This is a genomic window from Rhodococcus sp. NPDC058505, from assembly GCF_042720095.1.
Taxonomy (GTDB): Bacteria; Actinomycetota; Actinomycetes; order Mycobacteriales; family Mycobacteriaceae; genus Rhodococcus_G.
The window spans coordinates 50,155-102,452 of the sequence record NZ_JBHXNB010000016.1; the positions used below are offsets into that span (position 1 = coordinate 50,155).

Genomic DNA, 52,298 nt, shown 5'->3' on the forward strand with positions numbered 1-52,298 from the left:
GCGCGGACAGCTGTCCGCGCGCCGGAATGCACTCAGGAATCTAGCGCGGCGAGCGCCTTCTCCCAAGCTCCCTGGTCACGGGCCTCCCCGGGGCCGTTCATCTCGGCGAACCGGATGATTCCCTCCTTGTCGACGACGAAGGTGCCGCGGTTGGCGTACCCGGCCTTGTCGTTGAACACGCCGTAGGCCTGCGCGACCGCGCCGTGCGGCCAGAAGTCGGACAGCAGCGGGAAGGTGTAGCCCTGCTCGGCGGACCAGATCTTGTGCGTTGGCGGCGGGCCGACCGAGATCGCGAGCACGGCGGCGTCGTCGTTCTCGAACTTGGGCAGCCCGTCGCGCACCTTGCACAGTTCGCCCTGACACGTTCCGGTGAACGCGAGCGGGTAGAACACGATCAGGACGTTCTTCTCGCCCCGATAGTCCGAGAGCGAGACCTCCTGGTTGTTCTGGTCCTTGAGGGTGAAATCGGGCGCGACGGCACCGACGTCGAGGGGCATGCGAATTCCTAACCGGGTTGGGCGCTCAGCGCTGCTTCGCGGGGCGGGCCTTGGGCTGCACCAGCCGACTGCCCGACCAGGATCCCAGGTTCGCGGCCGACGTCTGCGTCAGTCCGGCGGTGGGCGCCGATTCGGCGATCTCGCTGGGTTCGACATGCCCGGGCTGCCCGGTCTTCGGGGTGAGCACCCACACGAAGCCCTCGTCGGCGAGCGGGCCGATCGCATCCATCAGCGCGTCGACGAGGTCGCCGTCGCCGTCCCGCCACCACAGCAGGACAACGTCGATCACGTCGTCTGAGTCCTCGTCGAGGAGCTCACCGCCGATGGTCTCCTCGACGGCGGCCCGCAGGGCGTCGTCGGTGTCCTCGTCCCAACCCAGTTCCTGTACAGCCATGTCTTGGGTGATGCCCAGTTTCTGGACGTAGTTCTGGGCGTCGGCCTCGGCGACCACGGTGGTGTCCTCCTACAGGTGTTCGTGCTGTCTCCAGCATCCGATCGGTGTTGATCGGTAGTGAAAGCGAACATGCTCGAGGCGTTCCGCGCAAGCGGGCCGCGCCGATTCGCCATAACAAATCTTTGGACGGGCGACGAAACAGACGCGCGCGCACCGCGGTCGGGGGCATTTGGCAGGATTGGACCCAGATCACCATCATGAACACACCGGGCCGCCGTCACACCAGGAGACCCGGATGGATCGGACGCCGCACCGTGCGTCCACCCGCGATGAGGAGCAAAAGTTGTCCGAGCAGACCCAGGACCCGGTATCTCCCCTGGCGCCCAGTTCCACTCCCGGTTCCGACGGCCGTGTGCGCGTCATCCGCGAGGGCGTCGCGTCCTACCTTCCCGACATCGATCCCGACGAAACCGGCGAGTGGATCGAAAGCTTCGACGATCTCGTGGAGCGCTCCGGCCCGGCCCGCGCACGCTACCTGATGCTGCGGCTGCTCGAGCGCGCAGGCGAGCGGCACGTCTCCATTCCCGCCCTGACGTCCACCGACTTCGTCAACACCATCCCCACCGAGAACGAGCCCTGGTTCCCCGGCGACGAGGAGGTCGAGCGCCGCTACCGCGCCTGGATCCGGTGGAACGCCGCGATCATGGTGCACCGCGCGCAGCGCCCCGGGGTCGGCGTGGGCGGGCACATCTCCACGTACGCGTCGTCCGCGGCGCTGTACGAGGTCGGGTTCAACCACTTCTTCCGCGGCAAGGATCATCCGGGCGGCGGCGACCACATCTTCGTGCAGGGGCACGCCTCCCCCGGCATCTACGCACGCGCCTTCCTGGAGGGCCGGATCCCGCCCGAGCAGATGGATGGGTTCCGCCAGGAGGCCAGCCACGCCGAGGGTGGGCTGCCGTCGTACCCGCATCCGCGCCTGCTCCCCGACTTCTGGGAGTTCCCGACGGTGTCGATGGGCCTCGGCCCGATGAACGCCATCTACCAGGCCCGGTTCAACCACTACCTGCACGACCGCGGGATCAAGGACACCGCGCAGCAGCACGTGTGGGCGTTCCTCGGTGACGGCGAGATGGACGAGCCGGAGTCGCGGGGACTCGCGCATGTCGCGGCGACCGAGGGCCTGGACAACCTGACCTTCGTCGTCAACTGCAACCTGCAGCGCCTGGACGGGCCGGTCCGCGGCAACGGCAAGATCATCCAGGAACTGGAGTCGTTCTTCCGCGGCGCTGGCTGGAACGTCATCAAGGTCGTCTGGGGCCGCGAGTGGGACGCGCTGCTGCAGGCCGACAAGGACGGCGCCCTGGTGAACCTGATGAACGTCACCCCGGACGGCGACTACCAGACCTACAAGGCCAACGACGGCGGCTACGTCCGCGAACACTTCTTCGGCCGCGACCCGCGGACCAAGGAACTGGTCAAGGACCTCACCGACCAGGAGATCTGGAACCTCAAGCGGGGCGGCCACGACTACCGCAAGATTCACGCCGCGTACGCCGCGGCGATGGCCCACAAGGGCCAGCCGACGGTCATCCTGGCGCACACGATCAAGGGCTACACCCTCGGCAAGCACTTCGAGGGCCGCAACGCCACGCACCAGATGAAGAAGCTGACCCTCGACGACCTCAAGGCGTTCCGCGACCTGCAGCGGATCCCGATCTCCGACGCCGAGTTGGAGAAGGATCCCTACCTGCCCCCGTACTACCACCCCGGGCCGGACGCCCCGGAGATCCGGTACATGCTCGACCGCCGCGCGCAGCTCGGCGGGTTCCTCCCGTCCCGCCGCACCGACGCGGCGCCGCTGCCGGTGCCGGACATCGCCACCCTCGATCCGATCCGCAAGGGGTCGGGCAAGCAGGAGGTCGCGACCACGATGGCGCTGGTCCGCGTCATCAAGGAACTGTTGCGGGACAAGGAGATCGGCAAGCGCATCGTGCCGATCATCCCGGACGAGGCGCGCACCTTCGGCATGGACTCGTGGTTCCCGTCGCTGAAGATCTACAACCGCAACGGGCAGCTGTACACCTCCGTCGACGCCGAGTTGATGCTGGCGTACAAGGAGTCCAGCGTCGGCCAGATCCTGCACGAGGGCATCAACGAGGCAGGCTCGACGGCGTCGTTCACGGCGGTCGGCTCCTCGTACGCCACGCACGGCGAGCCGATGATCCCGCTGTACATCTTCTACTCGATGTTCGGGTTCCAGCGGACCGGTGACGGACTGTGGGCCGCGGCGGACCAGATGTCCCGCGGGTTCGTGCTCGGCGCCACCGCGGGCCGCACCACCCTCACCGGCGAGGGCCTGCAGCACGCCGACGGGCATTCGCTGCTGCTGGCGTCGACGAACCCGGCCGCGGTCACCTACGATCCGGCGTTCTCCTACGAGATCGCACACATCGTCCGGGACGGCATCCGCCGGATGTACGGCGGCACCGAGGGGGTTCCCGGGTTCGGCGGCGAGAACGTCTTCTACTACCTGACGATCTACAACGAGCCGTACGTGCAGCCCGCCGAGCCGGAGGGCCTCGACGTCGACGGCCTGCTCAAGGGCATCTACCTCTACCAGCGCAGCGCAGGCACTGGCCCCAAGGCCCAGATCCTGGTCTCGGGTGTCGCGATGCCGGAGGGTCTGCGCGCCGCGCAGCTGCTCGCCGACGACTGGGGGGTCTCCGCGGACGTGTGGTCGGTGACCTCGTGGGGCGAGCTGCGCAGGGAGGGCATCGAATGCGACCGTGAGGCGCTGCACAGCCCGGACGCCGACCCGCGTATCCCGTACGTCGCCACCGCCCTGGCCGGCGCCGAGGGCCCGTTCGTTGCCGCGTCCGACTGGATGCGCGCGGTGCCGGACCAGATCCGCCAGTGGGTGCCCGGCGACTACACCACCCTCGGCACCGACGGGTTCGGCTTCTCCGACACCCGCACGGCGGCGCGACGGTTCTTCAACGTCGACGCCGAGTCGATCGCGGTCGCGGTGCTCGCCGGGCTCGCCCGCGCGGGCAAGGTCGAGCACAACACCCCGGCGGCCGCCGCCCGCCAGTACCGGATCGACGACGTCCTCGCGGCGCCGACGTCGATGAAGGACCCCGGCAGCGCCTAGCTCCCCCTCGAACGCCCCGACACCGCCCCGGTGCCGGGGCGTTCGGCCCGAGTGGTGGCGTAGGTTTCCCTGTCATGGGTGCACAGGAGTCCGACGGGGCGGAGACGGCGGCGACCCCGCCCACCGATGACCCGGCCGCGGCGCCGCCGCCCGCCGTCCCGGAGGGCGCCCGCACCCCGGTCGCACCACCGTTCGTCGGCCGCCGGGAACCGCGGGAGCCGCTGCCCGACGCGCTGCTCCGCCGGGTCAAGCAGTTCTCCGGCAGGCTGTCGACCGAGGCGGTGTCCTCGATGCAGACGCAGCTGCCGTTCTTCGCCGACCTCGACGCGGATCAGCGCGCCAGCGTGCAGCTGCTGGTGCAGACGGCGATCGTCAACTTCCTGGAATGGCTGCGCAACCCGGCCGACAGCGACATGCGGTTCAGCCTGGACGCATTCCAGGTCATCCCCCAGGACCTGGCCCGGCGCCTGACGCTGCGGCAGACCGTCGACATGGTCCGGGTGGCGATGGAGTTCTTCGAGCAGTGGCTGCCGGCGCTCGCCCGCAACGATCAGCAGCTGGTCGCCCTGACCGAGGCGGTGCTGCGGTACGGGCGCGAGCTCGGGTTCACGGCGGCGACGGTGTACGCGAGCGCCGCCGAGTCCCGCGGCGCCTGGGACACCCGGCTCGAGGCCCTGGTCGTCGATGCGGTGGTCCGCGGCGACAGCGGCCCGGACATGCTCTCGCGGGCGGCGACGCTGAACTGGGACGCGACCGCACCCGCGACGGTGCTGGTCGGGACGCCGCCGCCCGAGGAGGGGGTGTCCGTCGTCGGCACGGTGCACACGATCGCGCAGCGGCACGACCGGGCCGCGCTCGCGGTGGTGCAGGGGTCGCGGCTGGTGGCCGTGGTCTCCGGGGATGTGCGGTCCTCACCGGAGAACCGGCCGTTCCTGAACGACCTGCTTGCCGCGTTCTCCCCCGGACCGGTGGTCATCGGTCCGACGACCGGCACCCTCGGCGCCGCCCACTTCAGCGCGGTCGAGGCGCTCGCCGGCATGGACGCGGTCGCGGGTTGGCGCGCCGCGCCGCGGCCGGTGCACGCGGGCGAGCTGCTGCCCGAGCGCGCCCTGCTCGGCGACCGCGCCGCGCTCGACGCCCTCAACGACCAGTTGGTGCAGCCGCTCGCCGCGGCGGGATCGGCGCTGACGGACACCCTCGACACCTATCTGGACTGCGGCGCCGCCGTCGAGACCTGCGCCCGTCAACTGTTCGTCCATCCAAATACCGTGCGGTATCGACTGAAGAAGATCGCGGAGATCACGCGGCGAGATCCGACCAATCCGCGGGACGCGTACGTACTCCGAATCGCAGCAACAGTGGGCAGGCTGACTCGAACCCATCACGAACCTTCCAGTTCCGCCACATCAGTCACAGCCGCAACAGATCACGGGAACGGGCTGTAACGCGCAACGATTGAAGTACGATGCTCGACGGCGACAAGCGGTTTTGTTGGAACCCTACAAAACACTTGTCCAAGGTTCATCGTCAACAACACCCCGCCACGGCGGGCGGCCGGTGTTCCCTTATTCCTGTGATTGCGTTGCTCGCCCCGGGTCAGGGGTCCCAAACGCCCGGCATGCTCAGCCCCTGGCTGGAGCTGCCCGGCTCTGCTGATCGCGTTGCGATCTGGTCGAAGGCCGCCGGCCTCGACCTCGGTCGGCTCGGTACCACCGCCACCGCGGAGGAGATCACCGACACGGCCGTCACCCAGCCGCTCGTCGTCGCGTCCGCACTGCTGGCGTTCGAGGAACTCGAACGCCGCGGCCAGGTTCCCGCGGACCTCGTCGTCGCGGGCCACTCGGTCGGCGAACTCGCCGCAGCGGCGATCGCCGGGGTCATCTCCGCGGACGACGCGGTCGCGCTCGCCGCGCTGCGCGGGTCGGAGATGGCGAAGGCGTGCGCGCTGGAGCCGACCGGCATGTCCGCGGTCCTCGGTGGCGACGAGGACGCCGTCCTCGCCCGCCTCGCCGAACTCGATCTCGAGCCAGCCAACCGCAATGCGGCAGGCCAGATCGTCGCCGCGGGCCTGCTCACCCAGCTGGAGGAGCTGGCGGCCAACCCGCCGGAGAAGGCCCGGGTGCGCGCCCTCCCCGTCGCGGGCGCCTTCCACACGCGCTTCATGGCACCGGCGCAGGACGCGGTCACCGCGGCCGCCGCCCGGATCGTCCCGCAGGACCCCACCCGCACGCTGCTGTCCAACGCCGACGGGCAGCCGGTGACCTCCGGCGCCGACGCGCTGACCAAGCTGGCCGCGCAGGTCACCCGCCCGGTGCGGTGGGACCTGTGCAGCGCCTACCTCCGCGGCGCCGCGGTCTCCGCGGTCGCCGAACTGCCGCCCGCGGGCACCCTGGTGGGCATCGCGAAGCGCGAGCTCAAGGGCACCCCGACGCTGGCCATGAAAACCCCGGCCGAGCTGGACGCCGTCGCCCAGCTCGGCTGATCCGGCCGCAGCGCGGGCCGGAACTCACCGAACTTGCATCACTCACCCGGTCCGCCGGACCGGGCGAACGCAGGACCCGAATAACAACACCATCATGAAGGGAGCCACCCCGTGGCACACACTCAGGAAGAAATCATCGCCGGCATCGCCGAGATCATCGAAGAGGTCACCGGCATCGAGCCGTCGGAGGTGACCATCGAGAAGGCCTTCGTCGACGACCTCGACATCGACTCGCTGTCCATGGTCGAGATCGCCGTGCAGATGGAAGACAAGTACGGCGTGAAGATCCCGGACGAGGACCTCGCGAGCCTGCGCACCGTCGGCGACGTGGTCACCTACGTTCAGAAGCTCGAGGCCGAGGGCGTCCAGACCGGCTCCACCGACGACAAGTGAGCCCCGACGTGTCCTCCACCTCTCCCCGGACGTTGCCCAACGTCGTCGTCACCAGCCTCGCGGCTACGACGTCACTCGCTGGTGACGTGGATGCCACGTGGAAGTCCCTGCTCGCAGGCGAGAGCGGCATCGGCACGCTCGACGGCTTCGTCGACGAGTTCGATCTGCCGGTTCGCATCGGCGGCAGGCTCAAGGTCAGCCCCGACGAGGGTCTCTCCCGCGTCGAGGTCCGGCGGATGGCGTTCGCCGAGCGGCTCGCCCTGACGCTGGGCCGCACCGCGTGGCAGAACGCGGGCAGCCCCGAGGTCGACCAGGACCGGCTCGGCGTCGTCATCGGCACCGGCCTCGGCGGCGGTGAGACGCTCATCGACGCGGTCGACAAGCTGCGCGAGGGCGGGTACCGCAAGGTGTCCCCGTTCGCCGTGCAGATGGTGATGCCGAACGGCCCTGCCGCGACGGTGGGGCTCGAGCTCGGCGCGCGCGCCGGGGTCATCACCCCGGTCTCCGCCTGCTCGTCGGGGTCGGAGGCGATCGCGCACGCGTACCGGATGATCACGCTCGGTGACGCCGACATCGTCGTCGCCGGTGGCGTCGAAGGGCAACTCGACGCCGTCGCCACCGCCAGCTTCGCGATGATGCGGGCGCTGAGCACCCGCAACGACGACCCGAAGGGGGCGTCGCGGCCGTTCGACAAGGACCGCGACGGCTTCGTCTTCGGCGAGGCGGGCGCGATGATGGTCCTCGAAACCGAGGAGCACGCGAAGGCGCGCGGTGCCACCATCCACGCACGACTGCTGGGTGCGGGCATCACCTCGGACGGACACCACATCGTGGCGCCGCACCCCGAGGGCACCGGAGCGGCCCGCGCCATGACCCGGGCCATCGAGTCCGCGGGATTGGCGAAGGCGGACATCTCGTTCGTCAACGCGCACGCCACCGCGACCCCGATCGGCGACACCGCCGAGGCCAAGGCGATCACCGCCGCGGTCGGATCGCACGCCGCGGTGTACGCACCGAAGTCCGCGCTCGGGCATTCGATCGGCGCCGTCGGTGCGCTCGAATCGGTGCTCACGGTCCTGAGTGTGCGTGACGGGATCATCCCGCCCACGCTCAATCTCGAAAATCAGGATCCAGAGATCGACCTGGACGTCGTCAAGGGCCAGCCCCGCGAGGGCCGGATCGATTTCGCCATCAACAACTCGTTCGGATTCGGTGGGCACAACGTTGCGCTCGCCTTCGGCCGCGCCTGACGTTGGGCGGCTCGTAGTTCGAGGGTGAGGGGCCCGCACCGGCGGGCCCCTCACCACCCCCCACAGTCAGCGGCTCGCTTTTGAAGGAGGACCGGCGATGACCATTCTGGATCCCGTCACCAGATCCGACGCCCAGCTCGACCCGCGCGATCCGCTCGCCCGGCTCGAGAAGCTGTTCGACGCGGGCACCACGACGACGCTGCATGACCGTGACCGGTCCGGCGTCCTCGCCGCATCCGGCGAGATCGACGGCGTCCGCACCATCGCCTACTGCTCCGACGCCACCGTGATGGGCGGCGCGATGGGCGTGGACGGCTGCAGGCACATCGTCGCGGCCATCGACGCCGCGATCGAGGAGCAGGTCCCGATCGTCGGGATCTGGCATTCGGGCGGGGCCCGCCTTGCGGAGGGCGTCGAGGCCCTGCACGCCGTGGGCCTCGTGTTCGAGGCCATGGTCCGCGCGTCCGGCCTGATCCCCCAGATTTCCGTCGTCCTCGGGTTCGCCGCGGGCGGCGCCGCCTACGGCCCCGCGCTCACCGACGTCGTCATCATGGCGCCCGAGGGCCGCGTGTTCGTCACCGGACCCGACGTGGTCCGTTCGGTGACCGGCGAGCAGGTCGACATGGAGTCGCTCGGCGGCCCGGACACGCACACCAAGAAGTCCGGGGTCGCGCACATCGCCGCCCGCGACGAGCTCGACGCCCTGCACCGGGCCCGCAGGCTGGTGTCGATGATCGCCGATCAGGGCGAGTTCGACGTCGAGGCGGCCCGCCGCGGGGACACCGACCTGCGGGCGATGATGCCCGCATCGGCCAAGCGTGCCTACGACGTCCGCCCGATCGTGCACGAGCTGCTCGACAACGTGGACGGCGAGTCCAGCCTCGAGGAACTGCAGGGCAACTACGCGCGCAGCATCGTCACCGGCATCGGCCGGATGGGTGGTCGCACCGTCGGCGTCATCGCGAACAACCCGCTGCGCCTCGGCGGCTGCCTGAACTCGGAGAGCGCGGAGAAGGCGGCCCGGTTCGTCCGGCTGTGCGATGCGTTCGGGATCCCGCTGGTCGTCGTCGTCGACGTGCCCGGCTATCTGCCCGGCGTCAGCCAGGAGTGGGAGGGGGTGGTGCGCCGCGGCGCGAAGCTGCTGCACGCGTTCGCCGAGGCGACCGTTCCCCGCGTCACCCTGGTCACCCGCAAGATCTACGGCGGCGCGTACATCGCAATGAACTCCCGCGCACTCGGCGCCACCGCCGTCTACGCGTGGCCGGAGGCCGAGGTCGCGGTGATGGGCGCCAAGGCCGCGGTCGGGATCCTGCACAAGCGGGCCCTTGCCGCCGCACCCGAGGAGGAGCGCGAGGCGCTGCACGACCGGCTGGCCGCCGAGCACGAGGCGATCGCCGGTGGCGTCGGCCGGGCGATGTCGATCGGCGTCGTCGACGAGCTGATCGAGCCCGCCACGACCCGCAGCAGGCTCACCGCGGCACTCGCCGCGGCCCCCGCACGCCGCGGCCTGCACAAGAACATCCCACTGTGACGTGACGTGCGGGCCGCGACCGGTCCGGTCGGGGCCCGCACGCTGTCGCCGTCAGCCGACCGCGACCAGGGCCCTGCTGTGGCGGGCATTCTCGGCCTCGTCGACCAGCGCGACGGCCAGGTCGGCGTAGGAGAACGCCCCGTCGCCGAGCACACCGGTGCCACCGGTCCGGTACCGCCCGGTCCGCGGCGCGTCCTCGTCGAGCACCACCGGCGGCGGCGCCAGCATCACCCAATCCAACGCGGCATCGGCGGATTCCAGGACGTCGAGTTCCGCGACATGGCCGAGCGAGAACTCGCGCGCCTCCGCCGGGAACCCGGGTGCGTCGAGGACCCGCACACCCGGCTGCGTCTCGAGCATCGTGCCGATTCCCACCGCCACCAGTCGCGGCACCCCGGCGTCGACGAGGCCGCCGGTCAACGCCCGCGCGGCCGCAACGTAGAACTCCGTCGACGGCACGTCCATTCGGGCTGCGGTGTGGATCGCGGCGGAGTGGCCTGCCGCGATCCGCGCGACGTCGCCGCGATCGGTGACGTCCCCCGCGACCACCCGGACCAGATTCCCCACCGGACCGGTGTAGCGGTGCGGATCCCGCGCCACGACCGTCACCGCCCGACCGCGCGAAGCCGCCTCCGCCACGACACGCCGCCCCGCCCTGCCGCCACCGAACACCACGATCTCGTTCACGACTGTCCTCCCTGGTCCGCGTTCGGCCAGCGGTCGCCGGTCGAGACGCCGACGGTAGCGAGGGGGGTGCCGGTTACCGCAACGATAGTTAGGCTGACCAGGTGCGCACCCCGTTGCCCCGCGACCTGTTCTCGGATTGCCTGCCGGGACCGTCACCGATCCGGGTCGGGGACAAGTGGACCGCCCGCATCATCGCCTGTCTGCGGGACGGCCCCCGCCGGTTCTCCGAACTGCAGGTGCCGCTGCACATGGTGTCCCCGAAGGTGCTCACCGCGTCACTGCGGTCGATGGAACGCAGCGGACTGCTCACTCGCACCTCGTACCCCGAGATCCCGGCGCGGGTCGAGTACGAGCTGACCGACCTGGGCCGGTCACTGCAGAGGCCGCTCCGAGCGGCCTGCGAGTGGAGCGACGAGCACCTCGGTGACGTGCTCGCTGCGCAGACGGCGCACGATCTTCGGCCCGAACCCTGACCGACCGGGTCCCTGACGGACCGGGTCCCCGACGACGGGAGCCCCCCGACCTTCCGGTCGGGGGGCTCCCGTGGCTGCCGGCGGGTTCACCGGCGGATCGGCGTCAGACCGCGCGGACGTCCGTCGCCTGCGGGCCCTTGGCCCCCTGCGAGATCTCGAACTCCACCCGCTGGTTCTCCTCGAGGCTCTTGAAGCCGGAACCGGAGATCTCCGAGTAGTGCACGAACACGTCCGGGCCGCCGTTGTCCTGCGCGATGAAGCCGAAGCCCTTCTCCGCGTTGAACCACTTGACTGTTCCCTGGGTCATGAGGACTCCTTCTCAGGGCTGGTCGGACCGCACCGTGCGGACCGGGCCGGTTTCCAGACGCGACGCGAACGTCTCCAGACGCTGACGGGATGAACCCAGGAACCTGAAGGGCTGCACGGCGCCCGCAACACTGTTTCCTTGCGAGCGTGCAGTGGGTACACAAACACACAAAAACCACGGCCGAACCGTTCAACACCCCGTCGGCCGGTCTGATTCCCGACCGTCGATCACCGGGTCAGGGCGACGCCGACCAGCAGCAGGGACACCACGCACAGCGCCGCGCGGAGCGTGTTGAACGCGGTCCAGCGCGGCGCGTACTCCCGGAAGCCGATCCGCCCACCGAGGAGCGCGTTGTTGAGCGGGACGTTGACGACGGCGGTGATCAGGACGGACCCGACGAGGTTGACCGCGGCGGCAGCGAAGTACCACGTCGCGGCCGCGCCCGACGCGAGGAACCCGGCGGCGCCTGCCGCGACGGGTGCCCCGAGGAACGGGACGAACAGCCACGGGGTGAGGATCTTCCGGTTCACGCTCCGCATTGCCGCGTCGGCCGCGTCGTCGTCGACGGCCTTCAGGCCGGGCATCACCGACATCGAGAACGCGTAGTAGAGGCCGGCGAGGACGCCGTGCAGGACGAGCGTGACGAGGCCGAGGATCAGCATGGGGCCATGATGTCCTACCCGACGTCGCTGCGCAGCCAGGTGACCTCCGCGCCCTCGCCGCCGCTGCGGTACGGCTCGAGTTCCGCGTCCCACTGCGACCCGAGCGCGCGTTCGAGCTCGGCGGCGAGGCGCTCGGACCTGCCATGCTCGGCGATCAGCGCCCGCAGCCGCATCTCGCCGACGATGACATCACCGTTCGCGCTCATCGACCCGCGCCACAGCCCGAGCGACGGCGCGTGGCAGTAGCGTTCCCCGTCGACGCCCTCGCTGGCGTCCTCGGTGACCTCGAACCGCAGCATCGGCCACGCCCGGAGTGCGTTGACGAGCCGGGCACCGGTGCCGACCGGGCCGACCCAGTCGGTGCTGGCGCGCAGCTGCCCGGGGGATGCCTGCTGCGAGGTCCACGCCAGGTTGGCGCGGCAGTCCAGGGTGGCGGCGAGGGCCCACTCGATGTGCGGGCACAGCGCCGCTGGCGACGAGTGCACGTGCAGCACACCGTTCGTCGCGTCGGCGAACCGATCCCATTCGCGCACAGCGCACCTCCAGCTTCGACGAGGGTCGTCTTCCCCAACGGCCTCTGTCGCGCTGACCCGGCGGTGGCGCGGTAACAGTGTGCCCCGTGTGCACGGTGGTGCGCCAGTTGAAGCGGGTATTGCCCCGCGGACGGGGCTCGCTCAGCGTCCGCCGAACTCGGCGAGGACCGCGTCGCTCAGCGGCGGCCACGCCTCCTTGGCCCAGTCGCCGAACGCCCGGTCGGTGAGCGCGACGCACGCCAGCGCGCGGGTCGGGTCCACCCACAGGAAGGTGCCGGACTGCCCGAAGTGACCGAAGGTGGCCGGCGAGTTCGTCGCACCGGTCCAGTGCGGCGCCTTCCCGTCGCGGATCTCGAACCCGAGCCCCCAGTCGTTGGGCCGCTGCATGCCGTAGCCGGGGAGCAGCCCGCGCAGGTCGGGGTAGTGCAGCGTCGTGGCGTCGCCGAGGGTGGAGGGGGCCACCAGCCGGGGCCGCAGCAGTTCCTGCGCGAACCGGGTCAGGTCGGCGGTGCTGGCGCTGGCGCCGTGACCGGCGGATCCGTCGAGTGCCGACCCGGTCATCCCGAGCGGTTCGAACACCGCCTGCCGGAGGTACTCCGGGAACGCGATCGCGGTCTCGGCCGCGACGAGGTCGGCGAGCACCTCGAATCCCGCGCTGGAGTAGATGCGTTTGGTGCCCGGCTCCGCCTGCACGGTCCGGTCACCGAAGGCCAGCCCCGAGGTGTGCGCGAGCAGGTGCCGCACGGTCGCGCCGGGTGGGCCCGCAGGCTGGTCCAGGTCGATCGCACCCTCCTCCACCGCGACCAGGACGCCGTAGGCGACGAGCGGCTTGGTCACCGAGGCCAGCGCGAAGACCCGGTCCTGGTCCCCTGCCGTGTCCAGGACGCCGCCAGGGCCGACCGCGGCGGCGGCGGCGTGCTCGACGGGCCAGGTGTCGATCGCGGCGAGGGAGCGCATGGCGTCAGCCTACGAGGACCGGTGGACGCGACGATGCCGGGTCACCCCGTGGGGCGACCCGGCATCGAGGAGCCGTCGGCGGGTGTCCGTCAGCGGTCGGCGTCGGTGTACTTGATGACGCCACGCAGGTTCTTTCCGTCGAGCATGTCCTGGTAGCCCTCGTTGACCTGCTCGAGGCTGTAGGTGTTGGAGATCATGTCCTGCAGGTTCAGCTGACCGGACTTGTAGAGGTCCAACAACATCGGGATCTCGTGGCGCGGGTTGGCGCCGCCGAAGACGTTGCCCTTGAGCGTCTTCTGCAGCATCGCGAAGAGGAACAGGTTCATCTTCACGTCCATGTCCGACATGTTGCCCATCGAGGTGACGACGCAGGTGCCGGTCTTCGCGGTCAGGGTCAGCGCCGGGTCGACGAGGGTGCCGTCCATCTCGCCCATCGTGAGGATGACCTTCTGGCACATCTTGCCCCAGGTCAGCTCCATGACCGGGACGATGGCCTCCTCGAGGCTGGCGTACGCGTGGGTGGCGCCGAACTTCAGGGCCCGCTCACGCTTGGACGCGACCGGGTCGATCGCGATGACGTGGCGGGCGCCGGAGACCACGGCACCCTGCAGCGCGGCCATGCCGACGCCGCCGACACCGACGATCGCGACGGAGTCACCGGGACGCACCTGCGCGACGTTGGTTGCCGAACCCCAGCCGGTGGTGACGCCGCAGCCGACGAGCGCGGCGACCTCGAACGGGATGTGCTCGTCGATCTTGACCGCGGAGTACTCGTGCACCGTCATGTACGGCGAGAACGTGCCGAGCAGGGACATCGGGATGACGTTCTGCCCGCGCGCCTGGATCCGGTAGGAGCCGTCGGAGATGGACTGCCCGGTGAGCAGGCCCATGCCGAGGTCGCAGAGGTTCGAGTGGCCCTGGGTGCAGGGGTCACAGGTGCCGCAGGCCGGGATGAAGGACAGGACGACGTGGTCGCCCTCCTTGAGCCGCTTCACGTTCGGGCCGACCTTGGTGACGACGCCGGAGCCCTCGTGCCCGCCGAGGACAGGGAAGGACGGCATCGGGGTTGCGCCGGTGACGAGGTGGTGGTCGGAGTGGCACATGCCCGCCGCCTCCATGCGGATCTGGACCTCACCCTCGCGCGGGTCGCCCAGTTCGATCTCCTCGACCGACCAGGGCTCGTTGAGACCCCACAGGAGCGCGCCTTTTGTCTTCATCTCGGTTCCGGCCTTTCGTCCAACTTCGGCGTCAGGTGACCCCCGGTGACGGCGATCACAGCGGACACGATAGCCGGAAAACCGCAGATTTGGAACACGTTCTAGAAGAATTTCGTAACAGCCTCTAACGTAGATGCATATCCCCAGGTGAACGTCCGTTACCGACGGGTCAGGTGGGCGCCCCGACGGCACGGGAGTCCACCCGCGGATCCGGGCCAGCGGCCCCCCGGCCGCGCCGCACGACCCGGTCGAGCGCGAACGATCCACCGCCGATGAACACCAGCACGAACATCGCCCAGCAGAACAGTGCCGCGGGTTCGCCATCGTTCTGGATCGGCAGCGCGCCGTCGGCCTGGTGACCCCAGAAGTACGCGTATGCCATCGAGCCCGACCCGAGGAAGGCGGCGGCCCGCGTCCCGAGGCCGACCATCAGCAGCGCGCCACAGGCGACCTGAATGGCGGCGCCCCACCAACCGGGCCACGCACCGAGCTGCGCGGTCTGCCCGCCGTAGGGCTCGGCGGGCCACGCCCACAGGCTGGTTGCGCCGTGGCAGAAGAAGAGGAATCCGATGACGACGCGGAAGGCGGCGATCGCGAGGTCGCTCGCGGAGGTGGCCCAGTGGCGGGAGGTGTGTGTCACGAGCGGGAGTTAAGCATGGCTACCCTAAGTCGTGGGGTGCCACGATTGTCGCGTCAACCAGGGTGGGGCGGGCGGGGCTCGAACCCGCGACCTATGGATTATGAGTCCACGGCTCTAACCGACTGAGCTACCGCCCCATCCGCCCGCACCGCGGGCGCACCGAATGGTACCGGTGCGCCGCGGCCGGTCCGGAGGCGCGTCGAGGCTCAGGTCATCGCGACGAACAGCAGCGCCGAGGTCGCCACCACCGCGACCGCGGCGAGCATCGCCAGCAGGAACCACGCCCGCGCGACCTGCTCGTCGACGTCCCGCGGCGCCAGCAGGTGCCGGTTGGTCAGAGTTCGTGAATTCCGCATCGTCATCCTCGTTCGTCATCGACAATGCGAGGGTTCCATTCTCGGCGCGGCGACAACAGGGTCGAAGGTCCCCGATTGTCGGCGACCCGGCGTCGGCGTGAGCCATCTCACTCCCGCACCCGGCCGCCTGCCGCGGCGAACGACGCCCCCGACCTGCGTACACAGGTCGGGGGTGTGCCGTTCGTCGACTGCGGCAACGGAACGAGAAAACCCCTCCACCCGCCGGAGGCGGATGAAGGGGTTTCGCGGCTCCCCCGGCTGGACTCGAACCAGCAACCGTCCGATTAACAGTCGGAAGCTCTGCCAATTGAGCTACAGGGGATTACCTTCGGCAGCGCTCGCTCTCGCTTGGCTGCGGAACAGACTTTAACCCATAGACCCACCCAGGTACCAAATCGCCTGCCCGCGGACCGGTCAGGCAGACTGTGGGAGGCCGTTCGACAGGAGGGATAAGCAGTTCATGATGCGCTTGCTGATCGGGGTTGCCGCGGGATACGTGCTCGGCACGAAGGCCGGCCGCGCCCGCTACGAACAGATCACCCGGACCACGAAGGCGATCATCGAGAGCCCGGCGACGAAGAAGGCGATCGAGGTGGGACGGCAGAAGCTCTCCGACAGCCTCAACCCGCAGCCCAAGCTCGAACCGCTCAAGCCGATCGACGAGCAGACGACGATCCTCGTCCCCCGCGACCAGCTGCGCCGCTAGAACTCCTCGGCGTTGTCGCCGACCGCCTGCTCCAGGAGGCTGCGCCGGTACTGCTCGAGCGCGACGAGGTCCCCGAACAGCGACATGTACTCGTCCGGGTGGTCCGCCTGCGACAGCCGCTGCAGCCGCGACTTGAGGTCGGCAACCTGCTGCCCCACCCACACCTCCTGCAGCCGGGCGAGGACCCGCGGAATGTAGTCGGGGACGTCGGACGCCCGCATCGGCTCCACCGCCAGCTCGGTGACGAGGGACTGCAGCGGGTCGGCGAGTTTCGCGACGGCGTCCATCCATTCGGCGCCGCCGAGGCCCGCCGCGGTGCCACCCGCGTCGGCCATCGCCTGCCGCACCAGCGCGTACGCGGGGTGGGTGAACGTCTCCGCGGGCAGCGAGTCGAAGACGGACCCGGCGATCGCGGGGTACTGCAGCGCGGCCTTGAGCGCGTCCCGCTGCGGCCACAGCGTCGGGTCGCGGGGGTTCGGCCGCTGCGGACCCTCGGGTGCCGCGGGCGCGGGCGCCTCCTCCCGGAACCTGTTCTCCGGCTGCGTCTTCCCGCGCCGGGATCCGGCGCGGCGCGATTCGTCCCGCACCCGCCGGACGACGGCGGTGATGTCGTCCCAGCCGACCCAGCCAGCCAACTGCCGTGCGTAGTCCTCGCGCAGCGCGGTGTCCTTGATCCGGGCCACCACCGGCACCGTGCGCCGCAACGCCTGGACCCGCCCCTCGGCGGTGTCCAGATCATGTTCGGCCAGCAACGATTTCACGACGAACCGGAACAGTGGCACCCGCCGGGCCACCAGGTCGCGGACCGCCGCATCGCCGGACGCCTGCCGCAGTTCGCACGGATCCATGCCGTCCGGCGCGACCGCGACGTACGTCTGCCCGGCCATCTTCTGGTCACCCTCGAACGCCTTCATCGCGGCCGCCTGACCGGCCGCGTCGCCGTCGAAGGTGTAGATCACCTCGCCGCGGAAGTAGCTGTCGTCCATCAGGAGCCTGCGCAGCATCGCGAGATGGTCGTCGCCGAACGCGGTGCCGCACGCCGCGACCGCCGTCGTCACGCCAGCCAGGTGCATCGCCATCACGTCGGTGTAGCCCTCGACGACGACCGCCTGATGACCCTTCGCGATGTCCCGCTTCGCGAGGTCGAGACCGAACAGCACCTGAGACTTCTTGTACAGCATGGTTTCCGGCGTGTTGATGTACTTGCCGGGCATGGTGTCGTCATCGAACAGCTTGCGGGCGCCGAACCCGATGACGTCGCCGCCGAGGTTGCGGATCGGCCACACCAGTCGGCGCCGGAACCGGTCGATCGGGGTGCCCCGCTTGCCGGGCGTCGCCAGGCCCGCGTCGACGATCTCCTTCGCCTCGAATCCCTGCGACAGCAGATGCTTGGTCAGCGTGTCCCAGCCGTCGGGCGCGTAGCCACACCCGAACGTCAACGCGACCTGCCCGTCGAAGTTCCGTTCCGTCAGGTAGTCGCGGGCGGCCTGCGCGTCCGGTTCCCGCAGCCGCTGCGCGTAGAACTTCTGCGCCGCCGCGTTCGCCGCGACCAGCCTGGCGCGGGTGCCGCGGTCGCGCTGAACGGACGGTCCGCCGCCCTCGTAGGAGATGGTGTAGCCCAGCCGGTCGGCGAGCTGCTCGACGGCCTCGACGAACGAGACGTGCTCGATCTTCTGCAGGAACGAGTAGACGTCGCCGCCCTCCCCGCAGCCGAAGCAGTGGAAGGTGCCGTGGTTGGGCCTGGCATGGAAGGACGGGGACTTCTCGTCGTGGAATGGGCACAGGCCCTTCATCGAGTCCCCGCCGCTGTTCTTCAGCGCGACGTACTCCCCGACGATGTCCTCGATGCGGGTGCGCTCCCGAATGGCCGCGATGTCTCGTTCAGGAATTCGGCCGGCCACGGTCGACAGTCTAGGCGGCTCCGCTCGGGCCGTCCGGCACGGCATCTAGGATTCGCGCCATGTCGTCCTCGTCACGCCGCTGGGTGCGCCGCGCCCTCGTCGGTGTCGCCGTGTTCGTCCTCGTCGCCGCGGCCGCGTTCTTCGCGCTCGCCCCCGGACTTGTCGAGCGGGCGCAGAACAAGATCGTCGACACCGCCCTGCCGGAGGTGTCGGAGCAGACCCGGCAACTCCACGACGGCCTGCTGATCGCGGACCTGCATTCGGACACCCTGATGTGGGACCGCGACCTGCTCGAACGCTCCTCCCGCGGGCACATGGACCTGCCCCGGCTGCAGGACGGGAACGTCGCGCTGCAGGTGTTCTCCTCGGTGTCGAAGTCGCCGAAGGGCCAGAACTACGACGCCAACACCGGCGACAGCGACAACATCACCCTGCTCGGTGTCGCGCAGCTGCAGCCGCCCCGCACCTGGGGGTCGATCCTGGAACGGTCGCTGTACCACGCGGAGAAGCTCGGCAAGGCCGCCGCCGCATCCGACGACCAACTCCGGGTGATCCGCAGCCGGGGCGACCTTGAGGCGCTGCTCGCCGACCGGGCTGCCGGCCGCGAGGTGACCGGCGCCCTGTTCTCGGTGGAGGGGCTGCAGAACCTCGAGGGACGGATCGAGAACGTCGACCGGCTCTTCGACGCCGGGATGCGGATGGCCGGGTTCACCCACTTCTTCGACAACGAGACCGCTGGCTCGATGCACGGCGTCGACAAGGGCGGGCTCACCGACCTCGGCCGCCGGGTGTTCGCGGAGCTGGAGCGGCGCGGGGTCGTCATCGACATCGCGCACGCCAGCCACCCGGCGATCGCGGAGATGCTGGCCCTGGCAACGAAGCCGGTGGTGGCCAGCCACGGCGGGGTGCAGGCGACGTGCGCGGTGAACCGGAACCTCACCGACGACGAGATCCGCGGCGTCGCGGCGACCGGCGGGGTGGTCGGCATCGGCTACTGGGATGCCGCGGTGTGCGCGCTGACCCCGGCCGCGGTGGTCGACGCGATCGAGCATGTGATCGCGGTCGGTGGGCTGGCGACCGCGGCGCTCGGCAGCGACTACGACGGCGCAACCACCGTCGCGTGGGACACCAGCGAGATCGCGGTGATCACGCAGGAGCTGCGGGACCGGGGCCACAGCGACGCCGACATCGGGGCGATCATGGGCGGCAACACCCTGCGGGTGCTGGCGCAGGTCCTGCCGTAGCCGCGGTCAGCCCCAGGCGGCCTGCGCGCCGAGGCTCTGCCGGTCGACGCGTTCGAGTCGGCTCTCGGTGTAGGACGCGATCTGGTCGACGATCACCCTGGTGCGGGCCGCGTCGTCGCCCGCCCGCCGCCACGCGGGAAGCAGGATCGGGTCGAGGCAGGTCGGCGCGGTCTGCAGCAGCCACTGGGCGACGCGGTGGATGCGGTCCCGCTGCCGGTCCTGCTTCGCCCGGTGCCCGGCATCGGACATCACGTACCGCAGCGCGACGGTCTTGAGCAACGCCACCTCGGCGGCGACGACCGGCGGGATCACCAGGTCCGCGGCGTAGCGGGTCAGCGGCGACCCGCCCGCGACGTCCCGGGTCGCGGTGACCGCGGCGGTCGCGAACCGGCCGACGAGCTCACTGGTCAGGTTCTTCAGCGCCACCGCCGACCCGACGGTGCCGTCGTACCGGCCGACCGCGACGACGACCGGCAGCACCGACAGCCTGCCCGCGGCGTCGACGAGATCGTCGACGACGAGTCCCCGGAACTCGGCGGCGCCCATCTCGGCGAGCGCCCGCCGCTCGACCGGGTCGGCGAGGGCGCGCAGGTCGATGCGGCCGGCGATGACACCGTCCTCGACGTCGTGCACGGAGTACGCGACGTCGTCGGCCCAGTCCATCACCTGCGCCTCGAGGCACTGGCGGCCTGCCGGGGCACCCTCGCGCACCCACGCCAGCATCCCGGCGTCGTCGTCGTATGCCCCGAACTTCGCGCCGGGCGTCGGCCGGGTCCACGGGTACTTCATTGCGGCGTCGAGGGCGGCGCGGGTCAGGTTCAGTCCGGCGCTGACGCCGTCACCGTCGAGGACCTTCGGTTCCAGGCGGGTCAGGATCCGCAGGTTCTGCGCGTTGCCCTCGAATCCGCCGCAGTCGGCGGCGACCTCGTCGAGCGCCTTCTCCCCGTTGTGCCCGTACGGCGGGTGCCCGATGTCGTGGGCGAGGCCCGCGAGGTCCACGAGGTCCGGGTCGCAGCCGAGCCCGTCGGCGATGCCGCGGCCGATCTGCGCGACCTCGATCGAGTGCGTCAGCCGGGTGCGGGGGGTGTCGCCGTCGCGGGGGCCGACGACCTGGGTCTTGTCGGCGAGCCTGCGCAGCGCGGCGCTGTGCAGGACCCGCGCCCGGTCCCTGGCGAAGTCGCTGCGCGGGGCGGAGGTGCCGGGCAGGCCAGCGCTCTTCGGCGACTCCCCGATCTGCCGGTCGAGGTCGTGGTCGGTGTACCCCGGCACGATCACTGCCCGGCCGTGTACGGGAAGTCCGCGGAGAAGTGGGTCAGCTGATACCACAGCAATGCGCCTGTCTCCCTTGCTATTCCGTGGAACTGCGATTCACGCGTGAAGACGGCGGGCCCCTGCCGGGTCGGCGCCGTCCACGCCGCGAGCCCGGCGTCGCGGGCCATCGTGCGGGTGCGGAGCGAGTGCCACGGGTCGCTGACCAGGACCGCGGACGTCATCGCCTGCTCCCCCATCACCCGGCTGACGCCCTCGATGCTCAGCAGCGTGTCCTCCCCCTCCTCGACCGCGATGATCCGGTCCGCCGGAACCCCCCGCGAGATGAGGTAGTTCTTGCCCGACGCGGCCTCGGTGTACAGGTCACCGACCTGCTTGCCGCCGACGGTGATCACCGTCGGCGCGATGCCCCGCTCGAACAGCTTGACGGCCTGCTCCAGCCGCGCCTCGAACACCGACGACGGCGTCCCCGAGTACTGCGCCGCGCCGAGCACCACGATCGCGTCCGCCTGCCGGGTGTCGTTGATCCGCGCCACCTGCCACACCCGCACCGCGGTCCCGCCGACCAGCAGCATCCCGATCACGATCGCCCCGGCGACGACCCGGCGCGTCCACCGGCCGAGGGTGCCAGCGAACCCGAGGCGCTCGTCGTCGTGTCGGCGGGCAGCTGCGTAACTCACTCCCCAAGTCTGCCAGTGACCGCGAGCCGCGCCGCGCAGGCCGCGCCAGCCGATAGATTCGGACACATGTCATCTGCACTTCGCCGCGGCGGGCGGCCCGTCGCCGCGACCCTGGCCGTCGTCGCCGCACTGCTCGCCCTGCTCGGCCTGCCCGCCACCGCATCGGCGGACGCCCCGCTCCGGCTGCCGTCCCAGATCACCGACCCGGACGGGATGCTCGACGCGTCCGGGCGCGCCGACGTCCAGGCCGCGCTGGACGCCCTGTTCGACGAGCACCGGACCCAGCTGTGGGTGGTGTACGTCGCCTCCTTCGGCGGCGTCGACGCCGACGCCTGGGCCAGCCGCACCGTCGCGATGAGCGGGCTCGGGGACGAGGCGGCGCTGCTCGCGGTCGCCACCGAGGACGGGGCCTACGCGTTCGACGTGCCCTCCTCGCTGTCCGGGGTGAGCGAGAGCGATGTCGCCGCGATCGAACGGGACGCGGTGGTGCCCGCGCTGCGCGAGGGCGACTGGGCGGGCGCCGCGGTGTCCGCGGCCGGTGGGCTGTCGGACGCGATGTCCGGGACCGGATCCGGGTCCGGGGTCACCTACCTGGTGCTCGGCGGGGTCGCCGTCGTCGCCGCGGGCGGCGCGGTGCTCTACACCCGGCGCCGCAAGACCCGCACCGGCCGCGGCGGATCCGCCGCCGCCGACGTGGACTGGACGGATCCGGCCGTGCTCGCGACGCTGCCGATCGCGACCCTCGACGCCCGCGCCAAGGAGGTGCTCGTCGAGACCGACAACGCGATCCGCACCAGCGAGGAGGAACTGAACCTGGCGCGCGGCGAGTTCGGCGACGCGGCGACCGCGCCGTTCACCGCGGCCTACGACGCCGCCCGGTCGACGCTGGCGTCGGCGTTCGCGATCCGCCAGCGCCTCGACGACGACATCCCCGAAACCCCGGACCAGCAACGGGACATGCTCGTCGAGCTGATCGCGACCTGCAGCCGCGCCGACCGCGAACTCAACGATCGGGTCACCGAGTTCGACGGGATGCGGGACCTGCTGATCGACGCGCCCGCCCGGCTCGACGCCCTCACCCAGCGGACGGTGGAGATGACGGTCCGGATCCCCGAATCCGAGTCCGTTCTGACCGCCCTGCGCGGCGAGTTCCCGGCCCCGGCCCTGGCCTCGGTGGACGGCAACATCGCCCTCGCCAGGGAGCAGCTGGCGTACGCGGACCAGAACATCACGGCGGGCCGGGACGCGGTCGCGCTGCCTGCGGGCAAGCAGGGTCCGGCGGTGGTCGCGATCCGGGCCGCCGAGGGCGCGCTGGATCAGGTTCGGGAACTGCTCGACGGCGTCGACCATGCCGCCGACAACATTCGCACCGCGATGGCGACGCTGCCCGCCGCGATCGCGGACGCCCGCAAGGACATCGCCGACGCCGACGCCCTCGCCGGGCACGGCGGGCCGGACCTTGCCGCCGCCAAGTCGGCGGCGGAGGCGGCGGTCGCCGCGGCGGAGGCCACCAGCGGCAGCGACCCGCTCGGCGCGTTCACCGAACTCGCGAAGGCGGACAGCGCCCTCGACACGATCCTCGCCGCCGCGAACGAGGCCAAGGCGAACGCCGAGCGGACCGCGCAGCGCCTGACCCAGGACATCACCGCGGCCCAGGCGCAGATCACCGCCGCCACCGATTTCGTCGCGACGCGGCGGGGCGCGGTCGGGGCGGAGGCGCGGACCCGGCTATCCGAGGCGCAGCGGCATCTGGACGCGGCGCGGCAGCTGAGCCAGTCCGATCCGGCGACGGCCCTGCAGCATTCGCGGGCGGCCGGGGATCTCAGCGGCCGGGCGCTGCGGCTGGCGCAGTCGGATGTGCAGCAGTGGGAGGCCAGTCGGCGGCCGCAGTCGTCGGGGGTGAATACCGGCGCGATCCTCGGCGGCATCCTGATCGATTCGATGATCCGCGGCGGGAGGAGCGGCGGCTGGGGCAATCGGGGCGGCGGATCCCGCGGCGGCGGCCGCTCACCCGGATCGTTCGGCGGACCGAGCAGTTCCGGGCGGATCAGCCGCAGCGGCCGGTTCTGACGGCACTCGCGCAGGCGCTGCGCGCCCGTGAGTCCTTTCGGCCCGAGCAGGGGCCAGAAGGACTCACGGGCGGCGGAGCCGCCTACGCCCCGAGCAGGCGCTGCGCGAGGTAGCCCTCGACCTTGTCGAGCGAGACCCGCTCCTGCGCCATCGTGTCGCGCTCGCGGACCGTGACGGCGTGGTCGTCGAGGGTGTCGAAGTCGACGGTGATGCAGAACGGGGTGCCGATCTCGTCCTGGCGACGGTAGCGGCGTCCGATCGCGCCCGCGTCGTCGAACTCGACGTTCCAGTGCTTACGCAGCGTGGCCGCGAGGGCCTTCGCCCTCGGCGACAGCGCCTCGTTGCGGGACAGCGGCAGCACGGCGGCCTTCACCGGCGCGAGACGACGGTCGAGGCGCAGCACGGTGCGCTTGTCGACGCCGCCCTTCGCGTTCGGGGCCTCGTCCTCGGTGTACGCGTCGACGAGGAACGCCATCAGCGAGCGGGTCAGGCCCGCGGCGGGCTCGATGACGTACGGCGTGTAGCGCTCACCGCTGGCCTGGTCGAAGTACTTGAGGTCCTGCCCGGAGGACTCCTCGTGGACCCGCAGGTCGTAGTCGGTGCGGTTCGCGACGCCCTCAAGCTCGCCCCACTCGCTGCCCTGGAACTCGAAGCGGTACTCGATGTCGACGGTGCGCTTCGAGTAGTGCGAGAGCTTGTCCTCGGGGTGCTCGAACAGGCGCAGGTTGTCCGGGTTGATCCCGAGGTCGGTGTACCAGGCGAGGCGGGTGTCGATCCAGTACTGGTGCCACTCCTCGTCCTCGCCGGGCTTGACGAAGAACTCCATCTCCATCTGCTCGAACTCGCGGGTGCGGAAGATGAAGTTGCCGGGGGTGATCTCGTTGCGGAAGCTCTTGCCGATCTGGCCGATGCCGAACGGCGGCTTCTTGCGGGAGGTGGTGAGCACGTTCGCGAAATTGACGAAGATGCCCTGCGCGGTCTCCGGGCGGAGGTAGTGCAGACCTTCCTCGGACTCGACCGGGCCGAGGTAGGTCTTGAGCATCATGTTGAAGTCGCGGGGCTCGGTCCACTGGCCGACGGTGCCGCAGTCGGGGCAGCCGAGGACGTCCATCGCGACATCGTCGGGGTTGTCGATCCCCTTCTTCTCCGCGTACGCCTCCTGCAGGTGGTCCTGGCGGTGCCGCTTATGGCAGTTGAGGCATTCGACGAGCGGGTCGTTGAACACGCCGACGTGCCCGGACGCGACCCACACCTGGCGGGGCAGGATGACCGAGGAGTCGAGGCCGACGACGTCGTCGCGGCCGGTGACCATCGAGCGCCACCACTGCTTCTTGATGTTCTCCTTGAGCTCGACGCCGAGCGGCCCGTAGTCCCAGGCGGACCGGGTGCCGCCGTAGATCTCACCACAGGGGAAGACGAGTCCTCGACGCTTGGCGAGGTTGGCGACGGTTTCGACCTTGGACTTGGGTGCCACTGGGGAAGCTCTCCATCTGGGTAATAGATGCCGTGTGGGTGGGACGTGCGTGACCAGCCTATCGGGACCGGGCACCGCACCCAATTCCTCGATTGACATGCACACTCATGCATATCAAAATGGATACTGTTTGCAATAAGGCCCTGGGCGGCATCGGACCCGGCGAAGGAGAATCCCGGCGTGAGCATCACCGACGGCCAGGACGTGCGCACCCACGCCGCGGCCCCCGCTCCCCCGGCGCATCTGCCGGGCGGCGACATCCTGCACGACGCGGGCGAGCTGCTGCGCGCCCTCGCCGCGCCGGTGCGGATCGCGATCGTCCTGCAGCTCCGCGAGACGCCGCGGTGCGTGCACGAACTCGTCGACGCGCTGCAGGTCACCCAGCCGCTGATCAGCCAGCATCTGCGGGTGCTCAAGTCGGCGGGCGTGGTGCGCGGCGACCGGTCCGGACGCGAGGTCGTCTACCGTCTCGTCGACGACCACCTGGCCCACATCGTGATCGACGCCGTCGCGCACGCCGAGGAAGGACACTCGTGACCGACAAGCCCCGCACGCCCGTCGCCGTCGGCGTTCGCGCAACCAAGCAGCGCAGCGCGATCTCGGCACTGCTCGACGAGATCGACGAGTTCCGGTCGGCGCAGGACCTGCACGAGGAGCTGCGCCGGCGCGGCGAGGGCATCGGGCTGACGACGGTGTACCGCACGCTGCAGACCCTCGCCGAGGCGGGCACGGTCGACATGTTGCGGACCGACACCGGCGAGTCCGTGTACCGGCGCTGCTCCTCCGGCCACCACCATCACCTGGTCTGCCGGTCGTGCGGGTTCACGGTCGAGGTCGACGGCCCGGAGGTCGAGCGGTGGTCGCAGACGATCGCGGAGGCGAACGGATTCAGCGACGTGAGCCACACGGTGGAAATCTTCGGCACCTGCCGCGGGTGCGACACCCGCACCCGAGCGTCAACCCAGGGTTGACGATTGGTCATGCGTCAACCTACAGTTGACGCATGACCGAACCGACGCAGTTCTCCCCGACGATCCGCCTCGACGACCTGATCGAGGCGATCAAGAAGGTCCACACCGATCCCCTCGAACAACTCGCCGACGCGATGCTCGCCGCCGACCACCTCGGCGACGTCGCCGACCACCTGATCGGCCACTTCGTCGATCAGGCCCGCCGCACCGGCGCGTCCTGGACGGACATCGGCGCCAGCATGGGCGTCAGCAAGCAGGCCGCGCAGAAGCGGTTCACCCCGAAGGACCCGGGCACCGCGGCGAGCCTCGACCCGAACCAGGGCTTCAACCAGTTCACCCCGCGGGCCCGCAACATCGTCGCGGCCGCCCACAACGAGGCGAAGGCCGCCGGCGCCACCGCGATCACCCCCGCGCACCTGACCCTCGGCCTGCTCGTCGAGCCGGAGTCGCTTGCGCTGCTGCTGCTCGGGAAGCAGGGCGTGGACGCCGACGCGATCCGCGCCGCCGTCACCGCGGCGCTGCCCGCCCCGGCCGCCGAGGTGCCCGAGCTGATCCCCTACGACGCCGCCGCCCGCAAGGCCCTCGAACTCACGTTCCGGCAAGCACTTCGACTCGGCCACAACTACATCGGCACCGAGCACGTCCTGCTGGCCCTGCTCGAGGTCGAGGACGGCGCGGGACCGCTGAGCGGGCTCGGCGTCGACCGGGCGCGGGTCGAGGCCGACCTCACCGCCGCCCTCGCCGCGCTGACCCCGAAGCAGTAGGCGCCGCGGCTCAAAACAGCCTGCGGATCATCGCCTGCGCGCGGTCGGTGTACGGCGGGTAGGCGAACCGGAAGTCCGGCCGGAAGGGTTTGACCAGCACCGCCTTCCGGTTGCTGAACGTCACGAATCCATCCCTGCCGCGGTAGCGGCCCATCCCGCTCGGGCCGACCCCACCGAACGGGAGCTGCGGCACCGAGGCGTGGTAGATGAGGTGATTGACCACGATCGCCCCGGCGGTCACCTCATCGAGCACCCGCCGCCGCACCTCCTTCGACCGTGTGAAGACGTAGGCCGCCAACGGTTTCGGCCGCTCGGCGACGAAGTCGATGGCCTCGTCGACGGAGTCGACCGCCAGCACCGGCAGGACCGGGCCGAAGATCTCGTCCGTCATCAGCGGATCGTCGGCGGGCGGGTCGACCAGGACGGTGGGTTCGACGGTGAGCGTGGACCGGTCCACACCGCCGCCCGCCACCACCGTCGCGCGGGTCGCCGCGAGCTGCCCGGCGAGCCGGTCGAAGTGGCGCTCGTTCACGATCCGCATGCCCGGCGTCGGGGCAGCGGACCGGAACCGCGCCATCGTGGTCACCAGCCGCTCAAGCAGCGGCTCCCGCACCGCCCGCTCCACCAGCAGGTAGTCGGGGGCAATGCAGACCTGCCCCGCGTTCAGCAGCTTCGCCCAGACGATCCGGCGTGCCGTGACGTCCAGCTCGGCATCGGCCGCGACGATCGCGGGCGACTTTCCGCCCATCTCCAGCGTCACCGGTGTCAGCTGCGGGGCGGCGGCGGCCATCACCTTCCTGCCGACCTCGGTGCCGCCGGTGTACAGGCAGTGGTCGACGCCCTCCGCCAGCACCCGCTGGGTCGCGGAACCGTCCCCCTCCACCACCACAACCGCATCCGGGTCGACGTACTCGGGCAGGCGTCGTGCCAGCAGCCGGGAGGTGGCGGGGGCAAGCTCGGACGGCTTGAGCACCACGCAGTTTCCGGCGGCGACCGCATCGATCAGCGGCCACAACGCCAGGGTCATCGGCGCGTTCCAGGCGCCGATGACCAGCACCACCCCCACCGGCTCGTACTGCACCCATCCGAGCGCGGGCATCAGGGCCGACGGCATCGGACGCATGCTCCGCCGCATCCAGCGCCGGAGCCGGGCCCGCACGTAGGCGGCCTCGATCCGGACCGGGGACATGTCGAGGAGCCACGCCTCGAACGCCGACCGCCCGAGATCCGCGGCGAGCGCGTCCGCGATCTCGTCCTCCCGTTCGACGACGAACCGCTCAATCCCCCTCAGCTGCGCCATCCGCCACTCCGCGGGCCTGGTTCGGCCGGACGCGAACGTTGCCCGCAGGCCACCGACCACCTCTGCCACGTCCCGGCGCATCGGCACGGGTTGAATGTCCTGGTCGAGTCCCATCACTGCCACCTCGGCTCGTCCGTGGGATCAGACCCCACGATACGACCGCGGCAGCGCCGGCAGAAGGACCGTTCGCTAGGGAATCAATCCCTGCCTGCTGTCCTCGACGCCGGACAGCACCAGCAGCAGCATCGTGGTCAGCGCCTCATCGGTGAGCCCGGCCGCCGGGAACGTGTAGCGCAGGATGACGTCCGCGAACCGGCCGCGCGTGATCACCGAGACCAGCCCGAACTGCAGTGCCGCGTTCTTCCCCGCGACCTTGCGGTGCAGGGTGGTGCTCGTCGGCCGATCCCAGGCGAGCACCGCCGTCAACGCCAGCACATCCAGACCCGGCGCCAAGGTCACCGCCCGCAGCGAGCACAGCGCGCCGCCGTACTCGAATCCCAGTGAACCGTCCGCGGTTTCGGTGACGGCGACGAAGTGCGCGAGGGTATCCCGGGCCCGACCCTGCAGGGCATCGGCTGCGTCGGCGGTCACTGCTCCGTCACCCCGCCGAATCTCCGGTCCCTGGACGCGTATTCGACGCACGCCGCCCACAGGTCGCGGCGGTCGAAGTCGGGGAACAGCTTCTCCTGGAACACCATCTCCGCGTAGGCGGACTGCCAGATCAGGAAGTTCGAGGTGCGCAGTTCGCCGGAGGGGCGCAGAAACAGGTCAACGTCGGGCATGTCCGGCTCGTCGAGGTAGCGCGCGACCGTCGCCTCGGTGATCTTCTCCGGGTTGATCTCACCGGACGCGACGCGGCGCGCGATTTCCCGTGCCGCGTCGGCGATCTCAGCGCGTCCACCGTAGTTAACGCACATCGTCAGGGTCATGACGTCGTTGTCCTTCGTCAGCTCCTCGGCGATCTCGAGTTCCTTGATCACCGACGCCCACAGCCGCGGCCTGCGGCCCGCCCAGCGGACCCGCACCCCCATCTCGTGCATCTCGTCGCGCCGCCGCCGGATCACGTCCCGGTTGAAGCCCATCAGGAACTTGACCTCGTCGGGGCTGCGCTTCCAGTTCTCGGTGGAGAACGCGTACGCCGAGAGCCACTTCACGCCGATCTCGATGCAGCCCTCGACCGTGTCCATCAGGACGGCCTCGCCGCGTTCGTGTCCTGCGGTGCGCGGCAGGCCACGGTCCTGCGCCCAGCGGCCGTTGCCGTCCATCACCAGCGCGACGTGCCGGGGAACCAGTTCCGGCTGGATGATCGGGGCCCGAGCACCGGACGAGTGCGGGCGTGGCGGCCGGATCTCCCGGTCAGGCGAGGCTTGCGGTGCGCGTCGTCGGATCACGTCCCTCATCCTGCCCGACGACCCCCGGCCGGTCGGGGTCCGGGGCGGCGGCGTGCGGCCGGGACCGCTCGATCAGCGGCAGCGTCCGCAGTTGCCGTTCCAGATGCCACTGCAGGTGCGCGGCGACCAGCCCGGACGCCTGCGCCCGGATCGCGTCGGGCGCGGTCTCGGTGTGCACCCATTCGCCGCGGTCGAGGGCGACCATCAGGTCGAGGACCCCGGGCGAGGGGGTTGCCGCGCCGGGTGGGCGGCAGTGCACGCACACCGCGCCACCTGCGGCGACGTGGAAGGCGCGGTGTGGGCCGGGGGCGGCGCACCGGGCGCACTCGTCGAGGGCGGGGGCCCAGCCGGCGAATCCCATCGCGCGCAGCAGGAACGCGTCGAGGACCAGTTCCGGCGGCCGGATCTGGTCGCTGACCGCCCGCAGCGCACCGACGGTCAGCCGGTGCAGCCGCGGCGCGGGCGCACGCTCCTCCCCGGACAGCCGTTCGGCCGTCTCCAGGATCGCGCATGCGGTGGTGTAGCGGCCGTAGTCGTCGACGATGTCGGTGGCGAACGCGTCGAGGGTCTGCACCTGGGTGACCACGTCGAGGGAGCGGCCGGGATACAGCTGGACGTCGACGTGCGCGAACGGTTCGAGGCGGGCCCCGAACTTCGACTTCGTGCGCCGCACTCCCTTGGCCACCGCCCGCACCAGGCCGTGTTGCCGGGTGAGCAGGGTGACGATGCGGTCCGCCTCGCCCAGCTTGTGCTGGCGCAGCACCACCGCATGATCCCGGTACAACCTCACCGGGTGATTCTCCCACGCGCCGCGGACATCGCCGGACAGGCGGCCGCGCCGCTGCTACCGTTCGTTCGAACGAACAGGGGGCGGGAGATGAGCGTGGACGCCGGTCACGGGCAGGTGCGGATCGAGACGACGAGGACCGACCACGGATGGCCGTCGCTGACGGAGTGCGCCCGGTCCATCGCCGACGGGGAGGCCACCTCGGTGGCGATGGTCACCCGCAGCCTGGACGCGATCGCGGCGAGTCAACCCACGCTGAACGCGTTCGCGGTGGTCCGCCGCGCCGCCGCGCTCGCCGAGGCCGCCGACGCGGACCGTCGCCGCGCCGCGGGCGAGCGGCTGCCGCTGCTCGGGGTGCCGATCGCCGTCAAGGACGACGTCGACGTCGCCGGGGAACCGACCGCATTCGGCGCACCGGGCCGCTTCCCCGCCAAGGCCGCGGACTCGGAGGCGGTGCGTCGCCTCCGCGCGGCGGGCGCGGTGATCGTCGGCAAGACCACCAGCCCGGAGTTCGGGCAGTGGCCGCTGACCGGTGGCCACTTCGGGCACACCCGCAACCCGTGGTCGCGCGAGCGCACCCCGGGTGGCTCGTCGGGCGGCAGCGCCGCCGCGGTCGCGGCCGGGCTGGTGCCCGCCGCGCTCGGGTCGGACGGCGCCGGCTCGATCCGCATCCCCGCCGCCTGGACCAATCTGGTCGGCATCAAGCCGCAGCGCGGACGGATCTCCACCTGGCCGGACCCGGAGGCGTTCCATGGCATCACGGTGATCGGTCCGCTCGCCCGCACGGTCGCCGACGCGGCGCTGCTGCTCGACCTCGTCGCGGGGCCGCACGACGGCGATCGGCACACCCCGCGACCGGTCCCCCTCCGCGATGCGGTCGACCGGGCCCCGGGTCCGCTGCGGATCGCGTTGTCGCTGCGCCGCCCGTTCACCGCGACCCCGACGGCGCTGCACCCGGAGATCCGGGACGGCGTCGGCGCGATCGCGCACACCCTGCGCGGGCTCGGCCACGAGGTCACACTCGCCGACCCGGCCTACGGAATCCTGCTCGGCGCCAACTTCCTGCCCCGGTCGATGGCCGGCCTGGAGGACTGGCGGCGGCGGGTGCCGGACCCGTCGCTGCTCGATCCGCGCACCCTGTCGAATGCCCGCACCGGGCGCCTCCTCGGTGGGGCGGCGCGGCGCCCCGCCCCCGCCACCGCACCGAACATCCGACCCCGGCACGGGGGAAAATTCACCCAAATAGACGTCATACAAGCCCCCACCCCCCCGACCCCACCCCCGCCGGTGGGCGCGATCGACACCGCCGGACACGTCGCGACGGACCGGATCATCACCGCCGCCTGCCCGTACGCGTGGCCGTGGAACGTGCTCGGCTGGCCGTCGGTGAATGTCCCCGCCGGGTTCACCGACGCCGGCCTGCCCCGCGGAGCCCAGTTGATGGGTCCGGAGTCCAGTGAACCCCTGCTGGTGTCGCTGGCCGCGCAGCTCGAACACGAACTGCACTGGGACCGGGCGGTTCCCGCACGGTGGTGGTGACGTGACCGCGGGCACGGCCCGGGAACGGATCCTGCGGGCGGTGCTGCAGGTGATCGGTACGGACGGTGTGGCCGCGGTGACCAACCGGCGGGTCGCCGCCGACGCCGGTGTCTCGCTCGGGTCGATCACCTACCACTTCCCCACCCGCACCGACATGCTGCGGGACGCGCTGCTCGGGTTCGTCACCGCGGAGACCACCCGGCTCACCGACCTCGCCGAGAGCTACCGGGACCGCGGCCTGTCCGTCGCGGACGCGGCGGCGTTGACCGAACGGGTGGTCGGCGACCTCGGGTGGTCCGCCGAACGCCTCGCCCCGTTCGAGCTGTACATCCAGGCGGGCCGCGACCCGGCGCTGCGGCAGGCCGCCGACGACTGCTTCGCCGCCTACGACCACCTCACGGTGACCATCCTGGACGCGCTGGGTGTGCCGGACGCATCCACCGTCGCACCGACGCTGGTCGCGACGGTCGCCGGCCTGCAATTGCGCCGCGTCGCCACCGGTGTGCCGCAGGACATCTCGGCGGCGATCCTGCGGCTGCTCGTCCCCGCCCCCTGACGGCGGCGGGCCCGTCACCCCGGCGAAATGCGCGCGCCGACGGTGTGGATCACCTGCACCGCCGGGTCGAACGGGACAATGGAATCGACGGTCGCCTGCAGCTCGTCGATCGGTGGCAGCTCGGCGGGACCCAGGACCGACACGATCGCGGTATCCCCCTGCCAGCTGACGTCGGTCACCCGGGCGCCGGGCACGTCCTGCAGCCACCGCTCGCCTGCTTCCCCAATCTGCTGAGCCCACAACGTGGACAGCGTATTCACGACCATCGGCACGGCAACGACGAACACCCCGATCGCGAGTGCGAGGTAGGTGCCACCGCGCCGTCTCGCGGCGGCACCGTCCTCGGCGCCGTAACCGGCGAAAACGAGGACTGCGGTCGCGGTGACAATCAGGGCCAGCACGTTCGACAGGAAGAGAACAAGGGCTCCCAGTGCCAGGGACGGGGCCCCGGACCCGAGACACACCCCCACCACGCCGAGCGGCGGGACGAGGGAGATCGCGATGGCCACCCCGGGCAGGACGTCACCAACGTCGCGGCGGGTCACCGCGATCGCACCGACCAGGCCGGTCGCCAGCGCCGCGACCAGATCGGCCAGCTTCGGCGAGGTCCGGCCGGTGACCTGTGAATTCGCAAGAACGTCGGTGGGATTGGGAAGCAGCTGCGCGAATACCGCACCCACCGCGACGACCAGCACCACCCCGAGCGCGACCACGATCAAGCTATGCCGGATCAGCGATCCCCGACCGGTGGCGATACCCAATCCGACGCCAAGGATCGGCGTCGATAACGGCGCGACGATCATCGCACCGATCACCGTTGCGGTGGAGTCACCCACGACACCGGCGACCGCGATCAGCCCGGCCAACGTCAGCATCGTCCAGAACGCCGACGCCTTGGCCCGGCGATCGCCCTGGGTCAGGTCGAGCCGCTCGTCCAGTTCGGACCGCGTCCGACGCTGACTGTCGGGTACGAGATTCATCGATCCACCCTCACTCCCGCACCCGACCAGCCACACTCCCCTTCCGTCAGTCCGTGACTGATCGCGAAGTCCGGTTCGCCCGGATCCAGCACCGCCGCAAGACGTTCCAGCACCGATGCGTCACCACTCAATTCGATGCCTGCGTCGGCCAGCCCCTGCGCGGACAGGCCGCCAAGCGCGAGCGCGGGGAGGCTCCGCCTGGTCGCGGTCACGGTCGCGTCCGCCTCACCCTTCTGGGGACGGCCACTGTAGGTGAGCACCCCGTTCGCGATCCGCAGCCGGTACCGCTCATCGTCGTCGCTGAGGACGACGTCGAGGGTGAACCTCTCGTCCCACGCCTTCGGACCGTCCACCTGAATCGCGATGGCATCAAAGAGCATCTGCGGGGTGAGCGCGGAGATGACATCCGCCGACGCGGCCACGGCCGGGGTGCCGAACTGACCCTCGGATGCCCGCTTCGATGTGGTGTCCATGGCACGAGCATCGCCCGCCGCGGCGGGTGACCGCCTCACCCGGTGCGGGTGAAGCGGCCGCGGCTACCACACGGTCAGAACCCCAACCGGCCCAACTGCTTCGGGTCCCGCTGCCAGTCCTTCGCGACCTTGACGTGCAGTTCGAGGTAGATCTTGGTGCCGAGCAGCTTCTCGATCTGCTTGCGCGCCTTGGTGCCGACCTCGCGCAGCCGGGCACCGCCCTTGCCGATGACGATGCCCTTCTGGCTGGGCCGCTCCACGTACAGCAGCGCGTGCACGTCGAGCAGCTCGCCCTGCTTCTCGGTGCGGCCCTCCCGCTCGAGGATCTCCTCGATGACGACGGCCAGCGAGTGCGGCAGCTCGTCGCCGAGGCCCTCGAGCGCCGCCTCCCGGATCAGCTCGGCCATCAGGGTTTCCTCGGGCTCGTCGGTGAGCTCGCCGTCCGGGTAGAACGCAGGCCCCTCCTCCATGTGCGAGGCGAGGACGTCGACGAGCACCTCGACCTGCTCGCCCGACGACGCGGACACCGGCACCACGTCGGCGTCCGCGCCGAGCAGCTTCGAGACGGCGAGCAGCTGGGCCGCGAGCTGGTCCTTGCTCACCTTGTCGATCTTGGTGACGATGCCGAGCAGCTTCGTCCGCGGCGCGACCTGCCGCACCTGCTCGAGGATCCACCGGTCACCGGGGCCGATCTTCTCGTCCGCGGGAATGCACAGCCCGATCGCGTCGACCTCCGAGTAGGTGTCCCGGACGAGGTCGTTGAGCCGCTGCCCGAGCAGGGTGCGCGGCCGGTGCAGGCCGGGGGTGTCGACAAGGATCAGCTGGGTGTGCTCGCGGTGCACGATGCCGCGGATGGTGTGCCGCGTCGTCTGCGGCCGCGACGAGGTGATCGCGATCTTGCTGCCGACCAGCGCGTTGGTCAGCGTCGACTTGCCGGTGTTCGGTCGTCCGACGAAACAGACGAAGCCGGAACGGAATTCGGTGGTGGTCATGACTGCTCCTGGGTGTCGGTGTCGTCGTCGGGTTCGGGTGCGCGCCGGACCAGGACGGTGCTGATCCGGACCCGGCCGCGGACGTCGCTGCCGCCCTCCGCGCGCAGCACCAGCCGGGTCGCGGTGTCCGAGGCGTCACCGGTGGCGACCACGACCTCGGAGCCGGGCAGCGGCACCCGGCCCAGCTCATAGCCGACGAGGCCGCCGACGGTGTCGACCTCGTCGCTCTCGATCTCCACGTCGAACAGGTCCCCGAGGTCCTCGAGCGGGAGCCGCGCGGACACCCGGTAGCGGCCGTCCGCCAGGTCCTCGACGGGCGGAATCTCGTCGGTGTCGTACTCGTCGGCGATCTCCCCGACGATCTCCTCGATGATGTCCTCAATGGTGACCAGCCCGGCGATGCCGCCGTACTCGTCGACGAGCAGCGCCATGTGGTTGCGGCCCTGCTGCATCTCGGCGAGCAGCCCGTCGAGCGGTTTCGAGTCGGGCACGAACACCGCCGGACGCATCACCTCGGCGACGGTGACGCCGCGGCCGCCGTCGACATCGTGGTACGTCTTCTCCACCAGGTCCTTCAGGTACACCACGCCGAGCACGTCGTCGACGTTCTCCCCGATCACCGGGATCCGCGAGTGCCCGCTGCGCACCGCGAGGGAGGTGGCCTGGCCCGCCGACTTGTCGGCCTCGATCCACACCATCTCCGGGCGCGGCACCATCACCTCCCGGGCGGGGGTGTCGCCGAGTTCGAAGACCGACTGGATCATCCGACGCTCCTCGTCGGCGACGACGCCCCGCTCCTGCGCCAGGTCGACCAGCTCCCGCAGTTCGATCTCCGACGCGAATGGGCCGTTGCGGAACCCCTTGCCCGGCGTCAGCGCGTTGCCGATCAGGATCAGCAGCCTGCTGACCGGGCCGAGCAGCACACCGAGGCCCTGCAACGGCAGCGCGGCGGCAAGCGCGATCGAGTAGGCGTGCTGCCTGCCGACGGTGCGCGGCCCGACCCCGATCGCGACGTAGTTGACCAGCACCATCACCACGGCGGCCACCGCCAACGCCCAGCCGCGCGAGAGCAGCTCCAGCAGCCCGGCGACCAGCAGCACCGTCGCGCAGATTTCGGCGGCGATCCGCAACAGCACGGACAGGTTCACGTATCGGGGCCGGTCCGCGACCACCGCGAGCAGCCGCTGCGCGCCGGGACGATCGTCCTTCGCCATCTCCTCGACGCGGGCGGGCGAGACGGTGTTCAGCGCCGAATCAAGGGCGGCGAACACCCCACCGAGCAGGACAAGGAGGACAGCGAACAGGATCAGCAGGACGGCGCCGGTCACCGGCGCTCACTCGGGGTCACTGCTCGGGCCCGACGAACCCGGTCTTGCCGAGCAGGCGGCTGTCCCGGTCGGCGAGTTCCGCCTCCCGCTGCCGCCGGGCCACGTCCTCGTACCACTCGGCGAGCAGGCTGTTCTGCAGCGCGAACATCTCCTTCTCCTCCTCCGGCTCGGCGTGGTCGTAGCCGAGCAGGTGCAGGACCCCGTGCACGGTGAGCAGCGCCAGCTCGTGCGCGGTCGAGTGGCCCGCCTTCGCGGCCTGGTCGGCGGCGAACGCCGGACACAGCACGATGTCGCCGAGCATCGCCGGACCCGGCTCCGGCGCGTCCGGCCGTCCGCCGGGCTCGAGCTCGTCCATCGGGAACGACATCACATCGGTCGGACCGGGCAGGTCCATCCAGCGCATGTGCAGGTCCGCCATCGTGTCCAGGTCGACGAGCACCATCGACAGCTCCGCCGCCGGATGCACGTCCATGCGGGAGATCGCGAACCGGGCGACGTCGACCAGTTCCGCCTCGGACACGTCCATTCCGGACTCGTTGGATACCTCGATGCTCATCTGTGTTGCTCTCCTCGTGCCGCGGTGGCGGCTGTGCGGGGACTCAATTCCGGTTCCGGGGGTTCGGTTCGGGTGTCGGTGCGGGTCACCGCGACGCGGCTCGCCGCGCTGCCCGGTTGCCGGGCCTGCCGTTGTCGTCGGAGCGTTCCGCGTCGTACCGTTCGTATGCGTCGACGATGTCGGAGACGAGCCGGTGCCGGACGACGTCGGCGCTGGTCAGTTCCGCGAAGTGGATGTCGTCGATGTCGGTGAGGATGTCGGCGGCCGCCCGCAGCCCGGACCGCTGCCCGCCGGGCAGGTCGACCTGGGTGACGTCGCCGGTGACCACGATCTTCGAGCCGAACCCGAGCCGGGTGAGGAACATCTTCATCTGCTCGGCGGTGGTGTTCTGCGCCTCGTCGAGAATGATGAATGCATCATTCAACGTTCGGCCCCGCATGTACGCCAGCGGCGCCACCTCGATGACCCCGGCCTGCATCAGCTTCGGGATGGCCTCGGGGTCCATCATGTCGTGCAGCGCGTCGTGCAGCGGCCGCAGGTACGGGTCGATCTTCTCGTGCAGGGTGCCGGGCAGGAACCCGAGCCGCTCCCCCGCCTCGACGGCGGGCCGGGTCAGGATGATCCGGCTGACGTTCTTGGACTGCAACGCCTGCACAGCCTTCGCCATCGCCAGGTAGGTCTTGCCGGTGCCCGCGGGCCCGATGCCGAACACGATGGTGTTGGCGTCGATCGCGTCGACGTACCGCTTCTGGTTGACGGTCTTGGGCCGGATGGTCTTGCCGCGCCGGGACAGGATGTCGAGGCTGAGCACCTCGGCGGGCGACTCCCCAACGCCGTCGGCCATCATCGCGACGCTGCGCCGGACCGCGTCCGGGTTCAGCGTCCCGCCGCGGCCGACGACGGCGACGAGCTCGGTGATCACCCGTTCGGCGAGCGCGACGTCCGGGACCCGCCCGCTGAGGGTGACGCTGTTGCCGCGGACGTGGATGTCGGCGGCGAGGGCCCGTTCGAGCGCCTTGAGGTTCTCGTCGGTGGATCCGAGCAGGGGCAGCACCGCGTCGGGCGGGATCTCCATGCTCGAGCGGACGGAACGCTGCGCGGGGCGCTGCCGACCGTCGACCGCCCGCGTGGACCCATCAGACCTGGATACGGCGGACGACATGGTCTCACCCATTTCGCTGTCTGCACTCACGTGGTTGCTATGGCCTGCTTCCCTGGTCCGGCGGCGGTGACGTTCGCAGTCTATCGCGCCCGCACGGGTCGCCCCACCGAGTAACCGGCGGTCAGCGCCCGGATGCGGCGCTGCTCTCGCGCAGCCATCGCGTCGCCTCGTCGGCGATCGCCGCCGCCCGCTCCGGCGCGATGCCGAGCAGGACGAGGGACGCGACCGCGAACGACTCGCCGCTGTCGGTGACCGCGCCGCGGTTGGCCTCCTCGAACATCGCGAGCGCGATCGCCTCGGACAGCGCGACGAGGACCGGTGCGGGCAGATAGCGGGAGAAGACCCCGTCGGCCTGGCCGCGCTCGATGATCGCGAGGCTCGGCGCGCGGGCGGGCACGAGCAGATCCCGGATGCGTTCCTCGCCGAGTTCCCTGCGCGCGAAGGTGAGCAACACCCGAAACCGGTCGCCGACCGGCCAGCTCAGCAGGGCAAGCAGCGCGGTCGTGAGGTCCGGCCGGTCGGGCAGGTCGGGCAGCCCGTCCAGCAGCGAGACCAGCGCCGCGGACGCCTCGTCGGCGATGCCCTGGACCAGCGCCTCCCGGTTGGGGAAGTGCCCGTAGACGGTGCGGCGGACCACCCCGGCCGCCCTGGCGACGTCGTCCATGCTGGCGTCGGGGTTGGCGGCGAACTCGGCGATCGCGGCCTCGATGATGCGGGATCTGTTCGCCCTGACCCGGCCGCGCCGCCGCCCGGTGCCCTCGCCGTCCACGCCGTCGTCCACCTCAGCAGTGTTCCACGACCGCGCCGCGTGATCCCCGACACACACATGTTGCACATCGGTGTGCAATGTTCTTGACTTGCACAACAGTGTGCAAATGAGGTCGTGCCTCGTGAACGGAGCCCGAAAATGACGCTTGTCGCCACCCGCCCGGTGACCGACGACCAGACCCCCTACCCGCGGCGGTGGGCGGCGCTCGGCGTGCTGTGCCTGTCGCTGCTGATCGTGGTGATGGCGAACACCGCGCTGATCGTCGCGGCCCCCGACATGACCCGCGACCTCGCCCTGACCAGCTCGCAGCTGCAGTGGGTGATCGACGGCTACACCGTCCCGTACGCGGCGCTGATGCTGCTGTGCGGGGTGATCGGGGACCGCTACGGTCGCCGCGCGGCGCTGCTGACCGGCCTGCTGGTGTTCGCCGGGGGTGCGGTGTTCGGCAGCCTCGCCGACACCACCGGCGCCGTGATCGCCGCCCGCATCGTGATGGGTGTCGGCGCGGCGATCATCATGCCCGCAACGCTGTCACTGCTCGTCGCGACCTTTCCGCGCGCCGAACGATCCCGCGCGATCGCGGCGTGGGCGGCGACCGCGGGCCTTGCCATCGCGCTCGGCCCGCTGCTGGCCGGCTGGATCCTCGAATCCTCCTCGTGGAACGCCACGTTCCTGATCAACGTGCCGATCGCGGTGCTCGCCGCGGTGGCCGCGCTGATCCTGGTTCCGCCGTCGAAGGCCGCGCGGGCGGGCCGGATCGACTGGATCGGCGGGCTGCTGTCGGTGGTCGCGATCGGGGCGTTGGTGTACGCGATCATCAACGGCTTCCACTTCGGGTGGACCGCAGGGCCGGTGGCGGCCGGCGTCGGCGCGGCAGCGGGCCTCGCCGCGTTCGTCGCCTGGGAGCTGCGGCATCGGCATCCGCTGCTCGACGTGCGCAGGCTCGGCGACCGCGCGATCGGCGGCGCCACCCTCGCGGTGCTGCTGCTGTTCCTCGCGGCGTTCGGCGCGATCTACTTCCTCGCCCAGCAGTTCCAGTTCGTGCTCGGCTACGGCCCCCTCGAGACCGGGGTCCGGCTGCTGCCGCTGGCGGCCGCGGTGTCGGTCGGCGCGCTGGCGTCGGGTCGCGCCGCGCCGCGCCTCGGCACCCGGTGGGTGATCGCCGGCGGCATGGCGATCGCCGCGGCGGGCGTGCTGCTGCTGGTCCGGGCCGACGCCGGATCCGGCTACCTCGATTTCGCGGTGCCGCTGGTGCTGCTCGGGCTGGGCATCGGCCTCGCCGAGCCGCCTGCCACCGACGCGATCATGGACCGCTTCCCGGACGATGATCTCGGCGCCGCGGGCGGATTGAACGACACCGCCATCGAACTCGGCGGCTCGCTCGGCATCGCGATCCTCGGCTCGGTCCTCGCCGCGGGCTACAAGGACGCGATCGCCGGGTTCATCGATTCCGCACCGCTGCCGACACTGACCGGGGACCTGGCCGCGCAGGCCGACTACGCGATGGAGGTGTCCCGCGAATCCGTCGGCGGCGCAACACTGGTCGCCGAGGAACTCGCCGCCAACCCGATCGCGGCGTCGTTCGCGCAGCCGCTGCGGGACGCGGCGGGCGTCGCGTTCGCCGACGCCATCGGCGGGGCCAGCCTGGTCGGCGGGCTGACGCTGGCGGTCGGGGCACTGATCGTCGCGGTTATCCTGCCGGGCCGGGCGCGGCGCTGAGGGATTCGCTCCGCCGCCGCCGTCCGCTACCGCGTCAGAGGGTGCGGCAGCCGGACCGGCTCGGCGGGGATCCGTTCCAGCACGCCGCCCGCGAAGACGTCGTACAGCGGGAGCTGCTCGCTGTGCACGTACCCAATGTGGCAGTCGCACACCGCCAGCGGGCAGGGCCGGGGTCGCAGCGCTGCGCGGTAGGACCCGTCGTACAGATTTCCGAGCACCTCGGCGACGAAGTGGCAGCGTCGAACGGTGCCGTCACCGTCGACGGAGACCACCGTCTCCCCGGTCCTGCATGCCCGGCCCCTGGTCCGGTGCGAATGCCTGCTGTACTCGAAGAGCGGGTCGAGCGCGGCCCAGTCGGCCGCGTCCGCATCGGTGTACTCGTGCCCGTCCGCGGCGTTGACCCACAGGTACACCGGGTCCGGGAGCTCCGTGCGCAGTCGGCGGGCGGCGTCCAGGTGCTCCGGCAGTCCGACCACGCCCACACTGAACCGCACCCCGAGCGCGGTCAGTTCGCGTGTCTTGGTGAGGAACCGGTCGTGCGGCGTCTGCCCGGGGTGGTACGTGCACCACAGCGCTAGTGCGGACAGATCGGCGTCCGCGAGCCATCCGGTGCGGCAGCTCAGGTTGGTCTGGATCGCCACCCGACGCACCTGCGGCAGCCGGGACAGCGTCACCAGCGCCTGCCGGTACCAGGACCGGACCAGCCCCTCACCCCAGGGCGTGAACAGGATCGACAGGTCCTCGTCCTGCTCAGATACCCACCCGCAGAATCGGTCCAGCGCGGCGCGGTCGGCGCGCAACTGGGCGGGCGTGTCCCGGCGCTTCGCGAACGGGCAGTACGGGCAGTCGTAGTCACACGACGCGAGCGGCCCACGGTACAAGAGCGTCAGCATCGTCAGCGACCCTCGTACGCGGCCATCGCCGCCCGGACCCGCGGGGAGAACAATTCGGGCCCGAGGGCGTCCGAGTACGCCAGGCCCTCCTCGGTCAGGCGGAGCCGGTCGCCGTCGTCGAGAAGCCAACCGCGACCCGCCCAGCGGCCGAGTTCGTCACCGAAGTGCTCGGCCGGGGCTGCGCCGAAGCGGGACCGGTAGTCCGCCACCGGCATTCCCGCCGCCTGCAGCACGGACTGCAGCAGGTGCCTGCGCCGCGCCTCGTCACCGGTCATCTGGTGGCCGACGACGGCACGACGGAAGTCTCCGGCCGGGGTCGCCACGTAGTCGTCGATGATGGCCCGCACCTCGTGTGCGCCGACCGCATAGTCGAACGAGTAGTGCAAATCCCTGGTGTATGACCGGGCGCCGCACCCGAGTCCGATCATGCCGTCGGTCTGGCAGGCGTGGTCGTTCGGACCGGTATCGGGGGCGTCGGCGCGCCGGAACATCCGCATCGACTCCTGCACATACCCGGCGGCCAGCAGATGATCGCGGCCCCGGCGGTACAGATCCATGCGGTGCGCGTCCCACTCCGGATCGGGACCGACGCGACGCCGGGCCAGCCCGGTCAGTGGCCGCACGTACAGCGGGTACAGGTACAGCTCCTCGGGTCGCCAGGCCAGCGCGGCGTCGAGGGACGCGGCCCACGACTCCGGTGTCTGCCCGTCGATCCCGTAGATCAGGTCGATGTTGAGGACGGGGATGGCAACGTCCCGGACCCGTTGCAATGCGGCCTCGACGTCGGCGCGGCGCTGCGGCCGGACGGCGGCGCGGGCCTCGATGTCGTCGAAGCTCTGCACGCCGAGGCTGAGCCGGGTGGCGCCGCGGTCCGCGAGGACCGCGAGCCGGTCGGCGGTGGCGGTCGCCGGCGACGCCTCCACCGACAGGGGCACCGCCCGCAGGTCGGCACCCATTCCCTCCGCGATGTCGCACAGCCGGCCCAGCTCCGCCGCGGTCAGGTACGTGGGGGTCCCGCCGCCGAACGCCGCCGTCGCGAACCGGGCCGACGACGCTAGCGACTCGCGCACCGCCGCGGACTGCCGTTCGAGGGCGTCGAGGTAGCGGGTGGTCAGCTCGTCCGGGGCGCCGACCCGGGTGAAGAGATTGCAGAACCCGCACCGCACCTCGCAGAACGGGATGTGCAGGTACAGCGACAGCGCGTCCTGCGGTTCGTCCGCCCACAACTCGGTCAGCGCCGGGCGCGGGTCAAGCGGACGGTAGGCGGTCTTGTGCGGGTAGGCGTACACGTAATTCTGGTATGGCGCAACGTATTCCACTGCAACGGCGGTCATCGGGGTCCCTCCAGGAAGAAATGGGCGTACGGCACCGTCCACACCGCGGGGTGGCCGAGCCGGTGACCGGTGTAGCCGTCCTCGCCGTACGTCGTGCCGTGATCCGAGCACACGATCGCGAAGCACCGGCGCCGGCTCGACACCACGTCGAACAGCCGGCCGATGTGCCGGTCCACGTACTCCAGCGCCGCCGCGTGCGTGGCCCGGGTGTCCCCGGCGGCCGCTGTGGCGCCGTCGGCATGGAACCAGTTCGGCTGGTGCAGCGCCGAGACGTTGACGAACAGGAACAGCCGTTGGCTGGCAGGCAGCCGGTCGACGATCCGGGCCGCGAGGTCCGTCTGCGCCTCGAACGACGTCGGCGAGGTCACCCCGAGGTCGGGCGACCAGTGCGCCTCGGCGAACAGGTCGGGCAGCACCGAGCCAAGCGCCCCCCGGCGGTTGAAGAAGCCGACACCACCGATGCATGCCGTGTGGTAGCCCACGGAGGCAAGGCCCGCAACGATATTCGCCTCCGGGAACACGAAGGTCCCGGCCGCGGTGGATTCACTGCCACCGAACTCGGCCGCGAACAGCCGCGGGTGCGGGCCCTGTCCCACCGGGGTCGGCAGGAACCCGGCGAACATCGCCTGGTGCGAGGCGTACGTGAAGCTGCCGGGGGCGTGCCGCTGTTCCCACCGACCGCCGGGCAGGTGCCGCGCCAGGTTCGGGATCCGCCCGGCCGCCGCGAGCTCGCACGCCACGTCGTAGCGCAGCGTGTCGAGGGTGACCATCAGAATGTCGTCGGAGCCGACGACCGTGTTCATGTCGGGCTGTGTCGTCTCACGCTGTGTCATCTCACGCTGCGGCATCGTCGATCCATTCGTCGAGTGCGGCCACCTGCGCCGCGTAGGTGTCGAGTCCGTCGGCGCGACCTGGAAGCCCGGCCAGGCCGGGAAGCAGGTCGCCGAAGGCGTTCACCTCGCCAACCGCGGCGCCGCGCCAGCCCGCGGCGGGCAGCAGGTCCACACCGACGCACAGGGTGCGGGGGAAGCAGGCGGCCGCCGACTCCGCGACGGCCAGCGCCCGGTCCCAGCCGTAGCCCACGGACTCGAAACCGGACCGCGCACTCTCCAGGTCGCCGCGTCGCCCGCCCAGGTGCAGGTTGGTCATCGGGTGACCGCTGATGCGGAGTACCGCGTGGGTCGCCCGTCCGGCGACCACCACCACCCGCAGGTCGGCGACGCCACCGGCGGCCGACGGCTTCGGCAGCCACGCCTCGATGTGCAGTGTCTCCCCGGCCACCGCGTCGACGACGGCGCCGACCGCGTCGTCGCCCGTGTACCGACGCACGCGCAGCGAGTTGTGCACCCCGTCCGCGGCGATCTCCACGCTGCTGCGGGCCTGCACCCGGCCGCCGGAACCGATCTCCACCGCCACCACCCCGGCCGCGGACGAGCCGTGCGCCGGCTTGACGAAGAACCGCCGCAGCCCCGCCGCGACCGCCAGGTCCCGCACCTCAGACCAGTCTCGCGGCACCGGGGCGCCATCACCGGAGGTCGGCGACACCGGCACCGGCACACCGGCGTCCGCGAGGACGCCGTGGCAGCGCCGCTTGTCGAACAACACCGCCAGATCGTCCGGGTCGGTCAGCAGTCGCCCGCCCCGCAGCGTCCCGACGGCGGCCGTCAGCGCGGCGTACCACCGCGGGCCGCCCCCGATCCGGGTCGGGTCGCCGGGACCGCGGAGCAACGCGTCGACGTCGGGGTTCTCGCCGGGCGAGTCGAGGCGCACCACCTCGTCGGGCTCGAATCGTGCGCCGCCCGTGGTGAGTACGTCGCGCCAGGGCACCACCCGAGGGGCGGGGAGACCGGAGCGAGCCGCGGCGGCGAGGAACAGCGTGACGCGCCGGTTCTCCGAGTTGCCCACGACCGCGAGGCGGGGACGGGTCATTCGCCGACCGCGACCGACCGGTAGATGGTGCCGTCGTACTCATCCTCATCGGCGTCGCCGCCGTCGAGGTTCAGGTCCGTGCCTGACGACGCGAAGACCGCCCGGATCCGGTCGCGCATGTCGTCGGTCAGATAGTTGTGGTGCAGGTCCAGGGATTCGAGATGGGTGAGGGACTGCCCGGCGAGCAGTGCCTCGGCGCCCTCGTCCTGGAGGATGCCCTTCGACAGGTCCAGGTGCCGCAGCCGCGGCACGATCGCCGCCGCCGCGACCGCGGCGGCGGTGTCGTTCTGATACTCGCAGTTCACCAGCGCGAGGCGCGTGAGGCCGGGAAGCCGATCGCCGGCGAGGATCGGGGCGAGATCGTCGACGGTCGAATCGGCCCCGTAGTTCTCGTCACCGAGCCACAGCTCCAGGTCGGTGAGTGCGGGCAGGTCCGACGCGGCCACCGCCCGGACCACGTCGCCGGGCAGTCCGCCCGATTCGATCGTCAGGCTGCGCAGGTGCTGGTGCCGCACCGGGCTCAGTTCCAGCTGATTGCCGCCCCGCACCCCCAGGTGCTCCAGCCGCGGGAAGGCCGTGAGGAGGGCGGTGACGTCGGACTGCACGATCCACGAGATCTCGCAGTCCTCGAAGGTCATGTCCCCCAGGAACAGTGCCCGCAACGCGGGGAGCTCGTCGGCCGCGGCGACGAGTGCCGCCACCACGCCCGCCGAACTGGTCTCGTACGGCTCGGACCAGCCCCCTACGACGATGGCCTGCACGGACGACGGGTCGACCGCGGTACGAAACGTCGCGAACGCCTCCGGCCACTCGATCTCGGTGTCGTACGTGGGCACCGAGATTCGCCAGGCCACCGGACCGGATGGCGCGGGAACGGGTGTCCCGTCGATGGGAAACTCGACGACGGGACGGCCGTGGAACTGGTCCTGCAGCGTGCTGATCACCGTGCGCTCCTGGGTGCTCGTGGGGTCGGCGGCCAGTATGCCGGAGCGAGCCGACACCGCCGCCGACACCGCACTCGGGCTCCCCGGTCAGGCCGCCATGTCGGGCGCGATCATCTCCATCTGCTCGAGGACGAGTTTGATCGCGGCGGGCTGCTGGTCCGGCGGGTAGCCGTGCCGGACCAGCAGCCGCTTGATCTGCGAGCGCAGCTTCGCCTTCACGTCGTCGCGTTGGGTCCAGTCGGTCCTGATGTCGCGGCGCATCACGGCGACCAGGTCACGGGCGATGTCGGCGAGCTTGCCCTCCCCCTGCTGCTCGACGGCGGACGGGTTCTGGCTGACCGCGTCGTAGAAGGCGAGTTCATCCACCCCGAGCGGCGGATCGAAACGCTTCCCGCGGTCGGCCTCCCTGGCAACCTCCTGCGCCATCTCCACCATCGCCGCGATCACCTCGGCGGAGGTGAGCTGACTGTTGGTGTACTTGCGCATCAGTTCCTGCAACCGGGCCGAGAAGGCCCGCTGGCGGACAATGTTGTGCCGAGCGGCCTTTCGCGACTCCTCGTTGATCAGCGTGCGCAGCGCCTCGATCGCGAGGTTGGGGTTGCGGGCCTGCTGGGTGCGGGTGATGAACTCGACGTTGATCTCCGACAGCGCCGGCTTCGGCATCCCCGCCGCGGCATAGATGTCGAGCACGTCACCGGATTCCACCGACGCTGCCATCAGCGTCCGCAGCGCCCGCTCGACGTCCTCGGGGATCACCTGGCCGCGCGCCGCCCGATCCTCGGCGTCGAACTTGGCCATGTAGACGCGGACCTCCTCGAAGAACTTCGCGTCGCCGACCTGCCCGCGCAGTTCCTCCCGGCTCCCGCAGATCGCCCACATCCGGGACAGCTGCGACGAGAACATCCGGTACCGGGCGGCGAGCGTCTCCTGCCCCTCCCCGACCTGGTTCTCCGGGTTCCGGGGGTCCCGCAGGTGGTCGACGGCGCCGAGCGCCGCGCGAACGTACGACTGCGGGCCGGGTTCGCGGAGCTTCACCTTCCAGTCGTACCCGTGCAGGATGTTCCCGAGCTTCGTGAGCAGGTTCTTCGCGGTGTCGATCGCCGCGTCGATGTCGCGGCCGAGCGGCCTGCTCTGCCGGTCGGATTCGGTGTACTCGGCCAGCGCCGCGGCGAGGTTGTCGGCGACCGGCGCGTACGCGACGAGCAGCCCGTCCTGCTTGCCGCGGAAGGTGCGGTTCACCCGCGCGAGCGCCTGCATCAGCAGTGCACCCTTGAGCGGCCGGTCCAGGTACATCGTGTGCAGCGGCGGCGCATCGAAGCCGGTGAGCATCATGTCCTTGACGATGACCAGTTCGAGTTCGTCGTCGATGTCCTTGAGCCGCTTCTTGATCACCGCGTTCGCCGAGTCGCGTCGCACGTGGTCGCTGATCGGCGGCTGATCGGCAGCGGTGCCGGAGTAGACGACCTTGATCCGGCCCTTGTCGAGGTCGTCGGAATGCCAGTCGGGGCGCAGCGCGACGATCCGTGAGTACAGGTTCGCGCAGATCTCCCTGGTGCCGCCGACGATCATCGCCTTGCCCGGCGCGGTGGGGTTCTCGGTCGACCCGACGAACTCGCTCATCGCCGCGCGTCGGGTCTCCCAGTGCGTCACCAGGTCCCGCGCCAGCTGGTCGAGGCGGGCTGGCGCCCCGTAGACGGCGTTGACGACCGCGACGCTGCGCTCGATCCGTTCCCGTTCGGTGTCGTCGAGGCCGACGGTCACCTCGTCGGCGGTCGCGTCGAGGTCCGACTCGCTGACCCCGTCGGCGAACGCGACCTTGACCAGCCGACTCTCGAAGTGGACGGGGACCGTTGCGCCGTCCTCGACGGCCCGGGTCAGGTCATAGACGTCGATGTAGTCACCGAACACGTCGCGGGTGTTGCGGTCCTCGAAGGAGACCGGGGTGCCGGTGAACGCGATCAGCGCGGCGTGCGGCAGGGCATCGCGCAGGTGTCGGGCGTAGCCGTCGAGGTTGTCGTAGTGGCTGCGGTGCGCCTCGTCGACCACGACGATGATGTTGCGCCGGCTCGACAGCAGTGGATGCGCGGCACCGGAGTCCCGCTCCTCCTTCGTCCTCCCGAACTTCTGCAGGGTGGTGAAGTAGATGCCGCCGGTGGTGCGGCCGGACAGTTCACCGCGCAGTTCCTCCCTGCGTCCGATCTGTCGCGGTTGCTCGGGAAGCAGCTGCGAGCGCGCGAACGTCTCGTACAGCTGGCCGTCGAGTTCGGTGCGGTCGGTGATCACCACGATCGTCGGGTTGGCCAGCTTGGGGTGCCGGATCACCTGGGCGGCATAGAGTTCCATCTCCATCGACTTGCCGGAGCCCTGGGTGTGCCAGACGACGCCCGCCTTCCCGTCGGATTCGACGGCATGCACCGTTGACGCGACGGCCTTGGTGACCGCGAAGTACTGGTGCGGCTTGGCGATCCGCTTGACCAGGCCGTGCTCGCCCTTGTCGAACGCGGTGAAGTTGCGCAGCAGCTGCAGGAATCGTTCCTGGTTGTAGAGGCCGAACATCGCAACCTCCATCGCCGAGGCGGCGGTGGCGGCGACGGGTGCACCGTCGTCGTCGACGTTCCACGGCGAGAAGTGGTTGTAGGCGGTGAACGGGGTGCCGTACCTGGCGGTGATCCCGTCGGACACCAGCGTGAAGACGGCGAACCGGAACGCGAGCGGGAACTCGGCGACGTAGGTGCACAGCTGGGCGTGCGCCTCCATCAGACCGGCGTGTTCGCTGCCCGCCCGTTTGAGTTCGATGATGCCGACCGGCATTCCGTTGAGGTACAGCACGACGTCGAACCTGCGGTGATGGTCTCCGCGGCGGACGGTGACCTGGCTGACCGCGAGCCAGTCGTTGTCGTCGGGATGGGTGGACACCAGCCGGATCGTCGGGGTGACCTCGGCGCCCGCGTCGTCGGTGTAGGTGACCTTGCGGAGGCCCTCGACGAGGTACCCGTGCACGGTGTGGTTCTCGGCGAGCGCGTCCATCGAGCCTGCGGTCGCGACGATCGCCGCCGCCTGATCGACGACATGGGCGGGCAGCTCGGGGTTGAGTTCGGCGATCGCCGCCCGCAGCCGCGGGGCGAGGAGCAGGTCGTCCCAACCGGCCCGCGCACCGGTGCCCGGCGCGATCTCCGCACCCGGCATCGGCTTCCAGCCCAGTTCGCCGAGCGTTTCGAGGGCGAGATGTTCCCATTCGGCCTCGGTCAGGCCCTGCTCCGCCATGCCTGCTCCCTCACTCATGCTGATCAATGTAGATGGGCGGTGCGGCGTTTACCTCCGCCGAGCGCACGATCGCAGCCCCGCTGGACGCCGACGCTACCTTCGGTCGATAACCCCCCTTATCACTGTCCCGCTTCCTGATTGCCTGTTTGGTCGCCACGATTGCGGCACACCACCAGCACACGTCAGGAGCAGCCGTGATGGATCACCTCGACGCACCGGATCCGGGCACCGGGGATTTCCCCGACCGGATCTCCCGCGCCGCATTGGCGGTGCGGATCGCGGCCGGAGTGGTCGGGTGCGTCGCGCTGGCCGGGCTCGCGTTCGCGATCGATCACGCGAATCGGCCGGACGGGCGCCCGTTCGAGTTGACCGGGCAGGTGGCGACGGGGCCGACCACGGCCGCCGACGACACCGTCGACGGCGACTGCTCCGGCGGGGTGGCACCAGGCGCCGAGGTTGTCGTGCGGGACGGGGCGGGCACGCAGCTCGCGACGGGCCGCGTCGACACCGACACCCCCGTCGACGGTGGGCACGCCTACGGCTTCTCGGTCGCGGGCGTCCCCCGCGGCCACGACAGCTATCGGGTGACGGTCGGCGACCTCGGGGCCGTCGTCGTCTCCGCACCGCAGGCCGAGGCAGGCCTGCTGTTCCTCGTCGCGACCTGATTCCGGTTCTTGCGACTTCTCCTTCACCGAAAGGCCACATCATGTCCGCACCCCAGGGGCCCGGCCCCGCCCCGCAGTACCCAACGCCCGGAGCACCGGCAGCGCCGCCGAAGAAGACCAGGAAGTGGCCGTGGATCGTCGGCGCAATCGCCGCGGTGCTCGTGATCGCCGGTGTCGCAGGCGGCGGTGACAAGGACGCGACGACCCCGGCACCTGCCGCGCCGACCGTGGCGTCCGGCGAGCCCGGCCCCGCCGCGGCGGCCCCCGAAGCCTCGGAGACCCCGGACGCCGGGATCGGTAGTCCGGTGCGGGACGGCAAGTTCGAGTTCACCGTGACGAACGTCGAGACCGGACTGTCCTCACTCGGGGACAACCCGTACCTGGAGAAGCAAGCCCAGGGACAGTTCGTGGTCGTCACGATGACGGTGCTGAACACCTCCGGAGAGCCGAAGGGTGTCAGCCCCGGCGACCAGAAGCTGTTCGACACGCAGGGCCGCGAGTTCAGCGCGGACACGTCGGCCGGACTGAACCTCGATACCGACGTCGCGTTCTGGGACGAGATCAATCCCGGCAATGCGGTGACGTTGAAGGTGGTCTACGACATGCCAGCCGACGCGGTTCCCGCGTCGATGGAGCTGCACGACTCGATGTTCTCCGGCGGGGTGGAAGTGGCACTGCAGTAGTTGATCTCGCACGAGGCGGTGGGCATGAGGGGTGCCCACCGCCCCCTGCGTCGCCACTGTCAGCTTGCCGATGACCCGCTCGTCCGTGGAGTTCAGAAGGGCGGCGGTTCGTCCTCGACGGCGCACGTGCCCGACCCGTCGCCACTGGTTGCCTCGGTGCTGCCTGGATGACCGTCCACCGGCGGCGCTGCGGGGTGGCAGTCGAGGATGTACGCCAGGTCGGCTTCCACTCCCCTGCCGTGTGATGGATCGAAGAGCCGCGCGATGGTGTCCCGGTCGGTGAGCGTGACACCCAGGCGCTCCGCGATCTCGGCATCGGAGGCCGCACCGACCAGTGTGGTTTCCGAGCCCGCCCCGCTCGATGCCGAGTCACTCGAATCCGGCTCACCCGAATCCGACTCATCGAATGCCGGTTCGTTCCATGCTGGCTCGCCGCGGTCTGCGATACCGGCCTCGACCCCGTGGTCGGTGTCGTCGGTGCTGAACTCGCCTGCCGGTTCGGTGATGACGAGTTCCCTCGCCGGGGAGGTCCATTCGAGGCGACCGCTGCCGATCTGCCGCACGGTCCATCGCCCGATTGTCTTGAGGCGGTGGTGCCGCCGGCAGAGGCAGGCCAGGTTCTGTTCGACGGTCCAACCGCCGGATTCGGGGTTGGCGTGGTCGAACGGGATCGTGTGGTCGATGTCGCAGGCGGCGGCGCGAACGCCGCATCCCGGGAATCGGCAGCCGCCGTCCCTGGCGCGGACGATCTCCGCCAGCCGATGGGTCGGGCGGTAGGTCAACTGGTCGCGTCTGCGTTGGCTGTGTTCCCGGATCGCCGCCGGGGTGATCCCCGCGGCCGACAGTGCGCGGCCGACGCCGAGGATCGTTCCGTGCGGGAGGGTGCCGGATCGCCGCTTCGACAACCACGCCCCGTCGGAGCGGTCGTCTTCCGTCTCGTTGCCGGGCGCGCCGCCGTGCCCGGTGTGTCCGCACAGCGCGTCGAGCAGCGCCTCACGGTCCGCGTCGGTGAGGGTGAGTACCTTCCGCCAGGTGCCGTCCGCCGCGAGGTCCCTGGCGAGATCGGCGTCGATCCACCCGTGCCCGGCGAGGAAGCCGGGCAGGTCGTCGAGCCCGAGCAGCGTCGTCAGGTTCACCCCGACGTGAATGGTCGTGGGCGGCAGCGGCCGCATGGCCGCACCGCTTCGATCGTCGACGACCGTTTCCACCGCGCCGGCGCCGCGCGCACCGCTCCCGTCAACAGCACCACGGTAGGCATCGCCACCGTCCGCGGCATCACCGTCCGCACAGGCACCATCCCCCGCATCATCGGCCGCGGCACACACGCTGCTCTCGCCGTCCGCGCCGTCGTGATCGTTGCTGGCCACCCGCGCCGAGTCGCTGGCCGTGGCCGCCGCGGGCCCGTCCGGCCGGGGCCCGTCCTGCGGCGGCTGCGAACTCCCGAGCTGCGCGCAGTCCGCGCGACCGCAGAGGCAGCGCAGCCAACCGGATCCATCCGCCAACGCGACCAGCGCGTCGGCCCGGCGCTGCGCCAAGGTGCGTGGGTCTCCCGCGCAGACCTCGAACGACATCTTCCGCAGCCGCATCGCCACCAGCTGGCCCGCCGGGCCGGGCAGGGTGCCCTCCACCGTGCAGGTTCCGTCGTCGTTCGCGTAGAAGCGCATGTCCCGGTCGGCCTCGCCCTGCTCGCGCCGCGCCTTCGCGCCTTCCGGATCGTGCCGGGCGATCAGGCGCCGGGCCGCACGGCGGATCATCGACGTGGTCGCCCCGTCGATCCCGTTCAGGAGGAGCTGCTCCACCAGCTCCACCTTGTCGGCGGACACATTGGCCATCGCATCCGAAATGGCCTGGGCCCGAGCCTGATCAATGCGGCCCGACGCGAACGCCTCCGACGTCGCGTGCAGTCGCCATCGCAGGTCAAGGCCCAACCCGATCCACCGCCGCGCCACCGGCTCGGTGACCGTCAGCATCACGCCGACCTCGACGTGCGCGAACTCGCCCTGGAACGCCTCGTTGCAGCCTCGACGGGCATCGTCCGCGCACCGCGCCAAGTACACCGACGCCACCGCGTCGACCTCGAGGAACTGGGCGCGGGCAATCCCGGCGTGCCGATCTCGCAGCACCGCAGTCCATTCGATGTCCGGGACACCAGAGAGGATGCCGGGAGCCTCCGTTTCCATCGACGGATCCATCGACGTCACCCCCGCCTGCCCCGAACCCCCCGACTCGAACATGGGTTCTATCGTACGCGCGTTCGAAGGCAATGGCCAGGGTTCGGCGCTACCCGATCAGCTCGGTGATGGTCACCGTACGATGCCGCCCGTCGAGGGAGAGTCCCCTGGGGTGGTGGGAATCGGGTGAGACCCTGACCTGCAGGATCGGCCGCGTGTCGGTCCCGTAGCAAGGACGGGCCATCGCGTAG

At 70.8% G+C, this 52,298-nt stretch carries 50 protein-coding genes and 2 tRNA genes; 18 read left to right on the forward strand and 34 right to left on the reverse strand.

The window, feature by feature from the left end; genetic code table 11:
- Positions 1 to 32: 32 nt before the first annotated feature.
- Positions 33 to 497, reverse strand: a complete 465-nt coding sequence (locus ACFWPA_RS13720; protein ID WP_378508353.1) for a peroxiredoxin — start codon at positions 495 to 497, stop codon at positions 33 to 35.
- Between the two features lie 25 nt (positions 498 to 522).
- On the reverse strand, positions 523 to 948 hold the full coding sequence (locus ACFWPA_RS13725) for a DUF3052 domain-containing protein (protein ID WP_378508352.1): 426 nt from the start codon (positions 946 to 948) through the stop codon (positions 523 to 525).
- Between the two features lie 238 nt (positions 949 to 1,186).
- Here ACFWPA_RS13725 and aceE point away from each other — a divergent pair, with 238 nt between their 5' ends.
- The 6 genes from aceE to ACFWPA_RS13755 all read left to right on the forward strand — a co-directional run bounded on the left by aceE (position 1,187) and on the right by ACFWPA_RS13755 (position 9,701).
- A complete protein-coding gene (gene aceE, locus ACFWPA_RS13730; RefSeq protein ID WP_378570517.1) occupies positions 1,187 to 4,045 on the forward strand; it encodes a pyruvate dehydrogenase (acetyl-transferring), homodimeric type in 2,859 nt (952 codons plus the stop codon).
- 74 nt (positions 4,046 to 4,119) lie between these two features.
- Positions 4,120 to 5,490 carry a PucR family transcriptional regulator gene (locus ACFWPA_RS13735; RefSeq protein WP_378508350.1) on the forward strand — a complete coding sequence of 457 codons (1,371 nt, stop codon included), beginning with the start codon at positions 4,120 to 4,122 and terminating at the stop codon, positions 5,488 to 5,490.
- A gap of 128 nt (positions 5,491 to 5,618) precedes the next feature.
- Positions 5,619 to 6,527: an ACP S-malonyltransferase gene (locus ACFWPA_RS13740; RefSeq protein WP_378570519.1), complete on the forward strand. Its 909-nt coding sequence runs from the start codon at positions 5,619 to 5,621 to the stop codon at positions 6,525 to 6,527.
- A gap of 111 nt (positions 6,528 to 6,638) precedes the next feature.
- Positions 6,639 to 6,920, forward strand: coding sequence for a meromycolate extension acyl carrier protein AcpM (gene acpM, locus ACFWPA_RS13745; RefSeq protein WP_378508348.1), 282 nt, complete (start codon positions 6,639 to 6,641; stop codon positions 6,918 to 6,920).
- Between the two features lie 8 nt (positions 6,921 to 6,928).
- A complete protein-coding gene (locus ACFWPA_RS13750) occupies positions 6,929 to 8,170 on the forward strand; it encodes a KasA/KasB family beta-ketoacyl-ACP synthase (RefSeq protein ID WP_378508347.1) in 1,242 nt (413 codons plus the stop codon).
- Positions 8,171 to 8,267: 97 nt separating this feature from the next.
- The gene (locus tag ACFWPA_RS13755; protein ID WP_378508346.1) at positions 8,268 to 9,701 is read left to right on the forward strand and encodes an acyl-CoA carboxylase subunit beta; all 1,434 of its coding nucleotides are present in this window, start codon (positions 8,268 to 8,270) and stop codon (positions 9,699 to 9,701) included.
- Between the two features lie 51 nt (positions 9,702 to 9,752).
- On the opposite strand, the gene ACFWPA_RS13760 is transcribed toward ACFWPA_RS13755, so the two are convergent.
- Positions 9,753 to 10,388, reverse strand: coding sequence for an NAD(P)-dependent oxidoreductase (locus ACFWPA_RS13760; protein ID WP_378570521.1), 636 nt, complete (start codon positions 10,386 to 10,388; stop codon positions 9,753 to 9,755).
- A gap of 101 nt (positions 10,389 to 10,489) precedes the next feature.
- On the opposite strand from ACFWPA_RS13760, the gene ACFWPA_RS13765 reads away from it, so the two are divergent.
- A complete protein-coding gene (locus ACFWPA_RS13765) occupies positions 10,490 to 10,861 on the forward strand; it encodes a winged helix-turn-helix transcriptional regulator (protein ID WP_378508344.1) in 372 nt (123 codons plus the stop codon).
- A 103-nt stretch (positions 10,862 to 10,964) separates the two neighbouring features.
- On the opposite strand, the gene ACFWPA_RS13770 is transcribed toward ACFWPA_RS13765, so the two are convergent.
- The 9 genes from ACFWPA_RS13770 to ACFWPA_RS13810 form a co-directional block, all read right to left on the reverse strand.
- On the reverse strand, positions 10,965 to 11,168 hold the full coding sequence (locus ACFWPA_RS13770; RefSeq protein WP_378508343.1) for a cold-shock protein: 204 nt from the start codon (positions 11,166 to 11,168) through the stop codon (positions 10,965 to 10,967).
- Between the two features lie 227 nt (positions 11,169 to 11,395).
- Positions 11,396 to 11,830 carry an anthrone oxygenase family protein gene (locus ACFWPA_RS13775; RefSeq protein ID WP_378508342.1) on the reverse strand — a complete coding sequence of 145 codons (435 nt, stop codon included), beginning with the start codon at positions 11,828 to 11,830 and terminating at the stop codon, positions 11,396 to 11,398.
- A 14-nt stretch (positions 11,831 to 11,844) separates the two neighbouring features.
- Positions 11,845 to 12,363, reverse strand: a complete 519-nt coding sequence (locus tag ACFWPA_RS13780) for a DUF3145 domain-containing protein (protein ID WP_378508341.1) — start codon at positions 12,361 to 12,363, stop codon at positions 11,845 to 11,847.
- A gap of 141 nt (positions 12,364 to 12,504) precedes the next feature.
- Entirely contained in the window at positions 12,505 to 13,320 is an 816-nt protein-coding gene (locus ACFWPA_RS13785) for a serine hydrolase domain-containing protein (protein WP_378570524.1), read from the reverse strand.
- An 89-nt stretch (positions 13,321 to 13,409) separates the two neighbouring features.
- Entirely contained in the window at positions 13,410 to 14,537 is a 1,128-nt protein-coding gene (locus ACFWPA_RS13790; protein ID WP_378508339.1) for an NDMA-dependent alcohol dehydrogenase, read from the reverse strand.
- Positions 14,538 to 14,706: 169 nt separating this feature from the next.
- Positions 14,707 to 15,177 (reverse strand): DoxX family protein, encoded by a 471-nt coding sequence (locus ACFWPA_RS13795; protein ID WP_378508338.1) that lies wholly within the window; start codon positions 15,175 to 15,177, stop codon positions 14,707 to 14,709.
- 63 nt (positions 15,178 to 15,240) lie between these two features.
- Positions 15,241 to 15,314, reverse strand: a tRNA-Ile gene (locus tag ACFWPA_RS13800).
- Positions 15,315 to 15,383: 69 nt separating this feature from the next.
- Complete coding sequence (locus tag ACFWPA_RS13805; protein WP_378508337.1) at positions 15,384 to 15,533, reverse strand: hypothetical protein; 150 nt, start codon at positions 15,531 to 15,533, stop codon at positions 15,384 to 15,386.
- 249 nt (positions 15,534 to 15,782) lie between these two features.
- A tRNA-Asn gene (locus tag ACFWPA_RS13810) sits at positions 15,783 to 15,855 on the reverse strand.
- Positions 15,856 to 15,993: 138 nt separating this feature from the next.
- On the opposite strand from ACFWPA_RS13810, the gene ACFWPA_RS13815 reads away from it, so the two are divergent.
- Complete coding sequence (locus ACFWPA_RS13815; RefSeq protein ID WP_378508336.1) at positions 15,994 to 16,239, forward strand: hypothetical protein; 246 nt, start codon at positions 15,994 to 15,996, stop codon at positions 16,237 to 16,239.
- On the opposite strand, the gene dnaG is transcribed toward ACFWPA_RS13815, so the two are convergent.
- A complete protein-coding gene (gene dnaG, locus ACFWPA_RS13820) occupies positions 16,236 to 18,140 on the reverse strand; it encodes a DNA primase (RefSeq protein ID WP_378508335.1) in 1,905 nt (634 codons plus the stop codon). The two genes, ACFWPA_RS13815 and dnaG, sit on opposite strands and share 4 nt — an antisense overlap.
- Positions 18,141 to 18,199: 59 nt before the next feature.
- Here dnaG and ACFWPA_RS13825 point away from each other — a divergent pair, with 59 nt between their 5' ends.
- On the forward strand, positions 18,200 to 19,384 hold the full coding sequence (locus ACFWPA_RS13825) for a dipeptidase (protein ID WP_378508334.1): 1,185 nt from the start codon (positions 18,200 to 18,202) through the stop codon (positions 19,382 to 19,384).
- Between the two features lie 6 nt (positions 19,385 to 19,390).
- Here ACFWPA_RS13825 and ACFWPA_RS13830 read toward each other — a convergent pair whose 3' ends face one another.
- Positions 19,391 to 20,659: a deoxyguanosinetriphosphate triphosphohydrolase gene (locus tag ACFWPA_RS13830; protein WP_378508333.1), complete on the reverse strand. Its 1,269-nt coding sequence runs from the start codon at positions 20,657 to 20,659 to the stop codon at positions 19,391 to 19,393.
- Positions 20,656 to 21,228 carry a YdcF family protein gene (locus tag ACFWPA_RS13835; RefSeq protein WP_378508432.1) on the reverse strand — a complete coding sequence of 191 codons (573 nt, stop codon included), beginning with the start codon at positions 21,226 to 21,228 and terminating at the stop codon, positions 20,656 to 20,658. Before ACFWPA_RS13835 ends, ACFWPA_RS13830 begins: the two co-directional genes overlap by 4 nt.
- 171 nt (positions 21,229 to 21,399) lie before the next feature.
- Between ACFWPA_RS13835 and ACFWPA_RS13840 the strand changes: the two genes are divergently transcribed.
- Complete coding sequence (locus ACFWPA_RS13840) at positions 21,400 to 23,403, forward strand: TPM domain-containing protein (protein WP_378508332.1); 2,004 nt, start codon at positions 21,400 to 21,402, stop codon at positions 23,401 to 23,403.
- Positions 23,404 to 23,485: 82 nt separating this feature from the next.
- Here the strand turns inward: ACFWPA_RS13840 and ACFWPA_RS13845 are convergent, their stop codons facing one another.
- Positions 23,486 to 24,877, reverse strand: a complete 1,392-nt coding sequence (locus ACFWPA_RS13845) for a glycine--tRNA ligase (protein WP_378570526.1) — start codon at positions 24,875 to 24,877, stop codon at positions 23,486 to 23,488.
- 204 nt (positions 24,878 to 25,081) lie between these two features.
- Between ACFWPA_RS13845 and ACFWPA_RS13850 the strand changes: the two genes are divergently transcribed.
- The 3 genes from ACFWPA_RS13850 to ACFWPA_RS13860 are packed head-to-tail and all read left to right on the forward strand — an operon-like array spanning position 25,082 to position 26,612.
- Positions 25,082 to 25,414 carry an ArsR/SmtB family transcription factor gene (locus tag ACFWPA_RS13850; protein ID WP_378570563.1) on the forward strand — a complete coding sequence of 111 codons (333 nt, stop codon included), beginning with the start codon at positions 25,082 to 25,084 and terminating at the stop codon, positions 25,412 to 25,414.
- Positions 25,411 to 25,848 carry a Fur family transcriptional regulator gene (locus tag ACFWPA_RS13855; protein WP_378508330.1) on the forward strand — a complete coding sequence of 146 codons (438 nt, stop codon included), beginning with the start codon at positions 25,411 to 25,413 and terminating at the stop codon, positions 25,846 to 25,848. Before ACFWPA_RS13850 ends, ACFWPA_RS13855 begins: the two co-directional genes overlap by 4 nt.
- A 32-nt stretch (positions 25,849 to 25,880) precedes the next feature.
- Entirely contained in the window at positions 25,881 to 26,612 is a 732-nt protein-coding gene (locus tag ACFWPA_RS13860) for a Clp protease N-terminal domain-containing protein (RefSeq protein ID WP_378508329.1), read from the forward strand.
- A 10-nt stretch (positions 26,613 to 26,622) separates the two neighbouring features.
- Here ACFWPA_RS13860 and ACFWPA_RS13865 read toward each other — a convergent pair whose 3' ends face one another.
- The 4 genes from ACFWPA_RS13865 to recO form a co-directional block, all read right to left on the reverse strand.
- Positions 26,623 to 28,026 carry an aldehyde dehydrogenase family protein gene (locus ACFWPA_RS13865; protein ID WP_378570528.1) on the reverse strand — a complete coding sequence of 468 codons (1,404 nt, stop codon included), beginning with the start codon at positions 28,024 to 28,026 and terminating at the stop codon, positions 26,623 to 26,625.
- A gap of 75 nt (positions 28,027 to 28,101) precedes the next feature.
- Positions 28,102 to 28,503, reverse strand: coding sequence for a hypothetical protein (locus ACFWPA_RS13870; protein WP_378570530.1), 402 nt, complete (start codon positions 28,501 to 28,503; stop codon positions 28,102 to 28,104).
- Entirely contained in the window at positions 28,500 to 29,312 is an 813-nt protein-coding gene (locus ACFWPA_RS13875) for an isoprenyl transferase (protein WP_378508326.1), read from the reverse strand. Before ACFWPA_RS13875 ends, ACFWPA_RS13870 begins: the two co-directional genes overlap by 4 nt.
- Positions 29,269 to 30,093 carry a DNA repair protein RecO gene (recO, locus tag ACFWPA_RS13880; protein ID WP_378570532.1) on the reverse strand — a complete coding sequence of 275 codons (825 nt, stop codon included), beginning with the start codon at positions 30,091 to 30,093 and terminating at the stop codon, positions 29,269 to 29,271. The genes ACFWPA_RS13875 and recO overlap by 44 nt, the downstream gene beginning before the upstream one ends.
- A gap of 87 nt (positions 30,094 to 30,180) precedes the next feature.
- Between recO and ACFWPA_RS13885 the strand changes: the two genes are divergently transcribed.
- The gene (locus tag ACFWPA_RS13885) at positions 30,181 to 31,629 is read left to right on the forward strand and encodes an amidase (RefSeq protein WP_378570534.1); all 1,449 of its coding nucleotides are present in this window, start codon (positions 30,181 to 30,183) and stop codon (positions 31,627 to 31,629) included.
- 1 nt (position 31,630) lies between these two features.
- Positions 31,631 to 32,185, forward strand: coding sequence for a TetR/AcrR family transcriptional regulator (locus ACFWPA_RS13890; protein ID WP_378570536.1), 555 nt, complete (start codon positions 31,631 to 31,633; stop codon positions 32,183 to 32,185).
- A gap of 14 nt (positions 32,186 to 32,199) precedes the next feature.
- Here ACFWPA_RS13890 and ACFWPA_RS13895 read toward each other — a convergent pair whose 3' ends face one another.
- The 7 genes from ACFWPA_RS13895 to ACFWPA_RS13925 all read right to left on the reverse strand — a co-directional run bounded on the left by ACFWPA_RS13895 (position 32,200) and on the right by ACFWPA_RS13925 (position 38,457).
- Complete coding sequence (locus tag ACFWPA_RS13895; protein WP_378508322.1) at positions 32,200 to 33,165, reverse strand: DUF389 domain-containing protein; 966 nt, start codon at positions 33,163 to 33,165, stop codon at positions 32,200 to 32,202.
- Positions 33,162 to 33,638: an alkyl sulfatase C-terminal domain-containing protein gene (locus ACFWPA_RS13900; protein WP_378570541.1), complete on the reverse strand. Its 477-nt coding sequence runs from the start codon at positions 33,636 to 33,638 to the stop codon at positions 33,162 to 33,164. The genes ACFWPA_RS13895 and ACFWPA_RS13900 overlap by 4 nt, the downstream gene beginning before the upstream one ends.
- 74 nt (positions 33,639 to 33,712) lie before the next feature.
- Positions 33,713 to 34,630 carry a GTPase Era gene (gene era, locus ACFWPA_RS13905; protein WP_378508320.1) on the reverse strand — a complete coding sequence of 306 codons (918 nt, stop codon included), beginning with the start codon at positions 34,628 to 34,630 and terminating at the stop codon, positions 33,713 to 33,715.
- Positions 34,627 to 35,958 (reverse strand): hemolysin family protein, encoded by a 1,332-nt coding sequence (locus ACFWPA_RS13910; RefSeq protein ID WP_378508319.1) that lies wholly within the window; start codon positions 35,956 to 35,958, stop codon positions 34,627 to 34,629. The genes era and ACFWPA_RS13910 overlap by 4 nt, the downstream gene beginning before the upstream one ends.
- A 16-nt stretch (positions 35,959 to 35,974) precedes the next feature.
- A complete protein-coding gene (gene ybeY, locus ACFWPA_RS13915; RefSeq protein ID WP_378508318.1) occupies positions 35,975 to 36,514 on the reverse strand; it encodes an rRNA maturation RNase YbeY in 540 nt (179 codons plus the stop codon).
- Positions 36,515 to 36,599: 85 nt separating this feature from the next.
- The gene (locus tag ACFWPA_RS13920) at positions 36,600 to 37,676 is read right to left on the reverse strand and encodes a PhoH family protein (protein ID WP_378570543.1); all 1,077 of its coding nucleotides are present in this window, start codon (positions 37,674 to 37,676) and stop codon (positions 36,600 to 36,602) included.
- 121 nt (positions 37,677 to 37,797) lie between these two features.
- On the reverse strand, positions 37,798 to 38,457 hold the full coding sequence (locus ACFWPA_RS13925; RefSeq protein ID WP_378570545.1) for a TetR/AcrR family transcriptional regulator: 660 nt from the start codon (positions 38,455 to 38,457) through the stop codon (positions 37,798 to 37,800).
- Positions 38,458 to 38,583: 126 nt separating this feature from the next.
- Between ACFWPA_RS13925 and ACFWPA_RS13930 the strand changes: the two genes are divergently transcribed.
- The gene (locus tag ACFWPA_RS13930; RefSeq protein WP_378570546.1) at positions 38,584 to 40,164 is read left to right on the forward strand and encodes an MFS transporter; all 1,581 of its coding nucleotides are present in this window, start codon (positions 38,584 to 38,586) and stop codon (positions 40,162 to 40,164) included.
- Between the two features lie 26 nt (positions 40,165 to 40,190).
- On the opposite strand, the gene ACFWPA_RS13935 is transcribed toward ACFWPA_RS13930, so the two are convergent.
- From ACFWPA_RS13935 to ACFWPA_RS13960, 6 genes are all read right to left on the reverse strand, one after another.
- The gene (locus ACFWPA_RS13935) at positions 40,191 to 41,057 is read right to left on the reverse strand and encodes an STM4011 family radical SAM protein (protein WP_378508314.1); all 867 of its coding nucleotides are present in this window, start codon (positions 41,055 to 41,057) and stop codon (positions 40,191 to 40,193) included.
- A gap of 2 nt (positions 41,058 to 41,059) precedes the next feature.
- Positions 41,060 to 42,391 carry an STM4012 family radical SAM protein gene (locus ACFWPA_RS13940; RefSeq protein WP_378570548.1) on the reverse strand — a complete coding sequence of 444 codons (1,332 nt, stop codon included), beginning with the start codon at positions 42,389 to 42,391 and terminating at the stop codon, positions 41,060 to 41,062.
- On the reverse strand, positions 42,388 to 43,239 hold the full coding sequence (locus ACFWPA_RS13945; RefSeq protein WP_378570550.1) for an STM4013/SEN3800 family hydrolase: 852 nt from the start codon (positions 43,237 to 43,239) through the stop codon (positions 42,388 to 42,390). Before ACFWPA_RS13945 ends, ACFWPA_RS13940 begins: the two co-directional genes overlap by 4 nt.
- Positions 43,226 to 44,320 carry an STM4014 family protein gene (locus ACFWPA_RS13950; RefSeq protein ID WP_378570552.1) on the reverse strand — a complete coding sequence of 365 codons (1,095 nt, stop codon included), beginning with the start codon at positions 44,318 to 44,320 and terminating at the stop codon, positions 43,226 to 43,228. The genes ACFWPA_RS13945 and ACFWPA_RS13950 overlap by 14 nt, the downstream gene beginning before the upstream one ends.
- Positions 44,317 to 45,264, reverse strand: coding sequence for an STM4015 family protein (locus ACFWPA_RS13955; RefSeq protein ID WP_378570554.1), 948 nt, complete (start codon positions 45,262 to 45,264; stop codon positions 44,317 to 44,319). The genes ACFWPA_RS13950 and ACFWPA_RS13955 overlap by 4 nt, the downstream gene beginning before the upstream one ends.
- A gap of 87 nt (positions 45,265 to 45,351) precedes the next feature.
- Positions 45,352 to 48,528 (reverse strand): type I restriction endonuclease subunit R, encoded by a 3,177-nt coding sequence (locus ACFWPA_RS13960; RefSeq protein ID WP_378570565.1) that lies wholly within the window; start codon positions 48,526 to 48,528, stop codon positions 45,352 to 45,354.
- 197 nt (positions 48,529 to 48,725) lie between these two features.
- On the opposite strand from ACFWPA_RS13960, the gene ACFWPA_RS13965 reads away from it, so the two are divergent.
- A complete protein-coding gene (locus tag ACFWPA_RS13965; protein WP_378508309.1) occupies positions 48,726 to 49,193 on the forward strand; it encodes a hypothetical protein in 468 nt (155 codons plus the stop codon).
- 41 nt (positions 49,194 to 49,234) lie between these two features.
- Positions 49,235 to 49,876: a DUF4352 domain-containing protein gene (locus ACFWPA_RS13970; RefSeq protein ID WP_378570556.1), complete on the forward strand. Its 642-nt coding sequence runs from the start codon at positions 49,235 to 49,237 to the stop codon at positions 49,874 to 49,876.
- Positions 49,877 to 49,968: 92 nt separating this feature from the next.
- Here the strand turns inward: ACFWPA_RS13970 and ACFWPA_RS13975 are convergent, their stop codons facing one another.
- Positions 49,969 to 52,110, reverse strand: coding sequence for a DUF222 domain-containing protein (locus ACFWPA_RS13975; RefSeq protein ID WP_378570558.1), 2,142 nt, complete (start codon positions 52,108 to 52,110; stop codon positions 49,969 to 49,971).
- Between the last annotated feature and the right edge of the window lie 188 nt (positions 52,111 to 52,298).

Excerpts from the sequence above, each read along its gene's own strand:
- ACFWPA_RS13975 (WP_378570558.1), bottom strand. The coding sequence starts at position 52,110 with ATGTTCGAGTCGGGGGGTTCGGGGCAGGCGGGGGTGACGTCGATGGAT.
- ACFWPA_RS13865 (WP_378570528.1), bottom strand. The coding sequence starts at position 28,026 with ATGGGACTCGACCAGGACATTCAACCCGTGCCGATGCGCCGGGACGTG.
- ACFWPA_RS13805 (WP_378508337.1), bottom strand. The coding sequence starts at position 15,533 with ATGCGGAATTCACGAACTCTGACCAACCGGCACCTGCTGGCGCCGCGG.
- ACFWPA_RS13770 (WP_378508343.1), bottom strand. The coding sequence starts at position 11,168 with ATGACCCAGGGAACAGTCAAGTGGTTCAACGCGGAGAAGGGCTTCGGC.
- ACFWPA_RS13735 (WP_378508350.1), top strand. The coding sequence starts at position 4,120 with ATGGGTGCACAGGAGTCCGACGGGGCGGAGACGGCGGCGACCCCGCCC.
- ACFWPA_RS13885 (WP_378570534.1), top strand. The coding sequence starts at position 30,181 with ATGAGCGTGGACGCCGGTCACGGGCAGGTGCGGATCGAGACGACGAGG.
- ACFWPA_RS13720 (WP_378508353.1), bottom strand. The coding sequence starts at position 497 with ATGCCCCTCGACGTCGGTGCCGTCGCGCCCGATTTCACCCTCAAGGAC.
- ACFWPA_RS13840 (WP_378508332.1), top strand. The coding sequence starts at position 21,400 with ATGTCATCTGCACTTCGCCGCGGCGGGCGGCCCGTCGCCGCGACCCTG.
- ACFWPA_RS13920 (WP_378570543.1), bottom strand. The coding sequence starts at position 37,676 with ATGTCGTCCGCCGTATCCAGGTCTGATGGGTCCACGCGGGCGGTCGAC.
- ACFWPA_RS13950 (WP_378570552.1), bottom strand. The coding sequence starts at position 44,320 with ATGACCCGTCCCCGCCTCGCGGTCGTGGGCAACTCGGAGAACCGGCGC.
- ACFWPA_RS13825 (WP_378508334.1), top strand. The coding sequence starts at position 18,200 with ATGTCGTCCTCGTCACGCCGCTGGGTGCGCCGCGCCCTCGTCGGTGTC.
- ACFWPA_RS13895 (WP_378508322.1), bottom strand. The coding sequence starts at position 33,165 with ATGAATCTCGTACCCGACAGTCAGCGTCGGACGCGGTCCGAACTGGAC.
- ACFWPA_RS13785 (WP_378570524.1), bottom strand. The coding sequence starts at position 13,320 with ATGCGCTCCCTCGCCGCGATCGACACCTGGCCCGTCGAGCACGCCGCC.
- ACFWPA_RS13775 (WP_378508342.1), bottom strand. The coding sequence starts at position 11,830 with ATGCTGATCCTCGGCCTCGTCACGCTCGTCCTGCACGGCGTCCTCGCC.
- aceE (WP_378570517.1), top strand. The coding sequence starts at position 1,187 with ATGGATCGGACGCCGCACCGTGCGTCCACCCGCGATGAGGAGCAAAAG.
- ACFWPA_RS13790 (WP_378508339.1), bottom strand. The coding sequence starts at position 14,537 with ATGAAGACAAAAGGCGCGCTCCTGTGGGGTCTCAACGAGCCCTGGTCG.
- ACFWPA_RS13960 (WP_378570565.1), bottom strand. The coding sequence starts at position 48,528 with ATGGCGGAGCAGGGCCTGACCGAGGCCGAATGGGAACATCTCGCCCTC.
- ACFWPA_RS13900 (WP_378570541.1), bottom strand. The coding sequence starts at position 33,638 with ATGGACACCACATCGAAGCGGGCATCCGAGGGTCAGTTCGGCACCCCG.
- ACFWPA_RS13940 (WP_378570548.1), bottom strand. The coding sequence starts at position 42,391 with ATGACCGCCGTTGCAGTGGAATACGTTGCGCCATACCAGAATTACGTG.
- era (WP_378508320.1), bottom strand. The coding sequence starts at position 34,630 with ATGACCACCACCGAATTCCGTTCCGGCTTCGTCTGTTTCGTCGGACGA.
- ybeY (WP_378508318.1), bottom strand. The coding sequence starts at position 36,514 with ATGAGCATCGAGGTATCCAACGAGTCCGGAATGGACGTGTCCGAGGCG.
- ACFWPA_RS13970 (WP_378570556.1), top strand. The coding sequence starts at position 49,235 with ATGTCCGCACCCCAGGGGCCCGGCCCCGCCCCGCAGTACCCAACGCCC.
- ACFWPA_RS13875 (WP_378508326.1), bottom strand. The coding sequence starts at position 29,312 with ATGAGGGACGTGATCCGACGACGCGCACCGCAAGCCTCGCCTGACCGG.
- ACFWPA_RS13930 (WP_378570546.1), top strand. The coding sequence starts at position 38,584 with ATGACGCTTGTCGCCACCCGCCCGGTGACCGACGACCAGACCCCCTAC.
- ACFWPA_RS13860 (WP_378508329.1), top strand. The coding sequence starts at position 25,881 with ATGACCGAACCGACGCAGTTCTCCCCGACGATCCGCCTCGACGACCTG.
- ACFWPA_RS13945 (WP_378570550.1), bottom strand. The coding sequence starts at position 43,239 with ATGCCGCAGCGTGAGATGACACAGCGTGAGACGACACAGCCCGACATG.
- ACFWPA_RS13815 (WP_378508336.1), top strand. The coding sequence starts at position 15,994 with ATGATGCGCTTGCTGATCGGGGTTGCCGCGGGATACGTGCTCGGCACG.
- ACFWPA_RS13755 (WP_378508346.1), top strand. The coding sequence starts at position 8,268 with ATGACCATTCTGGATCCCGTCACCAGATCCGACGCCCAGCTCGACCCG.
- ACFWPA_RS13835 (WP_378508432.1), bottom strand. The coding sequence starts at position 21,228 with ATGCTGCTGGTCGGCGGGACCGCGGTGCGGGTGTGGCAGGTGGCGCGG.
- ACFWPA_RS13965 (WP_378508309.1), top strand. The coding sequence starts at position 48,726 with ATGGATCACCTCGACGCACCGGATCCGGGCACCGGGGATTTCCCCGAC.
- ACFWPA_RS13935 (WP_378508314.1), bottom strand. The coding sequence starts at position 41,057 with ATGCTGACGCTCTTGTACCGTGGGCCGCTCGCGTCGTGTGACTACGAC.